The organism is Nostoc spongiaeforme FACHB-130 (assembly GCF_014698475.1).
Taxonomy (GTDB): domain Bacteria; phylum Cyanobacteriota; class Cyanobacteriia; order Cyanobacteriales; family Nostocaceae; genus Nostoc_B; species Nostoc_B spongiaeforme.
Map to the genome: position 1 here is coordinate 1 of NZ_JACJTB010000002.1, position 57,671 is coordinate 57,671.

The following is a 57,671-nucleotide window of genomic DNA, read 5'->3' on the forward strand; positions in this document are numbered from 1 at the left end:
TTCTCACGCGTTACTCACCCGTCCGCCACTAAATCCTAAGATTCCGTTCGACTTGCATGTGTTAAGCATACCGCCAGCGTTCATCCTGAGCCAGGATCAAACTCTCCGTTTTGTAGTTTTTTGAGTTTGTTATCTGAAAAAACTCGCTTTTCAGATTCCTTGCTATAATTGTTGAAGTTTTTGGGTTAATCCCAAAACCAATTTGTTTGACGAGGATTGGTTTAAATTTAAGCTTTCAAAGTATTGTTTTTTCTCGGTTCAGTCGTCTCGGCTCTTGCCTTGACACTTATCTAGATTAACAACTGGTTATAGGAACGTCAAGGGTTTGGCGAAAATTTTTTTGAATTTAATTGAAAAGAAAGTAAAAACCAACATACAGTAGGTAAATAAGCACAATATTGAGCAATAATCTGTTTTTGGCTGTATGAGCCTAATTTGAGCTTAAATCGAATTAAATCTAATAGAAGCAATTGGCAATGAACTTGTCCGAGCTTGTAAAAAAATCAAAAAATTCCTGAAAATTATTTACGGAGTGTTCTTTAGAAGTTGCTTCAAAGAGATGAGCGATCGCACCACCTAACACCATTTCGGCAAAAAATACATTAATCTGGTGCATCTTTGTGTTTTCTGCTCGGTGGATTATTCTGAATCTGTAGCAATCTTCGCAATTACAGACCATGAAAAAGCTGATTAATCAGCCAGAAGACTTCGTAAGAGAAAGTCTAGCTGGGATGGCGGTGGCTCATTCGGATTTAATCAAAGTCAACTATGATCCCACTTTTGCTTATCGAGCTAATGCAACCAAACCAGGGAAAGTGGCAATTATTTCTGGTGGAGGTAGTGGACATGAACCGATGCACGCAGGGTTTGTGGGTACAGGAATGCTAGATGCAGCTTGTCCGGGAGAGGTGTTTACTTCACCTACTCCTGACCAGATGCTGGCTGCTGCTCAAAAAGTAGACGGTGGAGCAGGCATTCTTTATATTGTCAAAAATTATAGTGGCGATGTGATGAACTTTGAGATGGCAACGGAGTTAGCCAGAAGTGAAGGTATCCGTGCGCTCAATATTTTGATTGATGATGATGTGGCAGTGAAGGATAGTTTATATACCCAAGGTCGTCGCGGTGTGGGAACAACAGTGTTAGCAGAGAAAATTTGTGGTGCGGCGGCTGAACAAGGTTATGACTTGCGACAAATAGCAGATTTGTGTCGTCGAGTAAATCTGAATGGGCGAAGTATGGGAATTGCTTTAACATCTTGTACTGTACCAGCTAGGGGTACTCCAACTTTTAGATTAAGCGATCGCGAAATGGAAATTGGCATTGGGATTCACGGTGAACCAGGAAGGGAAAGAATAGATTTAAAATCAGCAGATGAGATTGCAGAGATATTAACCCAAACAATTATTGATGATGTTGGCTACAGTCGGGTTGTGCGAGAGTGGGATGAGAATCAAGGCGAATGGGTTGATGTGGAACTAATTGATCCACCTTTGCAAAGAGGCGATCGCTTGTTAGCCTTTGTTAATAGTATGGGTGGTACGCCCATCTCTGAACTTTACCTGAGTTATCGTAAGTTGGCGGAAATTTGCGAAAAACAGGGAATGATCATTGTCCGCAACTTAATCGGCCCTTACGTCACATCTTTAGAAATGCAGGGTTGCTCAATTACATTGCTAAAGTTAGACGATGAACTTTTGCGGTTGTGGGATGCACCAGTACACACAGCAAGTCTGCGGTGGGGTATTTAATATGGTCACTCAAGCTCAAATTCTCAAGTGGTTACAAGTATTTGGAACTGAGATTGATCAGAATAAAGAATATTTAACTGAATTAGACGCAGCCATTGGTGATGCTGACCACGGTATTAATATGGATCGTGGTTTTAAAAAGGTGATCAGTCAGTTACCAACTGTCACTCAGCAAGATATTGGCAGTATCTTGAAAACTGTTAGTATGACTTTAATTTCTAGTGTTGGGGGTGCTAGTGGCCCTTTATACGGGACATTCTTTTTAAAAGCCAGCACTATAGCGGTTGGTAAACAAGAACTAACGACACAAGAGCTATTGACATTGTTGCAAGCTGGTTTAGATGGAGTTTTGCAACGTGGTAAAGCCCAACTAGAAGACAAAACAATGGTTGATGTGCTGTCGCCGGCTGTAGTGGCTTTTAGGCAAGCAGTTGAGGAAGGTAAAGATACTGTGGCTGCACTGCAAAAATCTGTAGCTGTTGCAGAACAGGCGCTAGAAAACACCAAACCAATGTTAGCGAAAAAAGGACGCGCTAGTTATTTAGGAGAGCGGAGTATTGGACACCAAGATCCTGGTGCAACTTCATCTTATTTAATGTTGAGGAGTTTAGTGGTAAGTCTTGAGGATGGTGAGTAAAGTCTGAAGCAGACAATTTCACACTTCAGACTTCACGCTTGATACTTTAGCCAAACACTCGGTGTTGTAAAGAGGGCATTTGGCGACGCACTTGTTCTAAACGTGAGGGATTGATTTCTGCGATCGCAATTCCGGGTTTTTCCCCAGCATCCGCTAAAATGACTCCCCAAGGATCAATAATTACAGCATGGCCGTGGGTTTGGCGACGAGCATAGTTTGTCCCAGTTTGGGCTGGTGCAATCACATAACAAGTATTTTCAATTGCTCTTGCTTGTAATAATACTTGCCAGTGGTCTTTGCCAGTAAAAGCAGTAAACGCCGCAGGAATAAACATTACATCGGCTCCCTTACTGGATAAATGGCGATAAAGTTCTGGAAAGCGCACATCGTAACACACAGAAAGACCAATACCGCCCAGTTCTGGGGAAAAATATACTGAGGGTAGTTGTGTACCAGCTACTACAGTGCTAGATTCACGATAAGTATTACCATCGGGAACATTCACATCAAATAAATGTACCTTTTGGTAACGGACAACTTCTAAACCACTTTGGTCAATTAGGGTGGAAGTATTATAAACTTTGCCTGTCTCTTCTACCAAAACAGGAAAGCTGCCGCCTAAAATTGTGACTTGGAAGCGTTGAGCCATTTTTTTGAGAAACTGTTCTGTTTCGCGGGTGATGTTTGCGGCTTGGGCGAGTTTATCTTTTTCTTCTCCCATAAAAGAAAAGTTTTCTGGTAGCCCAACTAATTCAGCACCTCGACGCACAGCAAGCTCAATCAATTCTTCTGCCTGTGCCAAATTTTTGTATAGATCAGGCACACTTGTCATTTGAATAGCGGCGGCTAAATAAGACTTCATAGATTTAACAACAAAAAGTAGATGTGTGCGGGACAGATACTCAAATATATCGTTACTTCAAGAACTTCGGAACTTGAGCAGCTATGAGGAAATATTGCTTTTCTTTAAGGAGCTTGCTATCCCTAATGTTTAGCTCTATTAATTGTCACCGGATTTTAACACTTTGAGAAATTAAGCAGTCAGAGGCACAATCAGAGGTTTGGACAACGGAAGAAAGAACCACAGAGGAGCCAGTGCGTTACTTTGGTTCCCAAAGTTGTAGTAACTGGCATAGCGCAGAGTTCAGGGAGACATGGGAGTTTAAGAGGTGTTTTGCTTCAGTCCTAAATTTATGTGGCGGACTACTACTTTTGTGTCGCTAGAATTTTGTGATTGTTAGGGTGAGTTCTATAAATCTCAAGTTTGTGTTAAGGAATGTTCAACACGGTTGGCTGTGACAGTGGATCTCCCGCAGTTTCATAAGCAATAATCAAAGACTCCAGTGCTTCAATGCCATTGGCAACAGCTGACTCGTAAGTATATCCATGAGTGCGCCAACGTTGTCCAGGGAAATCAGGAAACCCTACCAAGAAGCAATCATCTTCTTCTGACCACTGAATCACCATTTGGTACTTGAGTTTATCCATCTGGAAAATACAATAACTACCAAGTTGGGTCGCTAAATAAATGTATTCTCAACTCCTCATCGGTTGGCGGGACTGCGGAAAGACAAGCACGAATGACATCGCCATCTTCAAGTTCTACTGTACAGGCGTGACATGAACCCATGAGACAGCCTGTGGGAATGAACACTCCAGCGCGTTGCGCTACATCTAAGAGTGCTTCCCCCACTTCGGCATTGATGGCGACATCATCTGGTAAAAATCGAACGCTGACACTCATGCAATTTTTAGCTAACTACGACAAAAACGGTGTTAAGTCTAAATGGCGTTCTACTTCTGTAGCCAGCGAGTCTAAGATTTGTTCTCGCTGTTCGCGGTAGTTGGCGACACCTGTGGGTAAGGATTTTAAGCCGCGCTGTTGACGCAGGCGATTTAACCAAGCACGTCGCCAAGGGCCATTGTCAAACAATCCGTGTAAGTATGTACCCCAAACTGATTGACAGCTATCCACCAACCCTAGATTAACATCATCAAATAGGGGTTGATACGCTTGACTATCGGGTGGTTGTTCAATACGCGATCGCCCTTGATGAATTTCAAAGCCGTTGACTGGCAAGCCCATCTGCGGGAAATTAGAGCTAACTTGCCGTTGACGAGCAATTTTTTGTCCGGTAATTACGGTTCTAATCGGTAATAAATTCAAGCCTTGGAATCTACCTGCTTGACCTTCTATACCTTCGGGATCAGCAATAATTTGTCCTAGCATTTGGTAGCCGCCACAAATCCCTAAAACTGTGCCACCAGAAGCCGCATAATTTTGGATGGCTTCTGCCATACCACTTTTTTGCAATAAAATCAAGTCAGCAATGGTGGTTTTTGTGCCAGGGATGATTACCGCGTCTGGGTGTCCTAAATCTTGTTTTGGACTGAGATATCTAACGGAAACAGATGGTTCTGATTCTAAGGGGTCAAAATCGGTGAAGTTGGCAATTCTGGGTAAGCGAATCACCACGATATTCAAGTCAGCCTGAGCTTTGTGAGCTTTTCGCTCTAGTAAATCGAGGGAATCTTCGGCGGGGAATAGTTCTTGAAAATAAGGCAGCACACCAATTACAGGTTTTTTGGTGCGTTCTTCTAGCCATTGGATGCCTGAATCTAAGAGCGATCGCTGTCCACGGAACTTGTTAATTACAATACCTTTAATTAAGTCCCGTTCATCAGGGTCAAGTAACTCTAAAGTCCCTACAACATGGGCAAAAGCACCACCACGGTCAATATCAACTACCAGGATTGTCGGTGCATTTAAATACTTCGCTATCCGCATGTTGGTCAAATCGCGGTGCTTGAGGTTAATTTCTGCGGGGCTGCCTGCACCTTCGCAAACCAACATATCAAATTCTGTGGATAAATGTTGTAGAGATTCTTCTATGGCTCGCCAACCAAGGTCGAAAAATTGCTCGTAGTAATCTCCTGCTTTGACTCTCCCGACTGGTCTACCCTTAACAATTACCTGGGAAGTCATATCACCTTGGGGTTTGAGTAAAATAGGATTCATTTCTACCCAAGGAACCACCCCAGAAGCCCAAGCTTGTACCGCCTGTGCATAACCAATTTCACCCCCATTGGCAGTGACATAAGCATTTAAAGCCATATTTTGACCTTTAAAGGGAGCCACTCGCCAACCACGCCGCGATAGCAAACGGCAAATAGCCGTAGTTAAAAGTGATTTCCCTGCGTGGGATGTAGTTCCCACTACCATAATTGCTTTCATACTTAATGTGTACTTTTCAATAAGAGGGTGAAATACTTAGTTGTGAACGGGTAATGATATCACATCCGTTCATCAACAGTTATAGCAGCAGGCAGAAGAATTGGAGATTTTAGATTGAGATCAATCAAAAGTTGTGAGATTCCAGCTTGCACAAAGTCCTTATCTACCTAGCTACTGCTATAAATCCAGAAGCAAACAAAACTTGAGGGAGGACAAATATCCATACCCAAACTCTTGACCCCCGTGATTTATGCAACTTTCATCAAAATCTGAGCAAAGCTGTCAGATGTTAATGAAGAATTTATCTTGGGCTTGATGCTTCCGTAAGTATATTGTTCCCTTTTGTAACCTAATCTTAACTTTAAGATTTTTAATTCTAGAAAGGCAGCCTCAACCAACGAATGGAGGTATTGTAGAGGGAATCTCGCCAGGAAGGGGCAGGAAAATTTTGTCCTTGATATTTTTCGATTAATTGATGACCTAAAGGTGTGAGGCGAAAACTATCGGTAATTCCTTGGCCATCAACTTCGCGCCGCAGTACACCAACTTGGATTAACCAGTCTAAAGCGTTGTAACAAGCCAATTCTGATAAGGGATGCTGAGTATAGCCATTTTTGATGCCGTTTTCTTGGGCGATCGCATTTAATGGTACACTCTGGTGACGCATAGCTGTGAATAAATCAACTCTGAAAGGAGAACAAATGAGCGATCGCTCGGCTCTTTCTACTGTACTAACAGGATAAGAGAAGGAGTTTGGGGTTGGGGAATCAAGTTTATTCATGGAAATATTTATTTATCTCAACACAAATTAATTTACAACTCATAAACTTACTCAATTAATTCTGAATCCTGTATTCTGACTTCTGAATTCTTCTTTAATCATTGTAAATTATTGTAAAATTTCAGAGTCATCAACAAACACCAAACAGGAAAGGTTCATTATGCCTCTAGCAGTTGGTACGGATGCACCTGCATTTACCGTCAAAGATACTAATGGCAACACTGTCTCATTGTCTGATTTTGCTGGTAAGACAGTTGTTTTGTATTTTTATCCCAAAGATGACACTCCTGGCTGCACTAAACAAGCGTGTAGCTTCCGCGATGCTCAAGAGCAATATCAAGGTAAAGATATAGTTGTTTTGGGTGTGAGTGCCGATGATGAAGTGTCGCATCAAGCCTTTACCCAAAAATTTAATTTGAACTTTCCCTTACTGGCGGATACTGAAAAAACTCTGATTAAAGCTTACGATGTTGATGGTGGTGGTTATGCCAAGCGCGTCACCTACGTCATCAATCCCAATGGCACAATCGTTCATGTTGATGCCAACGTGAATACATCTAACCACGCCAGCGATATTTTAGCGGCACTGGGGCTGTAATTTTTGTGAATTGAATTTTAGCTTTGAGCTGGATTGCCTGTTTGGGGCTTCCAGATAAAAATATCCTGTTCTTGTGGGATGGATATCCAAAGAAGATATTCACCCCACAAGATGGATAATTAATGGTTTCTGGAAATCCCATCAGGATTCCCATACAAAGTGAGATTTTTGAATTAGATTCAGTTTTGGGGTGGAACAGTTTGCACTGGAGAAACCACACTAGGAGATGTGATGGCAGGTAAACCAGGAACCGCTTGTCCTGTAGTGCTATTTACAGGTTGATTGGCATTTTGTTTGAGTACAGCCCGCTTTCTGTTTAATTCAGCCACAGCTGAGTTTAATTCTTCGTCTTTTTGTTGGGCGTTCCAGTTGAAACTACCAAATTGAGCGCGGTGAATTAAATCAAGGGGATTTAAGTTACCGGTGTTGGGCGAAAATGGATTGGTATTATCTTGAGAATTATCGCCAGAATAGGCATCGATTGTATTTAACTGCGCCAAACTGGGTTGGGCTGAGAGGAAAGAGGCAAAGCCAATTCCTGCTAATGTAGCCACAAAGAAGCTTTTAACTGATAAAAATGATTTTTGCATGAGATTCTCCAATACGCTCCAACGACACCATGCTTTTATCTTAAGCAAGAGTTTTGCGTAGTTGGGGTTGAATGCTGAGTAAAGCCACAACAGCAAAGCCCAACAAAATTAACAAAGCACTGCCAAAGGTAATATCACCCCAAGGTGCTTGCATCACAACGCTACTCAATCCCCAGTCTTGATGCAAATAAAGATAACGGATAGGTTCAATGGCGTAGCTGAGAGGGTTGAGAGTGGCGATAACTTGTAACCACTGGGGCATGAAAGATAAGGGTGCTAAAGCGGTGCTGGCAAATAATAAAGGCAGGTTGGTAACAAATATTACAGCAATTAATTCAATATGTCCGGGTAGGGCAAAAGCCAAACCAAGGGAAATCGCAGTTACACCCAATGCTAAGAGGAAGACAATGAGAGCGATCGCACCCAAGCCTGCTGCATCTGGTATTCCCGCGCCTAAAAAGGCTGCTGCACCGACAATTACAGCTGCTTGCAGTAAGCTTTGGCTAATAATAAAGATGGCAGAAGCAAAGACAATTGAAAAGCGTGATGCTAGAGGCGCGACTAATAAACGATTCAAAAAGCCAAATTCGCGGTCAAACATCACAGGTAATCCGGCGTTCAAAGCTCCAGCAAAAGCTGTAAAAACGATTACACCTGCTGCCAAAAATTGACCGTAATTTGTTGTACTACCAAATAAACCCTTCGGTGCATTTTGGAATAAAGCGCCGAATAACACCAACCACATCACAGGCTGAACAATTCCCGCCAATAAAGTAGAGGGACGGCGTTGTAATTGAATAAACAAGCGACGAGTTAAAGCCAGCGTCTCTTGGACTAATTCACCAAAAAAATTAGGTGCAGCATCCGCAGGTGAAGCTAGTTGCTGCCAATTTACATCAGATTTAGGGGTTACACTCATAACAATTAGGGAGTAGGGAGTAGTGAGTGGGGAGTAGGTTAAGGGTGTAGGGGTGTAAGGGTGAAGGAAAGGAAGATTCTGGCGTTGATTTTACAGTCATTACTCATTCCTTTATGAAAAACCTACACTATACCTAGTAGGGAGTAGGGAATAAGGAGTATGTTTTTCCCACTCCCTACTCCCTATTCCCCATTCCCTCTATCTCATATTTTGCTTCTTTTCTGCTTTCGGATCGCGGTTAGCAATGGCTGCTATTTCTGCATCCATTAAGGTGCGTCCGGTGGCGGCGAGGTAGACATCATCTAGGCTGGGGCGTGATTGGGCGATGCCGAAAATTGGTAAACTGGCATGATTTAGCGTTTGTTGAATGGTAATTAAGGCATCACTTTGGGGTGTGACTACCAAGTTAAGGGAATTACCTTGGGCGCTGTTGATGATGATTTCTTGAACAAAAGGTAAAGCTTGTAAGAGGTGTTTGGCTTTCTCGGCTTCTTCAAGGGGGGAAAATTCCCGGATGCGTAAGGTAATGCGATCGCCGCCTACCCTATCCTTTAATTGTGAGGGTGTACCTGTGGCAATGACAATCCCACGGTCAATGATAGCGACGCGATCAGCTAATGCGTCAATTTCTTCTAAATAATGGCTGGTAATTAAAACGGTAGTTCCTGATGCTCGTAACTTCCGTAAAAACTCCCAGACAACAAATCGACTTTCGATGTCCAGTCCAACTGTAGGTTCGTCTAAAACCAAGACATCCGGCGCGTGGAGTAGCCCAGCCGCTAAATCAAGCCGTTTCCGTAAACCACCGGAATAAGTTCCTGTCTTTTTATTGGCGTATTCTTGCAAACTCAGTAAATCTAAAACTGTTTGAATTCGCTGTTTTGCTACCGCGCCAGGGAGGTGATAAAGCGCCGCTTGCAATTGCAGCAGTTCTTTTCCGGTTAGCACTTTATCGATAGCGACTTCCTGCGCTACATAACCGAGTTTTTGTCTGGCTACTTTTGGGTTATCCAGCACAGACACACCAGATACTTCGATTTTGCCAGCATCGGGAGTTGTGAGGGTACACAAAGCACGCAGAGTCGTAGTTTTACCTGCACCGTTGGGGCCAAGCAAACCAAAGATTTCTCCTGGTTCTACCTCAAAAGAAACGTCTTTGACGGCTTCAACGGTACCGTAACGCTTTTGCAGATTTTGAATTAAAACGGCGGGAGCCATGACAGCCAATCCCTAACTATACAATTCGCAACAAAGTCTATATATATTGTAGTTGAGTAAGGTGAGGTGAAGCGATCGCTGGGATACGTCTCCTAATATATTTAGGGTGAAGGGGTGTAGGTTTTCAGTTCCTTCTCAGCCTCCAGCCAATTTTCCCAGGCTTTGTCACCAGGACAACCCTTTTTCTGCCAAATTTCATAAGCTTTTACCCGAATTGCTGATTCATCGGGTAGGTTACTAATGAAATATTCACAGCAATTATTTACAAAACTATAAGGTGGTTCTACAAAAAAATCTTGACGACCGATAATTTCAGCCGTAAAACGATAGCAGTTTTTTTGTATCGGGCAGTTTTTCCCTGGACATAGAGTGATATCGTAAGGCATGGATTTTTTGGCTTAACAACAAATTTTATCGGCATAATTCAGGAGTCAGAAATCAGAATATAGAATGATTTATGATTGCTATATTTGATTTGGCAAAAATCTATTAGTATCAATTTTATGGCAGAACAACAATCAGGAAATTTACAGAATTATGTTAAACAGTTAGCGACGGAAGCTTTAGAAAATCAACAGCCATCTGCATGGTTTGAAATTTTGTATGCCCAAGCTGGAGGTGATGCAACACAAATTCCTTGGGCAAAATTAACTCCTCACCCTTATTTGCAAACATGGTTAACTGATCATCAACCTTATGTGAAAGGACAAAAAGCTTTAATTATTGGTTGTGGTTTGGGAGATGATGCTGAAGCTTTAGCAAAACTGGGATTTGATGTGGCGGCTTTTGATATTTCTCCTACAGCGATATCTTGGTGTCAGCGACGATTTCCTGATTCGAGTGTTAACTATGTAGTTGCAGATTTGTTTGCACTTCCTTTAGAATGGCATCTTGCTTTTGACTTTGTGTTTGAATGTCGTAACATTCAAGCCTTACCTTTAAATGTGCGTTCTACTGTTATTTCTGCGGTTGCATCTTTGGTAGCAATGGATGGCACACTTTTGTTAATTACTCGCATTCGGGATACAGAAGCAGAACCTTCTGGGCCACCTTGGCCATTATCAGACTCAGAACTACAACAGTTGGAAAGTTTAGGTTTACAGCAAGTAGAAAAAATCGTATTTTGCGATCATCCGCAGGAAATGGATATTAAGCAAGTACGGATTGAATATCAAAGGCAAAACTCTACTAAATAAGTCGGCGTAAATAATTATTTTTGAAATAAGACAGGAGAAAAAAAATTTGAGTCTTATTTACTTTTCTTCACATAGTTTTTTTTCTTACACTGACTTATTTATCTAAATTGCGATCGCTGTTGAAGATGAATTGAGCAGCATAAAAACCCGACTCAGTAAGTAGAACGACTAATAATTCACGCTATGTCATTGCGAGTGAAACGAAGTGGAGGGAAGCAATCGCAAGGGTTGTGCAGATTTTACATTCCGTTACATAGTTAGGTTTATTTTCACCGACTTACTTAGTTGGGGATTTGATTTCAGGTTATGCAACTAAAAATTGGAGGAATTACAATACTCATCACTTTCCCAGAGTTGACTATGGGTAGTAATGGATTCCATTCGCCAACACTTACATAACAAGGTTATGCTAAATTCTGACTTCTATTCTTAAAAATTATGAGCCAAGACCATTCCGTCTTAATTAACCTAGAACAAAAACTAAATCAAATCGTAGTTGGACAATCTAGCCTCATCCAGCAGTTGCTAATAGCATTGTTAGGAGGTGGACACGTAATTTTAGAAGGTGTCCCTGGAACAGGTAAAACACTTTTAGTCAAAGTATTAGCACAGTTAATTCAAGGTGATTTTCGCCGCATTCAACTTACACCAGATGTTTTACCCTCAGATATTACAGGAACAAATATTTTTGACTTAAATAGTCGCAGTTTCACCCTCAAAAAAGGGCCAGTCTTTACCGAAGTATTACTAGCAGATGAAATTAACCGCACTCCTCCTAAAACCCAAGCGGCGCTGTTAGAAGCAATGGAAGAAATGCAAGTTACTTTAGATGGTGAAAGTTTACCGCTACCGGATTTGTTTTGGGTAATTGCAACACAAAACCCTTTGGAATTTGAAGGGACTTATCCTTTACCAGAAGCGCAGTTAGATAGGTTCTTATTCAAACTATTAGTAGATTATCCCGACCAAGCAGCAGAAAAGCAAATGTTACTCAATCGTCAAGCTGGTTTTGCCGCGCGACGGATAGATATTTTTAGTTTACAACCAGTAGCAACAGTAGCAGATATTTTACAAGCACGGCAAGAAGTTAAACAAGTGCAAGTATCTGAAAAAATTATCGATTATCTCTTAGCTTTAGTGAGAGCATCACGCCAATTTCCTGATTTAGCTTTAGGTGCATCACCGCGTGCTGCTGGTGCTTGGTTGCAAACATCCCAAGCCGCCGCATGGTTAGCCGGACGCGATTTTGTCACACCAGATGATGTCAAAGCTGTAGCTTCACCTTTATTACGTCATCGCTTGCTTCTCAAACCAGAAGCTATGTTAGATGGTTTACAAATTGATGCAATTATCGCGTCAGTAATCAATCAAGTTCAAGTTCCAAGATGAAGTGTGAATGATAAAACTTGATAAGACAATCAATAGCTTACAATTGGATAAACAATCGAGGTGAAAATGACAATTAAAGAACAAATTAACCAAGAACTAGAAAAATTACCAGAACCTTTATTGCAAGAAATTTTAGATTTTATTCAGTTTTTGCAGTCCAAAAACCAGCTAGAAAATATATCAGTAAATAACCAAGTTTCTCAACCACTCAAAGCAGAACATAATGTTACTAATTCTACTGCCGAAGATTTATTAGAATTTGTCGGGAGTTGGGAAGGTTTAGATATCAGAGAATGTCTGCAATTAGTTCATGAAAATCGAATACAACTTGAATTTTAATCATGTATCTTCTTGATACCAATCATTATTCCTTCTTGATGGAGGGTGTATCTAGTGTTGCCAATCACCTGCGATCGCTAGGTCAAATACAACTTTATACTAGTGTTATTGTTGCAGGAGAGTTACGCTTTATGGCGCAAAATTCCCAACAGAAAGCTGCTAACTTAATCAAAGTTAATGCGTTATTGCAGCGAATTAACTTATATGGAATCGATAAAGAAACTACAGAAATTTACGGTGACTTTAAATCTGAATTAATCAAGCATTTTGGCCCCAAAAAAAACTAAACGTAGCACAACTCAATTAAATACTATCGGGATTAGTGAAAATGACCTCTGGACAGCTGCGACAGCCTTACGCCATTCATTGATAATCGTTTCATGCGATAGTGATTTTGAGCGAATGCAACAAGTAAGAGAAATTTCTTGGGAAAGTTGGGTTTAGATTTCTAAAAAATACTTACAAAAATTAGCAAAAAATTAAATAAAAAATGGTTCCTTCTCAAAGAGTTTATTTTCTATTAGGATTAGGAATTGCGATCGCACCGATCCTATCCTTATTTATTGCCATTCCCGTCAGCATCGCCATCACTTTATTATTCGATGCCATTATTCTGATATTGATGATTGTGGATGGTTTACAAGTCCGTCCATTACGAGTGCAAATCAAACGTGATTTACCACAACGCTTATCAATTGGACGAGATAATCCAGTAATGTTGACGGTAACAGCTGCAAACACGGACGCAATTATTCAAATTCGTGATTACTATCCCCCAGAATTTGGTGTATCTACCCCAACACTCACCGCCACTATTCCCGCTAACACTACCCAAGAATTAACTTACACTGTCCACCCCAGACAACGCGGTGAATTTCCTTGGGGAAATATTCAAGTGCGACAGTTGGGAACTTGGAAGTTAGCTTGGCATAATTGGCAAATACCGCAAAATGTTTCAGTCAAAGTTTATCCTGATTTAATTGGGTTGCGATCGCTCTCTATTCGCCTCACCTTACAATCATCAGGTTCCATCCGCCAATCTCGCCGGATGGGTATCGGTACAGAGTTTGCGGAACTGCGGAACTATCACACTGGTGATGATTTACGCTTTATTGATTGGAAAGCCACCGCCAGGAGAACTACTGGGAATACACCACCTTTAGTGAGGGTATTAGAACCAGAACAAGAACAAACCTTGATTATTTTATTAGATCGTGGTCGGCTGATGACAGCACAAGTCAAAGGCTTACAGCGATTTGATTGGGGTTTAAATGCGACTTTATCATTAGCATTAGCCGGATTACATCGGGGCGATCGCGTCGGGGTGGGTGTATTTGACCGCCAAATGCACACATGGGTTTCACCAGAACGCGGTCAATCTCATCTGGGTAAGTTAATTGATTATTTGACTCCAATTCAACCAGTTTTACTCGAATCTGATTATTTGGGTGCAGTCACTAATGTAGTACAAAGGCAAACTCGCCGCGCCTTAGTAGTTGTCATCACCGATTTAGTTGATGTCACCGCCTCTACTGAATTATTAGCCGCACTTTCCCGGTTAGCACCAAGATATCTACCATTCTGTGTTACTTTGCGAGATCCTCAAGTTGATCATCTAGCACACACATTTACTCAAGAAGTCACAGCAGCATATAGTCGTGCTGTTGCTTTAGATTTATTAGCACAACGCCAAGTTGCTTTTGCCCAGCTAAAGCAAAAAGGTGTCTTGGTACTTGATGCACCAGCAAATCAAATTACAGATCAGTTGGTTGAACGATATCTGCAACTCAAAGCGCGAAATCAGTTATGAATTGTTAATAGAGAGGCTGACTTATAGCGTTTCTCACTCTAGTGAGGTACAAGCAAGAATAATTAACCGCAGATGAACGCGGATGAACGCAGATGGAAACAGATAAGTTTGTACCTCAGTAGACTAGTAAATGCTATAATACAGAAGCTATGCCCAAGTTAGATAAGCTGTTCAGCTAATTTGCACAAAAGAGGCTCGATATTTTATCTATGAGCCTTATCAATTCTAAGGTTTAACTTACTTCATACCTACAATTATTTGATTCATAATTTCATCTTCCTTCCCCGTGACAAAATCAGCAAAACGTTGTGCTAAAGGTGGAACAAAAACAAGAGGATTGCTGAATCCTGAAAAAATATACACACCTGCAAATTCTGGGATAGCACCAATTACAGGTAAACGATTGTTACTAAATGCAACTAAACAATGATGCCAAGTTCCTGGTAAATTACCCAATGCTGGTAAGACTGAAGTAATACTATTTCGTAACCAATTTTCGCTGTCTTCGGCATTTACCATTGCATCAGGATTTGTGAGTATCCGACTAATTTGACCCACACGCAAGCTACCATCTAAAAATTGCACTGCACCTACATCTAATATTGGTGGGACTAATTCATTTCCCAATTCATTCCACAATTCATCAACTTGTGTCGATGCTGCTTCTAATTGAAATCTTTGCAGATTAGCTGGCATTACTAAAGTCTGTAAGCGTAAATCGACAGGTGACATTTCCATCATTTCGGCATGGGTAAAATACACTTTGATGGAAATACCTGCTGATTTGAGTAGTTTTCGGCTGAGTCCACCAGCGCAAATTACAACGTTAGCACTGTGATAAGTTCCGGTATTTGTTTGGACACCACCTTTCAATATTTGCAAAACTTGACTGATTTGCATTTCACCGCCAGCGCGTAAAAAAGCTTGGATGTAAGCTTGTGCGGTTTTGTCTGGATGAATATGTCCGTGTTTCACAGTTAAAGCGCCGGAAATAACCTCTTGATTTAGTAATGGTTCTAACTCACAAGCGTCTTGTACACTGAGTAAACTTGGCGGTACGGCACAATTAGCGTAAACACTGGCGGCGGTTTCTGGGTTAGTATCGGCTGAAATCGTCAGTAATAAATCTAATTCTCGCAATTCAATATCAGCATCTAACTCTTGAGACAAGATTTGATAACGAGCGATCGCTTCTTGGCATAATTGACGAGTGAGTGGTGTTGTTCCTGACCAATAAGCTAATCCACCATAACTATATCGAGTTGCATTGTCTGGTGTGGCGTGTTGTTCCAATAACAGCACACTCAAGCCGACTTTGACTAATTCATAAGCAAGTGTCGCACCTGTAATTCCGCCACCAACCACAATCCAATCGTAGGTTTTCATTTAGTATGTTGCTTGTAGACGACTCAAAAGATATTCTCCCGCAAGGATGGGAGGATAAATAGGCGCACGTTCCTTTTGGCAAGTTTCCAAACAAGCAATTTCTGTATCATCATTAGGATGACAGAAAAACGCGATTGAATAGCGCGATCGCTGTACCCTGTGATCCTTGGGAATCATCACCCGATGCTTGGTTGAACAAAACACGCCATTTGTCCAACGCTGCATCAAATCTCCTGTATTCACAATCACCGTATCAGGAATTGTCGGCGCAGTTATCCACTCTCCAGTTGTTGTTTGCACTTCCAAACCACCCACATCATCTTGGAATAGCAAAGTAATACTGCCATAATCAGAATGCTCCCCCGCACGCACTTGTCCAGGTTTCGGAAGTTCTTGGATTGGCGGATAATGCAGCAGTCGCAGAGTATGATTTTGCCGATTGTGTCTAACCGTAAAAAAATCTTCTGGTACTCCTAACCCCAAAGCAAATGTTGTTAATACTTTGTTAGTTAGTTCTGTACAAGCTTTATAAAATGCAATAATACAAGGGTCGTTTGCCAGAGTCACACCATTAATAGGAAACGCAACTTCTACCTTGCTAAAATTAAACGCTTCTTTTAAGTCTCCTGGTTGATTAGAATTGAGCCGTTCTCTTTCTTTGCCAACATAACCAGTATTACTAAATTCATTTTGCCAAGCTATTTGTTGTTTAACTTCTAGCGGTAAATTAAAAATATGTTGACTATAGTTAAATACTTCTGCAATCAATTCTTTTGAGATGCCATGATTTTGTAAATACATAAAACCAACTTCATTGCAAGCTTGATAAATTTGTTTAACTACAGCATTTTGAGCTTGTGAATCTCTATTTATCAAGGCTGATAAATCAATAATTGGTATTCTGAACATTGGAAAAATATATAGCAATCCTATTTGATTTATAATTCTATTTTTTAAGAAAATTTAATTCCCTAAAACCCTCTTCCCTCCTGCTTTTCACCTCCTGCTTTTTTCTAATTACAAATATTTACGTCGCTCTACTTAATAGTAAGGAAGTTATTTTGCTAAAAATTATTCAATGCGAGACCGACAAAGATAAAGCCCATATCAAAGATTTGCTTTTTGAATATTTTAGCTGGATCAACTTGATGTGGAGCCAGGAATTTAACATGAGTTTTGATGTTAATTCTTCTTTAGAAGAATGTCTTGAGCAACTCGATGAATTTATACCGCCAACCGGACGCTTACTTTTGGCAAGATATAAAGGCAAAATTGTTGGTTGTGTTGGCTTACGCAGAATTGATCAGGGAATTGGAGAGGTAAAAAGGCTGTATGTCCAGCCAAAATTTCGCGCCAAAGGTATAGGTCGAGCGTTATTAGAGAATATTATCTATGAAGCTGCCAATATAGGTTACTCAAAACTGCGCTTAGATACGGCTCCTTTTACGAAAGCAGCGCAAGCACTCTATCATTCACTCGGTTTTCAAGATATCGCACCATATTTTGAAAAAACAGAAATCCCTCCAGAATATCGAGATAACTGGATTTTTATGGAATTGAGACTTTAATGAAGCAAAGCTGTTTAATTACTCATTTTTAAGTAAATTAGCCTATTTTTACTTATTATTAAACAACTTTCCTTTTATTTCAACTTCTGCATAATAAATTCCTTCTATAGCAATCTGCGGTAAAGATTTATGAAGAAAATTTAACGTAATTGCATATAATGAAGTTATTCAACTATAAGTATTTTTGCTTACTGCCATGATAGCGGATGGATTTCCTTGGCTAACCGCGATTATTCTACTCCCACTCGTTGCTTCCATGCTCATTCCCGTGCTGCCTGATAAAGACGGTAAGCTTGTGCGCTGGTATGCCCTAGGTGTAGCGATCGCGGATTTTATCTTGATGTGCTACGCCTTTTGGAAGCATTACGATGCCAGCAGTGCAACGTTTCAACTCGCGGAGAAATATACCTGGGTGCCTCAGTTGGGGTTCAGTTGGGCAGTTTCAGTCGATGGAATATCCGCGCCACTTGTGCTATTGGCAGGATTAGTCACAACCCTTTCAATGTTTGCTGCATGGCAAGTTAACCTCAAGCCACGCCTGTTTTACTTCTTGATGTTGCTGCTGTATGGCGCACAAATCGGCGTATTTGTCGCTCAAGACTTACTGTTATTCTTCATTATGTGGGAACTAGAATTAGTTCCTGTTTACCTGCTAGTCTCCATCTGGGGTGGTCAAAAACGCCGTTACGCTGCCACCAAATTCTTACTTTACACCGCCGCCGCTTCTATTTTTATTCTCGTAGCAGGCCTAGCAATGGCACTCTACGGCGATAATACAACCTTCGATATCGTTGAACTTAGTGCAAAGAATTATCCTTTAGCTTTAGAACTGTGGTTATATGCTGGGTTATTAATTGCCTTTGGTGTCAAATTAGCCATATTTCCCTTACATACATGGTTACCCGATGCCCACGGTGAAGCATCTGCCCCTGTATCCATGTTATTAGCGGGTGTACTCTTAAAAATGGGCGGATATGGATTAATTCGCATCAATTTAGAAATGCTTTCTGATGCCCATGTTTACTTTGCACCAGTTCTCGCAACTCTTGGTGTCATCAATATTATCTATGGTGCATTAAATTCCTTCGCTCAGACGAACATGAAGCGCCGCCTGGCTTATTCGTCTATTTCTCACATGGGTTTTGTACTGCTGGGAATTGCCTCCTTTACCGATGTCGGTGTCAGTGGTGCAATGCTGCAAATGCTTTCCCACGGTTTAATTGCCGCAGTTCTATTCTTCTTAGCTGGTGTTACTTACGATCGCACCCATACAATGGCAATGGAAAGTATGGGCGGTATTGGTCAAATTATGCCCAAAGTATTTGCCCTGTTTACTGCTGGCGCAATGGCATCACTAGCACTTCCCGGTATGAGTGGCTTTGTGAGTGAACTGCAAGTATTTGTTGGCATTACCACCAGTGACATTTACAGTCCTACATTCTGCACCGTCATGGTGTTCTTAGCCGCCGTCGGAGTTATCCTCACCCCGATTTATCTACTGTCGATGTTGCGACAAGTATTTTACGGTACTGGTGCGGAACTCACCTGTGATATTGGTAATTCTGCTTTTGAAAATCAAGAAGATGAAGGTACAGTTTGCTTCGGCACAGACTGTCTCCTACCCAGCGAAGCAGTTTACCGAGATGCCCAACCCCGTGAAATCTTCATCGCCGCTTGTTTCTTGGTGCTGATTATTGGTTTTGGTATTTATCCCAAATTGGCTACACAAATGTATGATGTCAAAACCGTGGCTGTGAATAGCCAAGTACGCCAATCATATATTCAATTTGCCGAAGCCAAGCCCGAAATTTATGCCAAGGGATTATTTGCACCCCAAGTTGCCCAACCAGAAGTTTTAGGAATCATTAAATAAATTTTTCCGCCAAAAAATTAATTAGCCGTCATTAACTGTGTGGTGATGAATGCAGTTGATGACGGCTAGTTTATTGATGGCAATGATGCTGCTGCGATCGCAACTTATACTATTTTGGATTTTAGATTGAGAAATTACACACTTAGAAATTTCCAGAAATTATGGCAGTTCTCGAATCAGTGAGGTACAAAAAAAACATTAACCGCAGATGGAGGCAGATTAATGCGGATGAATTTGTATTCTACCCAAGTAAAAATTGCTATAAAGTATTCAATACTGAAGCCAGCATTTCCGGGCAAGACAAATGTGGGCAATGTCCAGATGGTAATTCGATCGCATCAACCCCTAGACGCTGGCGTGCAGCGTAGCGTGACCATGCAGGAGAGATAATTCGGTCATTAGTACAAACAATATATTTATGTTCAACTGTAGGCAAGGCTTTTAGCGGATGTGTTTCAAATATATATGCTAAAGATTGTTGCGATCGCCCCTTCGATATTGCCCAATCTACCACATCTGGTTGACAATCATGATAGAAAAAATGCCTTAATACTGCTTCGTCTGAATAGTCCTTCCCTAAAGAATCCGGTTCATACATACTCGGTTCTGAGTGGAACTGTTCAAGTTGAGTTGGATCTTTTGGTTGATAATTGAAAGATTGCAGCGTATCAGAATCAAGCTGATGAGCAAATTGGTCAAGTGTACTAATTCCAAGATAGGGAAGTAGGGCCGCCACAAATACTAGTTGACGCACTTTTACCACTTCTGCAACCAAAGGAATTATCGTACCAGCCATTGAGTGACCTACTAGGACAATATCATCATCTGTTTTAGGCAGTACTTTAATCACTACATCTGCAAATTGAGACAAAGTTGTAGAAGCATTTTCAATTGGCAAATCCATTGCTAGAGTTGTGTGACCCTGAGATTCTAAGTAAGGCGTTAGTAGATTCCAACACCAAGTGCCTTGAAAAGCACCGTGAACTAGGCAAAAAAGACTCATATCGCAATCCTATTTGATTTCTAAACTACTGATTGATAGAAATAGTAGGTCATAGGCAGTAGATTTGTAATTCATTTAGGACTGCTATCTTAAATATTAAATTGAATAGGTCGTTAATGAATTGACTGAGAAAAGTTTAGCTTCATTTAAATCCCTACTTTTAGATATATGACTATTCACACTTTTGTTAGTTAAGCTAAAGCTAGAAACTATAACAAGTGCAAAAGATGAATAGAACATTAATCACTAGCATAATTTTTGCAATGTTAATCTTGTTGATTTTTTCTCCTTTTGCTGCCCTTGCTAGTTTAATGATTGTGTTGTTAGTGACGGCAACTTTTTGGTTTATCAAAAACCTATTTCAAGCAATTATTAGTGGCAATGTTCAGCCAACAGAAGAAGGAGATTGACAATCTATTACACGTAATTTGCTCATCTTATTCGTTCATTTCTTTGTATGTAGCCAATGCTGAAGGTGACAGGCGGCTGAGGTAACGGAATATCCAGTATTTCACAACTGTATCTAAAATCACGGGAAATGTGGCAATAAATAGAAATATTAAACTTCTATTAGGTGCTAGTCCTAAATGCTCTGCTAGCCCTTCAAGAATTACTTCCCAACCGTGTGGTGAATGGAAACCCACAAATACATCAGTAAACAAAATAATCACAAAAGCTTTAGCACTATCACTCAAACCAAATATCAATTCATCTATAAAAGACTTAATCGCTGCAATTTCTTTTTTGCCATTAGCAACTACGACAGCAAAAGCGACTAAGGAAATTAAATCAGCAAAAACATTACTGATAGCTTCTTGACTTTTCTTGCGGAATTTTTGAGCTATGTCAATGGCTTTTTCTTTGACATTAGACTCGATTTCTTCTGGAGATAAACTAGGTGTTTTCTTGAGTAAAGTTTGAAATTTCAATTGTTCTTCAAAGGTTTTTAACTCTTTAAAAGCTTCTTCCTCCATTTCAGAATTAATAAAAATAGCAGTGATTTGTTGACTTCTAACACGTTCTACGATAGGACTCACTAAAAATTCTTTAGAAAACCGCTGTGTTAATAACGGAATCACAATTAACAGTAATAAGAAGCGCACGGAAGTTCTGGTGCGATTTTGGGAAATGTGGTAATTCCGAATAAAATCTGCTTCGGCGTTGGGAGAAAAGTCTGTGGTAATTCGGTTAATGGTTCTACCGATAGAACTGGGGAGAAAACCTATACTGCGATTGTTGGTGGCAGGATTGACAACATTAGATGAATTTTGATAAATTTCACTGTCAATTTTTAGCGGCTGAGATGCCGATTGTTGATTTACTTTGCTAATTATTAAGGTTTGTTGCTGATATTTTTCAATAACTTCATCAATAAACTGGAGTTTATCTAATAAAACAGGGTTAGAAATTTCTAATAGTGAGCGGCTGGACTGGAATTCTGCTAGTCTCAGTTTAATAATAGTTAAATTTTGGGTCAGTATACTCTGCCAATAAGACATGACATTTGGTGTCTCATTTACAGATGCGGCAGAAATGATTTGATTGTTAAAATACTCTATTTCAATATTTCTGATTGTCTTAGCAGCATCATAAGCTTGGGCAAGCGATCGCTCCGGTGTATTGACAAACCATTGTTTCATTACTTCCCAATATTCATATACCTTTTGCCGCAGCAAATCACTATTCTTTGTAAACAAAAAATTCTTCATTGCCGTATTCAGTGTAAACTTAAATTTAAGATAGAGTAATCATGAGTTTAAAATCTCACAATTACCCTATCAAGCATTAATAATTAATTACTCTGAATATACACCAATCAACGGATTTGGTACAGGGAAGGGGCGATTTTCTAAAATCTTAAATTGGCCTGCATCGGCATCATAAGCAAAAACTTCACCAGTCTCAATTTCATAAATCCAAGCATGAAGAGTTAGTTGACCGCTATGCAGTCGAGAACGAATAATTGGATGGGTTTCAAGATTTTCGATTTGTGTCAGTACATTTTGTTCAATGGCAATTCTTAAAAGCTTATCACTTGGGCAGTCTTTATAGTTATCCATCACTAGACGGCGAGTTGGTTCAGCGTACTGCCTTAACCAGTCATAAACTAACGGCATTTGCTGTGCCAAACTACCTATCTGCAATAATCCTCGCATCGCTCCACAATGAGAATGACCGCAAACGACTACATCGTTGATATCTAAAGCCTGAATTGCATACTCAATTCCTGCGCCTTCAGCACCGTGATGTGAGCCATAAGGTGGAATAATATTACCAACATTACGAATAACAAATAAATCTCCTGGCTGACTCTGGGTAATTAAAAAAGGATCAATCCGAGAGTCAGAACAAGTAATAAATAATACTTCTGGTGTTTGTCCTTGTGATAAATTTTCAAATAATTCGCGGTGTGTAATAAAATAATTGTCGTGAAATTCATTTAGCCCCGCAATTATGCGTTTAATTGGCACGGTTAAAAACTCCTTTTTAATAAGCTAATGTGATTTCGAGAGACGTTGATACTATCAATACGTCTCATCAGAGCTTATCTAATGTGCAATCCACTTGGCATCAGAGACAATACACACACCTCCAAATTTTTTTAAAATCGGCTCAATTTCTGTTACTAATTCTTCTTCTTGTTCTTGTGTGCAAACGCTCATAATATAGCCATTAGTGAGTGCATGACTTTCTAAATCATTAAAAACTCTACCTCTATCTCCTTTGCCTGTGACATCTTCAATTACAGTGTAACCAGAAACTCCAATTTTCTCTAAAATATCTAGAACTTTTGGTAGTTCTAAAGAGTTGGTGACTATCTCGACTTTCTTGATGGCTTCCACTTATTTAAACTCCGATAGCTTTGATAATGTTGAAATACAAAGGAATGCCAATAATAATGTTGAAAGGAAAGGTCAGTGCTAATGCCATAGATACATACAAACTAGGATTAGCTTCTGGAACTGTCATTCGCATAGCTGCGGGAACTGCTATGTAAGAAGCACTGGCACAAAGGACTGCAAATAGTAAAGCATTACCCGCAGACATACCAATTAATTTGGCAATAATTATGCCGACAATAGCATTAGCTACAGGCATTAATATCGAAAAAGCAATTAAAAAAGAACCAGTTTTACGCATATCTTTAATTCTTCTGGCAGCGACCATTCCCATATCTAGTAAAAAGAAGGCTAAGACTCCGTAAAAAATTTCTTGGGTGAATGGATGTAGTTTTTCCCAACCTTTTTCACCTGTGAGTGTGCCAATAATCACGCTACCAATCAAGAGAAAAACTGAGCCATTTAAGAAAGCTTCCCGTAAAACTTCACTCCAAGAAAATTCGGCTTTTTGGTTTTCTTTCGGTGGTGCAAACAATCTCACTAGCAAAATCCCCACAATAATTGCTGGTGATTCCATTAATGCTAAAGCGGCTACCATGTGTCCGCCAGAGGAAATATTCAAAATTTTGAGAAATGATTGAGCAGTAATAAATGTCACTGCACTAATCGAACCATAAGTTGCTGCGATCGCGGCTGCATTGTACGCATCTAATTTGACTTTTAAAATGAAAAATGAGTACATCGGTACAGCCGAAGCCATCAAAATTGCTGAAAAAAGTGTGAGGGCAATTTCAGGATTGATACCACTTTCGGTAATTTCATATCCGCCTTTAAAACCAATAGCTAGTAACAAATAAAGGGAAAACAATTTAGGTAAAGGTTGTGGAATTTCCAGATCAGATTGCAAAAAAATTGCCAGCATTCCTAAAAAGAAAAATAACACTGGCGGGTTTAAAATATTGGACAGAATTAAACTGGAATTCATGTCTAGCACCCCTGATATTGATTCTGAAGAATAAACAAAAAACTAGCCGATTGATTCATGGATATAATCTCTGTAACGAAAAATCAACTATTCTCGGTTAATATATTTTAATATTGTGGACAATGTGTGTTTTTTGTATGTCATTACTATGAATTAGCTTAAGAATATACTTTCTGATTGGTACGGAAATTAAAACTTTAGTAGTTAATTAAAGTCAATTCCTATCCACAACAAGACTTTGCTCATACTCAGGGAAACTTGGTTTAAGTTAAATTTATTTTCTGGCGGGAACTATCACCGTGATTTTACGGTCAATGATGTTTTACACTTTCAGTAAGATACCTGATATTTTTGAGGAAGTTAGGTGTTAACCATGAAATTGAGGTTGTTTGGCCAAGGCTTGATGGGAATCGGAGTCTCTTCTGTAGCGGCGCTGAGTATGGTTGCAACTATTGACCAGCCTAGTTATGCAGGCGGGACGATTTTTAAGTGTGAAAAGCGTCAAGGTGTACCTGTGACAGTTGCTCAAACTCAAGATGGTAGGAAAGTTCCGATGATTCAATGGTCATCTCAAGATTACTTTCCTAGAGAATGGAACTCAGAACGTCGTTGTTATGAAGTGTCGCGCAGATTTCAAAGAAGTTATGACAATGGCAGACTCAAGTACATTAAAACAGGCACTTTGCGCGGACAACCTGTAGTGTGTGCGGCGGTAAATCAAAGTGCGCCTTGTACTGATAGTTCTTTGTTGTTTACTCTCAAACGTGGTAGTAATGCGAAAGCAACTTTGAGAAGACTGATGAATCGTCGGGGGTTAGTCGCGGGGAATGTTCTGAATGAAAGTGGGGGAGACTCATTGAACATTGATTTTGATACATATTTAAATAACGCGACAAATGACCAAAATAGCGATATTAATCAAGATATTAATGAATAATGCGATCGCTATTTTTTATCTGTTGTAAACCCAAATGAATGGTTCTCCGTTGACACTGGTTGTCTGTCTTGGCAGTATTTCCCTGATTTTGTCAGCATCAGCACCAGTTGTCAGTATTCCTGCACCAAATTACATTGCTCGGTCGATTACTGTCAAAGTTCTATCTCAAGATTTTTTGGGTTCCGGTATTTTGTTGCGGCGTAGTGGTGCAACATATACAGTACTGACCAATGCTCATGTATTACAAGCTGGTGATCCTCCCTATCGTGTACAAGCGCCAGATGGTAGGATTTATAGAGCTAATTTACCTCAACGCTTAAACTTCGGAAAAAATGATTTGGCTGTGTTGCAATTCAAAAGTGCAGGCAGTATCTATGCAATAGCATCTCCTGGTGCATTTCCCGCATCAGGAGATGAAGTCTTTGCTGCGGGTTATCCGGCTGTGGAAGAACGAGATAAGAAACAAAATTTGGCCTTTACCGCAGGTAAGGTGAGTTTAGTTCTAGCCAAACCTTTAGAGGGCGGTTATCAACTGGGCTACACCAACAACATAAAAAACGGTATGAGTGGCGGCCCTTTATTAAATCGTCGGGGTCAAGTGGTGGGAATTAATGGGATGCAAGCTTATCCATTGTGGGATCAACCATCAGTATTTGCTGATGGTTCTAAAGTTGATGAAAGATTGCATCAAATGATTATTCGCCTCAGTTGGGCTGTACCGATGACAAAGGTGAGACAGATAATGCCAAATACTGCACCAAATCAACCGTAAATAAGGTAAAAGGTAAAAGGTAAAAATTAAAATAATAGATGCTATGGTTTTCTTACTTTTTCCTTTTCCTTTTAATTCCTAGTCTTGAGAATGTTGGGTTCCGTTCCTCTACTTAACCTACTAGCTGCGGAAGAATATCGTTTACTTTATGTGGCGATGATACGCGCCAAGCGTTTGTTATGGATGTCTGCGGCTCAAAAAGCACCATTCACCTGGATTAAACCAGATAATTTACAAGAACAAGCGCCTTGTCCTGTTTTTCCAGCTTTTAAAGCGCCAGTTTCCTGAATCGGTTGAAGTGTGATTGCTTTAAAATTTAATTCAAAATATTTGTATGGATAAAATAGAACTGAATAAAAAACTAAATAATGGGGAACAATGGGGTTTTAGAAAAGATACAAATGACCATGAATATTTGGGCTGGATTTTAATTAATAAGCTCCCAAAACTCTCATTCACGCCTAAAAGGGAAGATTATTTAGAGGAATACTTATATTTCATCAAACTTAGAGAAGCAGAAAAAAGAGAAAAAACACCATATCATGTAATTATTAAAGAGTTACGGCGGGATGTTCACGAAAGTGGAAAATATGAAACAGGAGATGATATTAGACAAAAAGATAACTATTACTTTTCTTGTATAGATGATGTAGAAAAGTTTATGCACGAATTAGGATACAGCTTTGACAATATTAAACACCGAGGTGAAATAGATGCACCTTAATATTTTAGCTACAAATGTATGTAGGTTGGTTGAAAGAACCGAAACTAAAATTATCCAGATTTTGTTGGGTTTCGCTATCGCCATATCTGCTTTTTACTTTGGAACTTACGCAAAACACCTCTCAAACTCTTATTTCTCTGTGAACTATGCGCCTCTGTGGTTTGATTTTATGTAGCCTGTGCGTAAGTCTTGTACTTTTTCCTTTTAATTCCTCGGTTTTGGTGATTCAGGAATAATTTCCGTCACTACTCGATTACCTGTTTTACCACCACTCACAACAATGTTGTCTGTTTCCAAATTACCAACGGCTGTATCTCCATTAAATGTTAAAGCTGGGCTGGCTTGGCGGTAAACTACATTTCCCTGTGCTTCTAATAACTTTTTATCTAAATACCAAGTTAAATTCTGAGACTTTAAAGATTGGCGACGCTGACCAACGGCGTTGACATTCCCTACTACATAAACTGTTTTTTGGGGAATTTTCATCTCAGCTTGATTACCAGTCACCGTCATTTTTTCAGCCCGGTGAAATACGCGCACTGGAGAATTTGTCTTGATATTTTCTGTATTCATATCCCAGACCATCGAGTTACCAATGATTTGTACTGGTGGTTCTAATAAATCTGCCTGGGCATTTTTGTTGATGGTAGCGATTTTAGTTTTTAAGTTAAATTCGGCAGAATTACCGCGACCACGGTCGGTAATTTGATTATTTTTATAACGTTCAAATTGTAAAGGGCGATCGCCAATTAATTTTTCTTGTTTAACTTGCCAAACTAAATGTTCTGTCCGCATTTTAATTTGGGGATCAGTAGAATTAGCAACAACTTTACCGATAAATTCGGCTATTTGTTCACGGGTTTTGACGCGTGCTTCTTGGGCTATTGCTTGTAACTGTTTATGCCTACCATTGATTTGATTCCGCACAATCAGTAAACCTTCTTTGGGTAGCCATTCCATTTCGTTACCTTGTAAAACCACACCATTAGTAGGGTCTGTGGCTACAATTTTCCCTTTGAGAAATAGTCGTTTACCATCTTGTTCAATATCTGCTAAGTCGGCTTTAATTTGATAAACTATTTTGCCATCTTGATATAATTCTCCATAAGGATTTTCGGCTTGAGCTATTTCTTTTTCTTTGGTGTATCTTGCCTTTTTGGCTTTGACTGTCCAAAGCGGTCGCCCGACTTCATCGGCTTGTTCTAGGGTGACATCAAAAAAAGTTAATTTACTCTCAGAATCTTCTGGCGAGGAACTTTGATTATTTTGATTGGAGTTGGTCGCAGGTTTACCACAAGCCCCTAAACTGATCATTAACAGTAAAGTCAAGAGTAGGTAAGACCATTGGGTTTTAACTGAGTAGAATTTCAAAAAACTCAAGTTATGAAAGTGGGGGGATTTATTTGTTATTCCCCCCAAAAATCTAAAATTTATTTTTGCTATGTGTCTACCTTGCTGCTTCATGTATCCTGAATTTCTAGATGTCCGTCATGGTCTGTTGGGTCATCCAAAAAACCCATTCCCGATAAGGGGCGATAGGGGTAACTTTGGCGTGGTGTTTTTTGGATATCTTCTTTGATAGCTTCTAAATCAATGTAGCGATCGCTCACATTAATTAAACTATCACTGGTCATGGAGCGTAAACTCACAACCTCTACCCTTACACCACGATAGCTTACAGAATTAACAGCATAGGCTAAATCGCCATCACCACTCACCAACACCGCAGTATCATAGGAATCGACCAACGCCATCATATCAACGGCGATTTCGACATCTAAGTTGGCTTTCTTGGAACCATCTGGGAGTTGTACTAAGTCTTTAGCAATGACACGATAACCATTCCGACGCATCCACAACAAAAAACCTTGCTGCTTTTCGTTGGTTCTATCGACACCAGTGTAGAAAAAAGCCCGCAACAGCCGAGATCCACCTGTTAAACGACACAACAACTTGGTGTAATCAATTTCAATTCCTAATTGCAAAGCAGCATAAAATAGATTTGAACCGTCAATAAATATAGCGACTCGGCCTCGATTCTCTAAAACTTGTTCTGGCGTAAATATCGAGTCGTTTTCTAAATTATTCAACATGTTGTCATACCTCATTTTTATCTTGATATTTTTGATACAAATTTCCAACTTTTACTTTTAGTTAGAGAGTTTTATGATAATTTTCCGGGGCTAATGATTAAGTTCAGCCCCGATAAATTTTTTGAGAGATTTGAGAGATTAGAAAATGTTCTGAAAGAAATTAAAAAAACTAATCGTTTTTCGGAGGTTCTATGCGTTTAAAAATTGGTTGAGGATTCCCCAACTGTTGTTTATTAGATAGTAACCCCCATTGGGAATGAATGGAAAATGGGGCAGCAGTTGTTGTTTGATTTTGTTCGTTAAAGTTGATTCCAAAACCCAGTTGCTGATAAATTTCGCTACTGATATTGGGAATAACTGGTGAAAGAAGATATGCTGACAGTCTAACTGATTCCAAAACTGCGTAAAGCACTTTTTCTACTTCCTGCTGCTGTCCTTGTTTATATAGTGACCAAGGTGCTTGTTCATCAATAAACTTATTACTGGCTTGTACCAATGACATAACAGCTTCGCAGGCTTGGTTAAAAGCTAGTGCTTGATATGCTTGTTGTACCTGTTCCCCTAGACCTAAACCAATCGTTTTCAAAGGATTTGCCGCAGAAATGGTTTCATCTGAAACTGACACTTGATTGCCAGCACAGTATTTCTTCACCATGTTCAAGGAGCGATTTAACAAATTACCTAAATCATTTGCCAAATCTGCATTTAAAACGTTGATGAATCTACTTTCATTAAAGTCGCCATCTTTGCCAAATTCGATTTCCTTAAGAAAGTAATAACGAACGGCATCACTACCATATCTCTCAACTAGAGCGATCGGATCAAGGGTATTACCCAGCGCCTTCCCCATTTTCTGCCCATCTTTGGTCAAAAATCCATGCCCAAATACTCTGTCTGGTAAAGGTAAGTCTGCCGACATGAGCATTGCTGGCCAGTAAACTGCATGAAACCGCAGAATATCTTTGCCAATTAAATGCAAGTTAATCGGCCACCATGTTGCTAAAGCGTTGGCTAAGGTTGGTTCAGCATCAGGTTCTAATAATGCTGTGACATAACCCAGCAGCGCATCAAACCAGACATATAAAGTTTGGTTAGGATCAGTCGGAACAGGAAAACCCCAGTCAAGATTAATCCGGGAAATGGAAAAATCTTGTAAACCTCGGCTGACAAAGCTTAAAACTTCATTACGACGGCTTTCGGGTTGAATAAAATCTGGGTGCGATTGATAAAACTCTTCTAATTGAGTTTGGTATTTAGATAAGCGAAAGAAATAATTTTGTTCGTCTCGCCACTCAACTTCTTTATTGGTATGAATTGGGCAACGCTTACCGTCTAATAATTCTCTTTCTTCTTTAAATTCTTCGCAGGCTACGCAATACCAGCCTTTTTGCTGCCCTTGGTAGATATCGCCTTTTTGCCAAACGCGCCCAAAAAATTCTTTAACAATCGCTGCATGTCGCGGCGCAGTTGTCCGGCTAAAGCGATCATATTGAATGTTTAATTTCTCCCATAAAGTGACAAAACTGGGAACAATCCCATCACAAAATTCTTGGGGCGCTTTGCCTAAAGACTCTGCTGAACGTTGAATTTTCTGCCCATGCTCATCTGTACCTGTAATTAACAGGACACGATGTCCCTTGAGTCTCTGATATCTAGCCACTACGTCTGCGGCGATGGTTGTATAAGCACTTCCAATATGAGGGACATCGTTTACATAGTAGAGGGGTGTTGTCAGTGCAAATGTTTGGTCTGTTTTATCCACTAGGTTCATGCAGAATAAAAAGCAAATTATTAAAACGTTTTATACTTAGTTATGAAGGCAAAACCACGCAATTATATTACATTACTATCTCTTTTTCAAAGTTCACCTTAATATTAGCAAATTTCTAGAGTTCAGAAATGTTTTGTAATAAGTACAAATTTGGCTAATTTCAGCTCTAAAAACAGAAATGAGAATTTCATAAGGTTTATCTGATGTTGTTTCTTACATAGATTGTGACCAAAAATACAATGCTCTAAACATAGAAAAATCATCAGCTTTTATAGATAAGACATTTCTATCCTAAGACGGTCGTAGCATTAGTAAAGAAATGTAAAAATTAAGTCAAGATAAACTACGATATTTTCCCAAAAATATATTTAGATATGAGTCTAAATAGCCCATTAGATATTTCTCGCTTACTTTTAGCAACTTTTTCCACACGAATGTTTCGCTATTACGAGGATCGCATTCCTCGTGATGCAAGTTTGTTAATAGTGAGCAATCATCGCAGCTTTATGGATGCCATGATTTTAATGACGGCGTTATCAAGTCCGATTCGTTTTGCTTGTCATCACTACATGGGACAAGTCCCAATTTTGCGCGAAATTGTCACCGGACAATTAGGTTGTTTTCCGTTAGAAGCAGTGGAGAATCGGCAGCAAAGCTTTTTTGCTCAATCACAGATGCTATTAAAGTCTAAGCAGATGGTAGGCGTTTTTCCTGAAGGGGCAGAACCGATGGTGCAATCGACTCCAGCATCGGCAGTGGGTGAGTTTCAGCGTGGATTTGCCCATTTAGCATTGCGGTCTGGCGTACCAGATTTAGCCATTTTACCAATTGCGATCGCCTCTTTAGAAGAAGTTAACACCACAGCTTTTCCCCTAAAACTGTTGAGTTTGTTTGATCCTTCCGAACCTTTATTTAACCAATACGGGTGGCATCCATTAGTGATATATCAACGGGTAGCTGTACTCATTGGCCGTCCTTATTGGATTACAAACGAGCATCACAGTCAATATCATGGCAAACAAGCCAAAAAAGTTATAGCTGAACTCACACAACACTGCCACAGTGAAATCGCAAATTTACTACAACAAGGATGTTATTGATAGGTAGTTGCACAAAATTAAATTCATTCGTGGAGATAGGGAACAGGGAACAGGGAACAGCAAAATAACGGGGTAATTAACTCTGTATGAGTACTTACCAAAAGCCACAGAGAAATTCATATAGGTAATTTTGGAGATGACTTTGCTGGCGTTTTGATTGTAATTTTTTGCTGATTTCAGATATATATTGCTAAATATGATCTAACAGAATCTTTGTATAAGACTAAATTATATTTACAATAATTTGATTGCAGGTTTAAGTGAGTTTTTATTAGCTGGGTTATGATTCTAACAGACTTTTACCTGTAATACTGTCGAAAACTTAAACTCACTATTTTGAACTGGTAATTTTTGTCTGTTTATGGGAATCATTTTTAAAAAAAGTCTCGAAAGATAATAATTGTATGCAGGTAAAACGATAAAAATCCTCAAGAAAATTAAAGTTGTACAATGCCAGAAGTTGAGTTAAAGCCGTGTTTTCTGACTCCGAAACGAGTCCAACCAGAGTATCCGTTGTTTGTTTATTTACCGGGAATGGATGGTACTGGTGAGTTATTGCGATCGCAAACATCGGGACTAGAAGCAGGCTTTGATGTTCGCTGTTTGGCGATCCCCAGAAAAGACTTAACGACTTGGGAAGAGTTGACTAATAACGTCTTGGACTTAATTCACGCAGAATTAGAGAAAAGTTCCCAAAGGTCAATTTATTTGTGTGGAGAATCCTTTGGCGGCTGTTTGGCAATGAAGGTAGCTACTAAAGCCCCGCATTTATTTAAACGGATTATTTTGATTAACCCAGCTTCAGCTTTTCGCCTGCGTCCGTTTTTAGATTGGGCATCCCAGCTATCATGCTTAGTGCCAGAATCCTTGTATGATATTGGGGCATTGGGTTTATTGCCGTTTCTGGCATCTTTAGAGCGTATGACCAGAAGCGATCGCCACGAGTTACTAAAAACCATGCGTTCCGTCCCATCAGTCACAGTGAATTGGCGATTGGCTTTATTGCGAGAATTTGCAGTAGATAATGACCAATTACGCCGCATGACACAACCAGTATTGTTAATTGCCGGTGCAGGCGATCGACTTTTACCTTCTGTGACAGAAGTGAGGCGGATAGCTGCTATTTTACCTAAATCTCAGGTTTTCATCCTTCCTAATAGCGGTCACGCATGTTTGCTAGAGAAAGATATCAGTCTCTATGAGATTCTGCAAAACAACAACTTCTTAGAAAATTTAAATCATCAGGTATACAAGCTACCAGTGAAGGAATTAGGGTGATCTGACAGCAGAAGGCACTCCGGCAAAGCCGGAGAAGTCAAAAGTAAAAAACCAAAAGTCAAAAGTATTCTTCATTTTTGCCTTTTTACTTTTGCCTTTTGACTTACCACTATGCGGTTGAGGCAGGGAGTAGACGAAAACTTTTTCACTCAGTACTCAAACTTGTACTTGTTGGAAGATGTCAAGTTAGTCTTGATTTCGCTACAAAAAGATTAGAGCGACTGGCATAACAATGACAAACCAACCCCAAAAACAATCCGAAGTAGAAATTACCAATCAAACATCCGCTGAGGACAAATCATCGTTAATAGACTCTTTAGCGACGACTGGTAAAACATTTTTTGATACAGCCTTGGGAGTGGGTGTAGCCGCAGCTAAACAAACACATAAGTTATTTGGACAAGCAACTCAAACTACTGGTCAAATAGTTGATCGCCTCAGTCAAAATTGGCTGATTAGAAGGCTATCCGGGTTTTTAAATCTGAATTGGCTGATTGGTGCTAGTGAAAATGTTGACCTAGAAAAAGCCGCAGCCAGCGTTAAAAAACTCAAACAACAGCATCCCCAGGAATCGCCTAGCCAGATTTCTCATCGCATCATGCTAGACACTGCCACCAAAGCTGGGGGAATTGGATTCGCTAGTAGCATTTTACCAGGGGTAGCAGCAGCATTATTAGCGGTTGATTTAGCTGCCACCTTGAAATTGCAATCGGAAATGCTGTATAAAATTGCGGCTGCTTACGACTTAGATTTAAAAGATCCAGCCAGGAAAGGCGAAGTTTTGACAATTTTTGGCTTGGGGTTGGGTGGGAATCGGTTGTTAAAAGCTGCTGGATTGGCGTTACTGCGAAATGTGCCGTTTGCGGGTGCAGCGATCGCCACCAGTTCTAATGCGGCCTTAAGCTATTCTCTAGGGTACGCAGCTTGTCGATTTTACGAAGCCAAACTAGATGAATCTGTTTCCTTAACATCACCAGAAACTTTGGCAACACTGAAAGCAGAAAGTGAAAATTACTTAGAAACTGCGATCGCTCAACAAGCCATCATGGATAAAATTCTCGTTCATGTAATTCTTGCCAGCCATCCCGAAAAAACCTGGGAGGAAATTTTACCAGAATTGCAAGCATTGAACCTCAGCCCTAATTCCCTGGATGCGATCGCCAACAATATCAAGTCACCCCAACCTTTAGATGCACTCCTCAACCAGCTCAACCGTGATTTTGCGATCCCACTATTGGCACAATGCCAAAGAATTGCTCAACTTGACAAGCAAACAACAGGAGTAGAACAAGAAATAATTAATGCGATCGTCAATAAATTTGACATTGACACCACTGAATTTTGATTCCAAAACTAGCCTCTAGCCTCCAGTCTCTAGCCTCTATTCCTGTTCAAGCTGCTCAGGATTAATACCCAGTTCTCGGAGGCGTTGCTTTAATTGCTCTACTTGCTGTTCAGCCTGCTGTCGAGCTAAAGCTTCTGCATCTATTCTTTGTTGTGCTTCACGTAGTGCTTGCGCCTGTTCTGTGGGGTTCAGTAGCTTCTCTCCTGTATCTTCTCGGTAAAAACCGATCAGTTCTCCTTCTACCTGCAAGCGCAAACCTAATGGTTCACTGCGATTGTCGGTAATCAACTCATAAGAATCTTGGCGCAACCGATAACCCCGCAACTGTCCTTGTACCCATTCGCCTCTGGGGTCAAATAACCAGTATTCTTTAACACCAAGTTGCTCGTATAAAGTCTTCTTAAATTCCTGATCGTGATTTTTCGTCCCCGCCGAAGTCATCTCAAAAATCACCGATGGAACTTCCCCTTCTTCCCACACTTTATAGTTATCTCGACCACCAGGCGCGACATTAAAAATTACCATCACATCAGGGGCAACGCGCAACTTAGGAAAACCTTGAGCGTAGTAGAGAAATTGATTGGCAAGGACTGTTGCTTGTTGTCCTACTAAATACTGACGCAGAATTTCTAGTGTCGCCAGTAATACACATAAATGAGCATAGCTTTCTGCCACTGGTTCACCATCGGAACTAGGATAGAACACTTCTGAGCGTTGATTTGGAGTCAAGGCTGAGGTCATAGTCATGCCATACAGAAGGTTGGGATGTTTTAATTATAAAAGTCAGTGGTGATTTGCCCTTTGTTATAAGTCAAAAGCCAAAACTTTAAAAGGTTTTTTTTACTTCTAACTTCTCTTCACACTTCAAATTTTTGAGCAATACTGGTACAAGAAGGAATCTTTAAACAAAATCCCAAAATGGCAACAATTAAACTTAGTAATCAGCCTCTGCTGGAGTGGGCGGGCGATAGTTTGGCAATTGGATTATTTGAAGATGCGGTAGAGTTAACAGGTGAACTGGCGACTTTGAATGACAAGTTTGCTGGCATCTTAAAAGAAGTCATTGCCGAAGAAGAATTTACAGCCAAAGCTAACAGCACTGTCTTTACTCGTGTCGCTGGCGGTGGTTCAGTTAAAAAAGTAATTTTGGTTGGCTTAGGAAAACCAGACGCACTGAAAATAGATAGCCTGCGGCGGGCGGCGGCGGCGGCGGCGAAGGTAGCCAAAAAGCAAAAAAGCAAAACCCTCGGATTTAGCTTTCCCTTGTGGAATAACGACCCAGCAGCCACAGCCCAAGCGATCGCAGAAGGTGTAGAGTTAGCTTTATATCAAGATGTGCGCTTTAAATCAGAACCAGATGATAAAGGCGCAAAAGTTGAAACTGTCGAGTTACTGGGCTTTGAAGGTCAAGAGGATGCGCTCAAGCGTGCCAATCAAATTGTTTCAGGTGTCATTTTAGCCAGAGAGTTGGTAGCCGCCCCAGCCAACACAGTTACACCCATTACAATGGCAGAAACAGCCCAAGAAATTGCTAAAGACTACGGCTTGCAATTACAAATCCTGGAAAAAGAAGATTGTGAAAAACTGGGTATGGGTGCCTTTTTAGGAGTCGCCCAAGCCTCTGATTTACCACCCAAATTCATTCACCTCACCTACAAACCAGAAGGTACACCCACCAAGAAACTAGCGATTATCGGTAAAGGTTTAACCTTCGATTCTGGAGGATTGAATATTAAAGGTGCAGGTAGCGGAATTGAAACCATGAAAATTGATATGGGTGGTGCAGCTGCTACCTTGGGTGCGGCAAAAGCAATAGCCCAACTCAAGCCTGATGCTGAAGTTCACTTTATCTCCGCCGTTACCGAAAATATGATTAGCGGTCGCGCTATGCACCCAGGCGACATCCTCAAAGCTTCTAACGGCAAAACAATCGAAGTGAATAACACCGATGCTGAAGGGCGTTTAACCTTGGCTGATGCTTTGGTGTATACAGATAAATTGGGCTTAGATGCGATCGTTGATTTAGCCACCCTTACAGGTGCAAACGTCATTGCTTTGGGTGAAGATATCGCCGGGTTATACACCCCCCATGATGCCTTAGCTTCGCAGTTAGAAACAGCTGCTGGCACATCCGGCGAAAAAATTTGGCGGATGCCAATGGAAGAAAAATATTTTGAAGGCTTGAAATCGGGGATTGCCGATATGAAAAACACCGGGCCGCGTCCTGGTGGTTCAATTACCGCCGCCCTATTCCTCAAGCAATTCGTCAAAGATACCCCTTGGGCGCACTTAGACATTGCAGGGCCAGTCTGGGCAGACAAAGAAAACGGCTACAACGGCCCCGGCGCAACTGGCTACGGTGTGCGGATGTTGGTGAATTGGGTACTTGAGCAATAATAAAGTCAAAAATCAAAAATAAAAAGGCAAAAGGCTCTTTCTTTTAACTTTTGCCTTTTTACTTTTAACTTCTCGCGTGTTATCTTGGGCTTGCCGCCAAAATTATGTTGCAATAATGACAAATAATGCGGAGTACTGAGCAGTTTTTACTGGACTCAGCACTCAGCACTCAGCACTTAGCACTTAACATAGTAATTTGGCATTGAAAAAGTTACGGTTTTTTAACAAAGCCAATCTGGTAAAATTTGTAAGGTTTCTATAAGCTCTGAGCAATGGGATCGACTAGCGCACGGATAGCAATTGACGCAATGGGGGGGGATCACGCACCCAAAGAAATCGTTGCTGGTGCATTACGCGCCAGTGAAGAATTGGGTGTGAAAGTATTGCTAGTTGGTGATCCCCAACAAATTAAAGCTGTCATGCCGCCAAAAACTACTTTGGAGCGGGTGGAGATAGTTCCTGCTGAAGAAGCGATCGCTATGGATGAGGAGCCTTTAAATGCGGTTAGACGCAAACGTAAGGCTTCGATTAATGTAGCGATGGATTTGGTCAAAAATCAACAGGCAGACGCTGTATTTTCTGCTGGACACTCTGGGGCAGCTATGGCATCAGCATTGCTGCGTTTAGGAAGATTGCCAGGAATTGATCGCCCAGCCATTGGTACAGTTTTCCCCACGATTATGGCTGGCAAGCCAGTATTGATACTGGATGTCGGTGCAAATGTAGACTGCCGCCCTAAGTTTTTAGAGCAGTTTGCTGTGATGGGTTCAATTTACAGCCAATATGTTTTGGGTATGGATACACCAAAGGTAGGCTTACTCAATATTGGTGAAGAAGATACCAAGGGCAATGAGCAAGCACTCCGCGCCCATCAACTACTGCGGGAAAATTCTAGTATCAATTTTATTGGTAATGCCGAAGGACGTGATGTACTTTCGGGACAATTTGATGTAATTGTCTGTGATGGGTTTGTGGGTAATGTGTTACTCAAATTTGCCGAATCTCTGGGAGGAGTAATTCTGCAAATCTTACGTGAAGAACTGCCCCAAGGCTTGCACGGTCAAATTGGGACTGCTCTTTTAAAACCAAATCTCAAGCGAATTAAGCAACGGATGGATCATGCGGAGCATGGAGGTGCTTTACTGTTAGGTGTGGCTGGAGTTTGTTTTATCGGCCACGGTAGTTCACAAGCACCTTCAATTTTTAGTGCAATACGTATGGCAAAAGAAGCAGTTGATAACCAAGTGCTGCAAAGACTTCAATCCCAATACGAAATCCTACAGCGTGATAGCGGTTAGTAATGGGTCATTTGTCATGCGTCATTTGTCCTTGATTGGTTGAAAGGCAAAAGGACAAACGATCAAAACGCTGAGAGCTTGGGAGAGCAGGAGTGCAAAAGTTAGGCATAGCATTTACAGGAAGTGGCTCGGCAGTTCCCGAAACTTCCCTCGACAACCAGGCACTAACAGCACTGGTTGAAACATCAGATGAATGGATAACCACAAGAACGGGTATTCGTCAACGACGAGTATCACTTTCGTCAGGTTCATTGACGGAATTGGCGGCAGCAGCAGGGGAAAGAGCGATCGCCGCCGCCGGCATTCAAGCTACGGACTTAGATTTGATTTTGCTGGCCACATCCACCCCAGATGATTTGTTCGGCACAGCTTGTAAAGTCCAAGCCCAGTTAGGCGCAACCAAAGCAGTCGCCTTTGACTTAACCGCCGCTTGTTCTGGCTTTGTATTTGGGCTGGTAACGGCTGCTCAATACATTAGAACAGGGGTATATCAGAATGTACTGTTGATTGGGGCAGACATCCTCTCCCGTTGGGTAGATTGGCAAGACCGTAAAACTTGTGTGTTATTTGGTGATGGTGCGGGTGCAGTAGTATTACAAGCAGCCGAAAGCGATCGCTTGTTAGGATTTGCCCTCAAAAGCGACGGCAGCCTCAATCATCAGCTAAACCTTGGCTATGCCGCAACTCCCCAAGAACTCCTCCCAGGCATCAACGTTTCTCAAGGCACTTATCAACCCATCAGTATGAATGGCAAAGAAGTATACCGCTTTGCTGTCCAAAAAGTGCCGGAAATTATTGATAAAGCTTTATTTGAAGCCAACTTGACCGTTGATCAAATAGATTGGTTAGTCTTGCATCAAGCTAATCAACGCATTCTAGATGCTGTTGCCCAACGTCTAGAAATTCCCGAACAAAAAGTTATTAGTAACCTCGCCAATTACGGCAATACTTCCGCCGCTTCTATCCCCCTCGCCTTAGATGAAGCAGTGCAACAAGGCAAAATTAAACCCAATGACATCATTGCTGCATCCGGCTTTGGCGCAGGTCTGACCTGGGGTGCAGCCATCTTCCAATGGGGAAGATAAGCATTAATTAAGTAAAAAGTAAAAAGTAAAAACGTAAAAATTTTTACTTTTGCTTTTTTCCTTTTGACTTCTTATTGACTATTGACCAATGACTAAAACAGTATGGGTGTTTCCCGGACAAGGTTCCCAAGCACTGGGAATGGGAACAGACTTATTAGATATACCAGGTGCTAAAGCAAAATTTACTCAAGCTGAAGAAATTCTAGGCTGGTCTGTTAGCGATATCTGCCAAAACCAAGAAGAAAGGCTAGGACAGACTCTTTATACTCAGCCCTGTCTTTACGTAGTGGAAAGTATTCTCGCTGACTTGTTGCGAGAGCGGGGACATCAACCAGATTTGGTTGCTGGCCATAGTTTAGGTGAATACATTGCCCTTTACGTTGCAGGGGTTTTTGAGTGGTCAGCAGGTTTGCGTTTAGTCAAACGTCGTGCTGAACTGATGGATAGTGCTGCTGGCGGAATGATGGCGGCTTTAATGAACTTTGACCGCGAACAATTAGCTACAGTCATCGCCGCCACACCAGATGTAGTTTTGGCAAATGATAACAGTCCAGGACAAGTGGTCATCTCTGGAACTCCTGACGCGGTACAAGCGGTAATGTCGCAAGTTAAAGCCAAACGTGCGACACCATTAAAAGTTTCTGGGGCGTTTCACTCACATTTAATGTCGGCGGCGGCGGTTGAGTTCCAAGAAATTCTGGAAACGGTAGAATTTCAGCCTGCAACTGTGCCTGTAATGTCAAATGTTGAACCTGTACCCGCCACTGACGCAGAAATTTTAAAACAGCGTCTTACTCAGCAAATGACAGGTTCAGTACGTTGGCGCGAAATTTCGCTGCAATTACCAGCTAACAACATTGAACAAGTCATAGAAATTGGCCCTGGTAATGTTTTAACTGGGTTAATTAAACGCACCGTTACTGATTTAATCTTAAAGAACGTCCGTAATGCTGCTGAACTACCAGAATAGGGAGTAGGGAGTAGGGAGTAGGGAATGGGGGAAGAAACAGTAGGGTATACAACAAATTGGAGCAGATTGAAGAATTTTACAACAACATTTCCCCTTTTCTCCCTACCCCCTGCCCCGTTCCCTCTTCCCACTTCCCACTCCCCACTCCCCACTCACCACTCCCTAATGTCCTATGTCTCGCAGTCGTGAACCGTTAATCAGTCTGGCGCTTTACCACGCTTTCAAATGGTCAGTTGTCAGCCCCATGCTTCATGCTTACTTTCGTGGGAAGATTTATGGGGTTGAAAATGTGCCGCAATCAGATCCTTTGGTAGTTGTGAGTAATCATGCTAGTTATTTTGACCCGCCAATTGTTTCCAATTGTGTGCGCCGTCCGGTAGCATATATGGCGAAACAAGAGTTATTTGAAATTCCGGTTTTGGCACAAGCTATTAAGTTGTATGGTGCTTATCCTGTGAGTCGAGGCAGTGCCGATCGCAATGCCATTCGGGCTGCTTTAGAATGTTTAGAAAATGGTTGGGCTGTGGGAGTGTTTTTACAAGGGACTCGCACACCTGATGGCAAAATTACTGACCCGAAAAAAGGCGCAGCACTCTTAGCCGCAAAGGCACAAGCACCAATTTTACCTGTGAGTTTGTGGGGAAGTGAAGGAATTTTAGAAAAAGGCTCATCCATACCGCGTGCTGTTCCCCTGACGATTAGAATTGGTGAGGTAATTGCACCGCCAAGTTCTACTAACAAAGATGAATTAGACCGTGTAACCCAAAAGTGTGCAAAGGTCATCAACGAAATGCACGATTTAGGGCGTTGATGAGAAATATGCTTTTCGGTAGTAGCGATCGCCACTGTATTTTTATATGTTGCTAATGTCTACTAGCGATCGCTAAATTAACTAATTTTTAAAATATTATATGACCGGCTTTGATGCCAAGAACTTTTGGAATCGCTTGAATAATTCGGCGTTAGTCCGCTTTTTGTTGTTAGTGGCTTCTGGCTGGGCTTTCGTACAACTTTTAGCATACTTTGAAGCCGTAATTGTTATTTTTACATTTGCGGCAATTTTAGCTTTTTTACTCAGCTATCCTGTAAATTGGTTGCGGCGGTTTTTACCTCATAGCGTAGCTGTAATTTTTGTCTTCTTAATCAGCATTGTGATTTTAGGCGGATTATTAATCACCGTTGGGATAGCAGTATTATCCCAAGGACAGCAATTAATTGATAGTATTTCGGGATTTTTAACTTCTCTTGCGCCTTTTTTAGAAAGAATCGAAGAATTTCTCCGTAACCGCAATCTGCAAATAGACTTGAGTGTAATTGAAGAACAATTGCGGAATCAGGCTATATCAGGTTTAGTCACGAGCTTAACTTTTTTACAACAGTTGTTGACTAATTTCGTCACCTTTATTTTGATTGCTGTTGTGGCATTTTTTATGTTACTAGATGGCGAAAAATTATGGAATTTCATCTTAAAGATAGTTCCTAAACAACGCCGTATCAGATTTACGAATATCATTAGACGGAGCTTTTTAGGCTTTTTTCGTGGTCAGTTATTATTGAGTTTATTTTTAACTACCACTACTTTTATTGTCTTTGTAATCTTGCAAGTTCCTTTTGCTTTATTATTATCTGTAATCGTAGGCTTTTTAGATATCATTCCAGGTATAGGAGCAACTTTAGGTGTTAGTACAATTACTTTAATTGTATTATCTCAAAATGTTTGGCTGGCATTAAAAGTATTGATTGCCTGTATTATTCTTCAGCAAATTCAAGACAATTTAATTGCACCTCGGATTATGCAAGGTGCGCTAAATCTCAATCCAGTTGTTGTATTTTTTGCCTTATTAGTAGGTGCCAGAGTTGCAGGCTTATTAGGAGTTTTTATTTCTATTCCCATTACGGGAGTAATTGTATCCTTATTTGAAATTGATGAGATGAAAGCTGAGGTTTAGTCAAGAGTCATTTGTCCTTTGATGTTTAACAGCTTACCCTTTACCCTCTTCCAAACCCTTAATTTTTCGTTTTTTTTTGCGTAAGTCCTGGTGATATCCGAACCTCTACAGGGTGAATGTCCGTAATAGCTATCGAGGGAAATTTTCAATTAATTTAAATTACAGGTAGTTTATACCACAATACGGTTCAGTTAAGAGAATAGTAGGTTGGGTGTAGCGATAGCGTAACCCAACAAAGTATGCGTGAATGTTGGGTTCCGTTCCTCCACCCAACCTACACCAGTCTAAATTGTTGCCTTAACTGAACTGTATTGGTTTATACCATGCTTTAGCACCAGTATTGAGTATCTAAAGCAGTAACAATAAAGTTAGTACACAGGAACTTCATCCTAGCTGTAAAAATAACTTTAGAGAGATTTGTCACGACTAAGCAAAAATTCGGCTTCTTAAATTTAGGTTGTGATTATGCGATTGTCCAAAATAACCCGTTCTATACGTAGACTTAGTACCCATATTTTCGCCATATTTTTGGGAGTCTTGCTCACGGTTAGCACTTTGCAGGTGTTACCTTCCCAGGCGGAACCTGCACCCAGTTCAGTTAAGGTTGGTGATACACCAGAACTAATTGCCCAAAAACAATCACCGGCAACTGCTGCTATCGGTAATAGTAGTTTTGTGACGGCGGCGGTGAATCGAGTCGGTCAAGCAGTGGTGAGAATTGACACAGAACGCACAATTACGCGCCGCCGTGTTGACCCATTTTTTGAAGACCCATTTTTCCGGCAGTTTTTTGGTGATGGTTATTCTCAACAATTACCACCAGAACAACTGCGTGGTTTAGGTTCGGGATTCATTATTGATAAAAGTGGTTTGATTTTAACTAATGCCCACGTTGTAGATAAAGCCGATAGAGTCACAGTCCGCCTCAAGGATGGTCGTACATTTGACGGCAAAGTTCAAGGTATTGACGAAGTAACAGATTTAGCGGTGGTCAAAATTAACGCTGGGAAAGATTTACCCGTTGCACCTTTAGGTTCTTCTAATGCTGTACAAGTGGGAGACTGGGCGATCGCAGTTGGTAATCCTTTAGGTTTTGATAATACAGTTACTTTAGGTATTGTCAGCACACTCAAGCGTTCTAGCGCCCAAGTAGGGATTTCTGATAAACGCCTAGACTTCATTCAAACTGACGCAGCCATTAACCCTGGTAACTCTGGTGGGCCATTGTTGAACGAACGTGGTGAAGTAATTGGGATTAACACCGCGATTCGTGCTGATGCAATGGGTATTGGTTTTGCGATTCCCATCGATAAAGCTAAAGCGATCGCCACCCAACTGGAAAGAGATGGTAAAGTTGCTCACCCCTACTTAGGTGTGCAGATGGTCACTTTAACCCCAGAATTAGCGAAACAAAATAACAGTGACCCCAACTCTACATTTGAAATTCCAGAAGTAAACGGGGTTTTAGTGATGCGAGTTGTCCCCAATTCCCCAGCTGCTAAAGCTGGTATTCGCCGTGGTGATGTCATCCTGCAAATAGATGGTCAAGCTATTACCAATGCTGAACAGTTGCAAAACTTTGTGGAAAATAGCAACCTTGGTCAAGCCTTACAGGTAAAAGTCCAAAGAGGTAGTCAGATACAACAGCTATCAGTACGCACTGCTGAGTTACAAAACGCTACTTCGTAAGTTCTAATTTCGGATATCTGAAAATGGGGATAGGCTCAGGCTTATTCCCATATTTTTTTGAGTGATGGCAGTTTTGATATCCGAACGAAAGAGACAGGGGAGATAAGGGAGACAAGGAAGAAATAGTATTCCTACTCCCTACTTCCAGCACAGTCACTGCAACTAGTTATGAAACGTCTTAGTTTATGACTTTAGTCACCTTATAATCAGGACTTTTTTCACATCCGAATTTCTGCGGAGTTTTCTAAACTGAATATGGCAGTTAATCAGCAATATTATTGAAAATTTGAATAAAATTTATACCAAATTCTGGTGTAAATACTTTAATCATAAGTGAAATTCCGTAAAAGGAAACACTGTTGTTTTAAGTATTTTCTCTGGTCTGTTCATGGTTGTAATTTACAAATTCTTCAATAAGGCTGTAGATAACTCAACAAAAAGAAACTTCAGGAGATGTGAAAATGATGAAACGTATTCTTGCTGGAGCTTTACTAGCTTTACCACTCTCAATATTTGCTGTGCAAACCCAAGCATCAGCAGCACCAGTGATTATCAAACGTGATAACTACCGAACTGTTGTTGTGCGTAAACCTGTTGTACGTAAACCTGTTGTTGTCCGCAAAGTTGTTCGCCAGAGATGGGTTCCAGCGCACTGGGAAAGAACACCACGTGGTCGGCGCTGGGTTCCTGGTCGCTACGAAAGATATTAATTAATAGTTTGTGATTACAGCTGTAATGAAGTTGGATAATAGCAAATATAAACTGGGTGCAAATACCGTAATTAGATAGAACAATAAGCAATTGCTGAAATAGTTGGTTATTTAAGATTTAGACTAACAAATCCTGGTGATATGTTGGTCTAATTTACTGCGTAGAAGTAGATGGTTATAAATAAAGCAGTTAATCCAAAAAATAAATTATCTAATTTGTTGACCTAACCAGAGTACTATCTCCTTTGTCTTCCTTGTTTTTCAATAATGGGATGTTTTTAATTAAAAGTCACTTGCTAGTAGTGGGTCAGATGTGGTAATTAGTTTTGTGAGACTGAACAAACTTCGCTATCTGACAAGCAAACACCAGACTAATTTTATGGCTTGATGGATATTACCAGTGTCAGGACTTAAAAATAGGGCGTTGCTGATTAGTGGGATGATTTTTGTCTCACGCAAAGGCGCGAAGACGCAAAGAATCAATATTTTGCTTTGTACAAAAGTCTCAATTCATCCCGCATTTATGCAACGCCAAAAATAGATATAGCGATCGCTTAACTGAGACTTGATACAAAACATTCACAATCCACTAATGCTATACAGAAGATTTGGACGCACAGAATTACAAATGCCGGTGTTTTCTTGCGGCGGCATGAGATATCAGTTCAAATGGCAAGATGTTTCTTGGTCAGATATTCCTTCAGATAACCAGAAAAATCTCGAAGCCACAATTCACAGAGCCATCGAACTCGGTATTAATCACATTGAAACTGCTCGTGGTTATGGTAGCTCAGAAATGCAATTGGGTAAAATTCTGCCCAAGTTTCCGCGCGAACAATTAATTGTCCAAACAAAAGTTTCACCAGTAGCTGATGCCAAAGAATTCCGCAAAACATTTGAAAAATCGCTCAAGTATCTTCAGTTAGATTATGTAGACTTATTTAGTTTGCATGGTATTAATGATGCGGAATTACTAGAATATAGCGTCCGTCCTGGTGGTTGTTTGGATGTTGCCAAACAATTACAAGCTGAGGGCAAAGTCAGATTTATTGGTTTTTCTACCCACGGTGCTACAGATTTAATTGTGCAGGCAATTAATACCAATCAATTTGATTATGTAAATCTGCATTGGTACTACATTAATCAATGGAATTGGCCTGCTATTTTAGCTGCTACTCGCCTGGATATGGGTGTGTTTATTATTAGTCCTTCTGATAAAGGCGGGAAGTTATATAAACCACCACAAAAATTAGTGAATCTTTGTGAACCGTTGAGTCCGATGGTGTTTAATGACTTGTTTTGTCTGAGTCATTCTCAGGTGCATACCTTGAGTTTAGGTGCAGCCAAACCCCAAGATTTTGATGAACACTTAAAGACCTTAGCGTTATTAGATGAATCTTCCGAAATTTTACCGCCAATTTTAGCAAGACTGGAAGAGGAAGCGATCGCCACTCTCGGCGAAGATTGGGTAAAAACTTGGTATCTCAACTTACCAACTTGGGAACACACTCCCGGCGATATCAATATCCCGGTAATTTTGTGGTTGTGGAATTTAGCCCATGCTTACGACTTAGTAGACTATGCCAAAACTCGTTACAACCTCATGGGTAATGCTAGTCATTGGTTTCCTGGAAACAAAGCAGATAAACTCCACGAAGTAGATTTAAGCCAATGTCTTGTTCTGAGTCCCCAAGCCCAGAAAATTCCCCAAATTTTGGCAAAAGCCCATGAAATGTTGGGTGGAGAGGAAGTAAAGCGATTGTCTCAATCTTAGGAAGTATGGTAGGAGGTAGTATTTGAGTTATGCTCACCAGCCGGAGACAGGAGGCAAGAGTCCTACTATGTCTGGCATTCGTGCTTTGTAAATTTTCTCACCTCTAATTCGACGGCTGTAAAACCAAAAAATCTTGACGATGTTGGGTTCGGTTTCGTTCCACCCAACGTACTAGCGCGGCAAGTCTAAAATGTTGGGTTCAAAAAACTCAAAAAAACAAACCATTCAATTTTAATGATGATTATTTAACCCAACAAATTAAACTAGACGCGCTACTACAGTTAATATTTCTCTGGTGGCAAATCTACGCTGTAAACAACTTCGCCTGCTAAATTACGCAGGGATACTGTCATCACTTTGGTAGAGGCATTAATTTTGACTGCGCCAAAAAATTGCAACCCTTCGCTTGGCGGTCGATTTGCTCTTGTACCCGCAGGTAAGCTTTGAAATACCAACTGTGGGCCGAAGGTATTTTCTAATTGATTTGGCCCAAATGTACCTGCATTCAGTGGCCCGGCGACGAACTCCCAGAAAGGTTTAAAGTCTTGAAACTGGGCTTTATTAGGGTCGTAGTAATGGGCGGCGGCGTAATGAACATCCGCAGTTAACCACACCACATTCTGAATATTTCTGTTTTTGATAAACCGCAGTAAGTCGGCTAATTCTAATTCTCTGCCTAAAGCGGGGCCATCGCCATTTGCCCAAGCTTCAAAATCAGTCGCACCATCTCTCACTATCAGCCCTAAAGGCATATCACTGGCAATTACTTTCCAAGTAGCTTTGGATGAAAGTAATTGTCTTTTTAGCCACTGCACTTGTCTTCTACTTAAGAAATCTGTTGCTGGACTTTGTTCTGGCTGATTATTGGGAGAATTTGGCCCTCGATAGGTGCGTTCATCCAGCATGAAAATATCGAGCAATGACCCATACTCAAAGGAACGGTAAATTCTGGTTCTTTCTGGATTATCGTAATACTCAATCGGCATATATTCCAAAAATGCTTGTCTTGCCCGTTCAGCCAACAAGTTAACATCTTTGACTGTGTAGCGAGCATCACTGCCTACATTACTGAGGATTTCGCCAGGATACCAGTTATTCGTTACTTCGTGGTCGTCCCACTGCGCTAAGGTTGGCACTTCGGCATTGAATCGCTTGATATTTTCATCCATCAAGTTGTATTGATAGTTACCACGAAACTCTGTTAAAGTTTCAGCAACTTTCGATTTTTCTGGTGTGGTGATGTTGCGCCAAATTGTGCCATCATCCAGGGTTACTTGAGATTGAATTGGGCCATCAGCATAGATGTTATCGCCAGAATGAATGAAAAAGTCTGGCTGGAGTTGGCGCATGGTTTCATAAATTCTCATCCCACCAAAGTCAGGATTTATCCCCCATCCTTGACCTGCGGTGTCGCCTCCCCAAACAAAGCAGATATCTCGCCCAGATTTAGGAGGTGTACGGAAAGAACCGTTAACTGGGGCGCTGAAAACATTGCGATAGTTTAAATCTTGAAAAATTACCCGATAAAATATCTGTTGATTTTGGGGTAGTTTTCTGAGATTAAGTCGGGCGGTAAAGTCGCTACTTTCTAAAGCCACAGGCCCAGGGATGCGCCGCACATTGCGAAATGATTCGCTAGTGGAATATTCTACAATCATTCTGGCGGGGCGATCGCTCCGACTCCAAATCACCACATTATTTTCGCTAATATCGCCACTCGCTACACCAAAAGGTATGCCAGGACGCATTTTTTCCGCAGTAATAATAGCAGGTGCTTGACCGAAAACAGGTGATTTAGAGACAATATTTGTCCCAATAATTCCGCCTGCTGTCACTGCTGAACGTACTAAAAATTGGCGACGATTTATCTTTAATGGTTGATTAGATTCCATAAAATTCCGTTGTTTTACAGAGGTTTGTAGAAAAATAAATTAAACTATTCATGGAATGTTACAAGTAAATATTGAGTTATCTAAAAGTTAAGAAACTATTATGCTATCAAGTCAAAAATCCCCGAATTATAAAATAAATCGGGGATATAAAATATCTTGATGGTTGCTGATTGACCTTTTTTGATGTAATTTCCCTAATTTACTTCCATTGGTGAAGTTTTTACACCATCTTCATTAGTAACAATTTGTTGACTCAATTCTCCGGCTCGCCAACTATCGGCAATATCTTTAATAAAACTAGCAAGCGGAATCGCAATTAACAAACCTAAAACGCCGCCTAATTTTGCACCTATAAGTAAGGAAATCACTACCCACACAGGATTTAGACCAGTTAAATTACCTAAAATTCTAGGTGCGACAATATTAGAATTAATTTGGTCAAGGGCGACGGCGACACCTAACACTTCCACACCTAACCAAAAGTTTTCTAAAGCTACTAATAAGCTAACTAATCCAATTCCTATCCCTGTACCAAAGGGAAATAGTGAGAAAAAGCCGATAGCAATCCCAAACAACAAAGCCAGGGGAATGCGGAGGAGGACAAATGCTAATGTCACCAATACAGCCAACACTGCCCCTAATGTTGCCTGACCGATAAAATAATTTTGAAAATCTTCTCGCAGCAATTGTCTAACTTTAGTGCCGATATGTTCAGGAAACCATTGATAAATTCCATCCCAGAGTTTTTGACCATTTAAGATTAAATAAATAGTCAAAACTGCGGCAATTAAGATATTAAGTACAACTCCGATAGTATCAAAGGCAAAACCCAGAATTTTCCCGGTGAATGATTGAAATTGATTGGATAATCTTTCTAACAGTTGTAAGGCTAAACCCCGCAAATTAATGGGAATTTGTTGGGTAGCTGCCCAACTTTGAAAAGCGTCTAATTGTTCTAAACTAGAATCTATCCATGAGGGCAGAATATTCGCTAGTTCGTTAAGCTGTTGCAGAATTACTGGTACTAAGGTGATACCAACACCTCCCAGAATCACTACGGCTGACAGCAAAACTCCGACAATTGCCAAGTAACGGGGTACACCGCGTTTTTGAAAGAACTGGATGGGGTAGTTTAAGACAAATGCTAACAAGATAGCGATCGCAACTACACTCACCAAGGGTTGAAAATACTTGACAACCTGGATTAATAACCAACCGTTGAGAATGACTAGCGGAAACGCCAAGCCATAACTTAACCATCGTGGTAGTTTATTTGCTGATTGCATGAGAGTGACTTCACCACAATTCTTTTGTTTATTGTGGCATCAGATGGCTGTGTGTGAAGGAATTTGGGCGTGTTTTCCAACTACAGCCACAACAAAATACAGACAATATTATTCTGACTGTCTTGGTGGATCTTGGTGCATCAGGGGGCGTAACCCGTTTAACCCAGCCGCAATTGCTGAACCATTGTGAATAATTGTCGCGGCTAAAGGATGTAACCCGAAGGTTGTGGCTAATCCCAAGGCAGCTAAATTGGGAACGACAGCTAAACCGATATTTTGTTTAATGACTGCTTTGGTTTGCCGAGCGATCGCTATTGCTGCTAAAAAACTGCTGAGGTTATCATCCATCAGGACAACATCGGCGGTTTCTCTGGCTACCTCAGAACCACCACTAAAGGAAATTGCCACATCAGCATAAGCTAAAGCCACAGAATCATTTAAACCATCCCCAGTAAAGGCGACTGTTTTCCCTGATTGGCGTAATTTTTGGATAATTTCGGCTTTTTGGGCGGGAAATGCTTCAGCATGAACTTGCGATAGAGGCAGATGCAGTTCTTCAGCCACAGCTACAGCCCTTTGCTGATTATCTCCAGTCAGCAGATAAATTTCCATACCATATTGGGTTTGCAGTTGCTCAATCACATCTGCACTTTCAGCACGCAGTGGGTCTGTATAATAAATTACGCCTTGAAATTCTTGATTAACTGCCACATACAACAAAGAATCATGGGCAGAAATGCGGCAATTTAAATGGTGTGGACAATCTGTATTGTTGCAGCGATGTGGCTCATAAAGACAATCGAGGATAACACCGCACTGACGCAAAAAGCGATCGCTCCCCACCATAACTTGCTCACCATCAATTTCGGCGCGGACACCCAAACCAATTTCATAAACAAATTCTTGGCGGGGCAGAATTTCTATTCCCTGTTGTTGTGCATATTTAACTACGGCGGCGGCGACTGGGTGCGTGAGGCGTTGTTCGGTAGCAGCAGCTAAGGCTAACATTCTCATAGTAGGCATTTTCCCCGCCACGGTTTCAACTTCGACAACTTCAATATCACCTTTAGTCAAAGTGCCTGTTTTATCAAATACTAAGGTGTCTATCTCTGCCAATTTTTCTAAAGCACTACCACTGCGAATCAACACACCATGTCTAGTGGCGTGATGCAAGGCTGCTAAGAAAGTGGTGGGTAGAGAAACACGAATCCCGGTAACAAAATCAAGGGTGAGGATAGATGCAGCCATGGCGGGGTTACGGGTGGTAGCAAATACCAAGCCAGCAAAAATCAAAGCTGGCAATACGGCTTTATCTGCAATGTTGGCGGCATAATTGCCCATCCTTGTATCGTGAACTGGGGCTTTCTGCACTAACTCAATACTTGCACCGGCGCGAGTTGCTGCACCTATGCGTTCCGCTTGGATGTAAATTTCCCCTTCCCGCACTAAGGTAGAAGCGTAAACGGCTTGTCCTGGCTGGCGCACAACCGGCATTGATTCACCAGTTAATTTTTGTTGGTCGATTAACGCTGTGCCGTGCAGAATTTGTCCATCTACGGGGATTTGTTCACCAGGATAAACGATTACTGTGTCTTTTGGCTGGACTTTTGTAGCGAGGATGCGTTGTTTATGTCCGTCTGGTTGTTCTACCCAAGCGAAATGTCCTAAAGAATCGAGTAAATCGGCGGCGTGATTTTCGGTAATGCGTGCAGTGCGATCGCGGATCATATCGCCAATTTCATGCAGAGTCATCACCAAAGCTGGTGTTAACAAATTTCCTTGGGCAGAAGTGAGGGCGATCGCTATAAAATCTAGGCAATCTATATTTAACTTGCGTTTTTGCGTAATACTGACGTAAGCACGTTTTGCAATTGGTAAAGCTGCTAGTGCCACAGTCGCCCCAATTATCAATCTCGGAATAGGAAACCCTAAACCCAATAAAGCTAAAACAGTCGCAAAAGCTGGCAACTTCACACCATCATTATCTACTTCTGCTACTTTTTGACTTTGAATTTGGGAATTTTGACTTTGCCTCGCCTCAATTAACAAACCAACTAAATCCGCTTGTATGAATTCGTGATTCCGGTTGACTAATTGATAGCTAATCGCAACAGAACTACAAGCGCAACTAATTCTAACTTGTAAAACCCGACTATCAGCTTCTAGTAAATCTTGTAGGCGTTGAGCATAATTAGGTTCGTGGTTTAACAGAGGAATCCGAAATCGAATTCTGCCAGGAATTTTATGTACTATCTGATACTCAATTTCTGTAGCGATTTTTGCTTCCTGAGCCACTCGCTTAGTAATAACTGGTTTGGTGGCGATAGTCATGATTGCCCCTTAGTGATGTTGTGGCGATGTGTTTAGTGGGAATATTCAAGCTTATAGCTTCATGTTGTTTTGTCTGCTGTATACACCTTGTTTAGCAACGGTGGCGACTATTCAGAGCGAGTCTAAAAGTATGAGGTTTACTTTGGTTGCGATCGCTTACGGGTTAGGATTAGCCTGGGTCGTGAGTACGTTCTTTTATCAAGGTGCAAGATTATTGGGTTTGAGTTAGTAGGGTTTTTTAATGAAATGTAACGCACCATTCAATCAGGTGCGTTACGGCTAAATTTATCATCTCTGATACACTCAAGTCTTGGAATTGCCGTAACACACCCTACTAAACTTCAATTTAATCTTCTAACTTTTACATTGTTGAATAAATCGCTGGGGAATTTCTGTACTAGCGCCCCAGTGTAAATGTATGTATGAAGCGTGAAGATTAATCGGTAAATTCCAGCCTTCAAAGCCAGTATTTTCATCGCAATCATAGCGGTAAGTATCAAACAATGGTTGATGGGAATTAGCTTTTAAAGTTGAGCGATGAAATTCATGTCCGTAAACATTTGTTCCGGCATTTACTAATAAACCATCTTGTAACGCTACGGCTCGACGATACCCCAATGTTAAACGTTTATCCATACAAGCAGATGTGGGAATTATCCCCACCATTGGGTAAGATTTACCCTCAAAATCAATAATTTCTTGACACAAATACATCAAGCCACCACATTCAGCAATTGTTGGCATTCCTTGGAGAATTGCTGTTTTTACTGCCTGCAAAACATGGGTATTTTTAGTTAATTGTTGAGCAAATACTTCTGGGAAACCGCCACCAAAATACATTCCTTGAATATTAGGCGGTAATTCTGCATCTTCTAAAGGACTCCAAAAAACTAACTCTGCACCTAATTTTTGCAATAAATCGAGATTATCTTGATAATAAAAATTAAAAGCGCGATCGCACGCAACCGCAACTCTGACTTTACTGAGTGCTGAGTGCTGAGTGCTGAGTGCTGAGTATTGAGTGCTGAGTTTTGAGTGCTGAGTTTTGAGTGCTGAGTTTTGAGTTTTGAGTAAATGTAGTAAACTTTGCCAGTCAAAGCAAGCATCACCTAAATCTGCGAGACGTTCTATAACTGCATCTAATTCGCTGAGTTCTGCTGTGGGGACTAAACCAAGATGGCGGTCAGGAATTGTAATATTATCTTGACGACGCAGTACACCGAGAATCGGCAATTGTAGAGATTTTAGAGCATCTTTGAGTAAGGAAAGATGGCGATCGCTCCCCACGCGATTCAGCACTAAACCAGCTATTTTAATTTTAGGGTCAAAGGTACAATAACCGTGAGCGATCGCAGCTACAGAACCCGATAACCGACTGCAATCAATTACCAACACCACAGGTAAATCGAGTAACTGTGCAATATGCGCTGTACTAGCAAAAGTGAATGGATGTAAAGTATTTTCTTCTCGACTCCCGATTCCATCAAACAACCCCATCACTCCTTCCACCAAAGCATATTCACTTGCTTGGCTGTGATGGCGAAAACATTGCTGAACGTAAGCTTCACTAGTCAGCACTGGGTCTAAGTTACGACAAGCAAGACTAGTCACATACCGATGAAACATTGGGTCAATGTAGTCTGGCCCGACCTTGAAAGATTGTACTTGACCACCACGACGGCATAAAGATGCTAAAAGGGTGAGTGTGACTGTTGTCTTACCCACCCCACTACGTTCACCTGCAATTACTAAAGCCATTGAAAAAAACTACTGTGTACTATAGTTTAACTTGCGATCGTACTGTTTTTATCAATATTTAAAAGCGTTTATTATAAAATTCAGCATAAGCTAAAATTAGCCAAATCAGGCAGAAACAGCCAAGCATACTTGAAATTTTCCTTTGGGCTGACCTCTTTCTGGTGTCAACAGAGGTTAGTTGCAGAAATATTTATGCTCAAAGATGTATTGACAAAATTTACTTACTCGTGTGTTACAGATGAGGCGCAAAAAACCTTTTTTGGTATAGTCGCTCCTTATTTCTTATATTATTAGGAACTACGCAAAAAACTTCTCAAGCTCTCATTTCTCTGTGAACTTTGCGTTTTTGTTGAGCAATTTTCCGTAGCTTGTACGTAAGTCTTAATTATTTTTAGAAAAATTTTATTGAATATTGCCCAAGCTTCACATTAGCAATATCTATTTAGCAATGTAGGTCGGTTATCAATGAGAGATGTTGTGTTGTGATGTAACAGATATGCGATTAAATATAGAGTTACCAAACAGACTCTTCTTATATTGATAGTAATTCTCTTGTTAGGTAACAGGAAAGTTTTGGAACACTACTAGTAATGATAGTAGTGGTCACACCACTGTAATCGCTGATCCATTACTGTTGATATCCAAAACATTATTCTCTCTACGTTTCCGTTAAATTATTTGTCCATTAGACAGAAAATATTTCATAATCTACCGTAATTAAAATATGAATTTAGAAGAAAATTCAAACTTAAGTCTAGCAGACTGTCAAACTTTAGTTTGCCCAAATCTGAAAATTCACTGGCAAATACTTCCTGTAGTTGATTCTGATAAAGTGTTTTTACAAGCAATTAAAACAGACAAAAAACTTCTATTTTCAGCAACCGAAGGATACGCCCTAAAGCATTTTGATGGAACCTGGACAGTCAAACAAGTTCAGAAAAAGTGTCAGCAAAAGTTTGGAGAATCAATTGACTCTAATTTTATTATGCAGCTATTGAACAAATTAGCTGATTTGCAAGTATTGGCAATCCCTAAAAAGCATAATATCAACAATTTAACTACCAATTCACAAACTACTAAAGCTATAAAATTATATCGACTTAAATCTGCTGTGCAGTGGATATGGCACACAGATGGATATTGGTTAATAAGGTTGCAAAACACAGATAATCTTGCTTATTTCCAAGTCAGTAACTATGATAAAAACCTGATTATACAATTAAGTAAGCTGCCAGTAGAGACTATTATCGCTAAATATAAAATCAACCCTCAGTATCTACAAGAACTCTTGCAACGTTTAGCATTAAAGGGAATGTTAGAAGGTATTGAGCCACCAAAATATCAAAAAAAATTCAGTTTACTACAAATACTCTATTTTAAGTTTCGTCTCTTTAATCCAGATAATTGGCTTAATGTAAATATTAATAAATTTAGGTTTATTTTCACAGCTGAATTTTGTTTTTTATTATGTCTATTTTTGGGTTTCACTACTGTCATTGCCTTTGCCAGACAAGAAACAATTTATAATTTTGGACAGGAATTATGGAAGAGTCAAGGTTTTAGTTTAATAATTCCTTTTGCTCTACTGATGATGTTCGTAGTATCTATTCACGAACTAGGTCATGCTTTCACATTGAAACATTATAAAGGTGTTGTTTTAGATATAGGTCTAATGTTTATTTGTTTATTACCAGGAGCATACACCAATACCACTGATGCTTATGGCTTAGTTAAACGTAAACAACGTGCTTTGGTAATGGCAGCAGGCGTAATTTGTCAAGTAGTTATATGGGGAATTGCATTGTGTTTATGGAGTATATCACCACCAGTAAATTGGTTTTATATAGCTACCTATTTATTAATGTTGGCAGCCCAATTTACCTTAGTTATTAATCTCAATCCACTGAATAAATTCGATGGTTATTACTTACTAGAGGCAATGACAGGAATTAATCATTTACGTCAAAGATCATTTGCATATTACGCTCAACTATGGCGAAGAGAGCCTAGTCAAGAACGAACTGAAGACATAGAAATTCTAGTAGTTTATGCTCCTGCTTGTTTACTGTATATCACCTGGCTTGTTATTAACCTATTTTTCTGGATTTGGCATTTGTATACGCCATTTTTCCAGTAATTTAGTTCAATTTTCTTGAAAAAAATATCATAGGAAAGTAGAAGATAATGAAATATTCTCAGACCAAAATCACTAAAGCTGTTTTATTTTCTGGTGGATTGGGAGTGATGTCTTTTATTTTGTTAATAAATGTAGAGCATTCAATCGCAGCTAATTATTATAAACCTTCCCCTCTTTGCAAAACATCTGTTCCTGAACCTTATCCTTTGATAAGTGTACTAGCTTTGGGAATTTTAGGAGGAGGATACTTAATCAAACAGAGAATGAGAAAAAAAGTTAATGATTTTGATAATAGTTACTCCTCAATCAATACCTATACACAAAATCATCAACAACCTCAACCAATTCCATTTATCAACTCAGATGAAGAGAGTGAAGAAAATTATTATCCTCTTTCTGCTTCTTTAAAATTACAGCTAATTGATCCTACGGAAATCCTCTAAAATAATTAACCGTAAATTTAGCTGGTTAATGTTGAGTAAATAGCCGTGTTTTCCTCTGGAGAATAGCTAGAAATAAGACATCTATCTCAAATAATTGTTTACTGTTTTCAAGGGTGCATTTATGAGTCTATTTGGATTTGCTGGAAAAAAAGGTCAAAAGGCTAAAAAATCCAAAAAATCAAAGCCAAGAGAAATATGGCAAGGTAAAAGTTTTGCTTTAGATGATATTATTACACCTAGTGTTCTTGTTGGTGGTGGCGAAAATTCACCTGACCCATCTTTAGTTGATTTATATGCTGTTCCAGGTTCGGAATTTGATTTGATTCAAAGTGACTTATTACAGGCACTAGATCCAAATAGCTTAGACTTACTAAATCAACCACATACTTCCTTATTAAATCATCAAATAATGAATGATTGGTTGGTTGACCCTAGTTCTCAGTCTTTGCCATTCTTTGACAGTCCAGGAGTGTCTGCAAATTCATTAACTGAAAGTATACAAACATTTGATACTGCAAATGCTTGTCCAACAGGAGATAAAATTTTACCAGGAGATTCTAATTTTCCAGGAGGTAAAGCTCCAGTTGTATCACAAACTCATGTGGATACAGGTGGTAATAATCTTGTAAATCCTACATCAATAATCCGTTCTGCTATCCAAGATGTAATTGATCAAGTTAGCGATATCGATCCTATAGATATTTATAGAGTTAATATCAACGACTTGAAAAATGCTGACATTTCTGTATTGTCTGGTGAGATATCGGTCAATTATCTCATGCCGTCTGGACAGTTTTTAGGAAGTCAGATTTTTTCCAAAGGCAACTATACTCTACAACCGCCTGCTGGAATTACTGATGATGTAATCGTCAAAATTGATTACCAAGGCGACACACCAGGAACCTATATACTGAATGGATTTGAGAGTAAAGCTGCTGAACCTTTCAACATTAACCTGGAATTTGAAGGTAATTTAACAGCTTCACAACAAGCTATCATTCAAGCTGCTGCTAAGAGCATTGAATCGATGATTACTCAAGGCTTACCCACTGCGATTGTTGACGGTAAACTCATTGATGATGTCAACTTTAAAATTTCCACTATTAATTTAGATGGAGAAGGTGGTACAGCCGCGCGGACAAAGATTGATTTTATGCGCTTTGGGACAATGCTGCCTGCTCAGTCTATCACTCAGTTTGATGCTGCTGACATTGCCGAATTAGAACGTTCTGGGGAGTTGTTTAGTGTAGTGCAGCATGAACTGTTGCATGGTTTAGGTTTTGGCAATCTTTGGGAAGCTAAAGGTTTAGTTGATTACGCTGGTACGCCGTTGGCCCAATATAACGGGAAAGAGGCGGTGAAAGCCTTTAACGAATTGGGCGGTTTGACAGATCATATTGCTCTGGAAAATCAGGGAGATGGTTCAGCCGGTTTGCATTGGAATGAAAGTCTCTTCCAAGATGAGGTAATGACAGCTGACTATAACAATGCTCAAGGCGGGAATGCGCCGATTAGCCTTGTTACCATTGCATCTTTGGCTGATTTGGGGTATCAGGTGAATTTGAATCGGGCTACTCCTAATTTTGGGCTATTTGGCGGTCAGAAATTTAAGCCAGAAGATTTAACTCCTGAGCAAATTGAGGCATTCAGAGAACTTGCCGAAACTTCTTTTGGTAATCCCGATGAGGAGTTTATTTATGCCACTATGCCGGAGGTTGACCCGGATACAGTAGCCCCAGAAATTTGGGCGCACGCAGAGAGGTTCTGGAGGAATGGACAGTATTACGATTGGCAGCGTTATCAAATTAAATCGG

General features: G+C 40.4%; 55 protein-coding genes, 1 rRNA gene and 2 pseudogenes (1 of these 58 running past the window's edge). 32 read left to right on the forward strand and 26 right to left on the reverse strand.

Annotation, left to right across the window (positions count from 1 at the left end; translation table 11 throughout):
- A 16S ribosomal RNA gene (locus H6G74_RS02210) occupies positions 1 to 112 on the reverse strand; the annotation flags it as partial.
- A 345-nt stretch (positions 113 to 457) separates the two neighbouring features.
- Positions 458 to 616 (reverse strand): hypothetical protein, encoded by a 159-nt coding sequence (locus tag H6G74_RS02215; protein WP_190966116.1) that lies wholly within the window; start codon positions 614 to 616, stop codon positions 458 to 460.
- Between the two features lie 61 nt (positions 617 to 677).
- On the opposite strand from H6G74_RS02215, the gene dhaK reads away from it, so the two are divergent.
- Complete coding sequence (gene dhaK / locus H6G74_RS02220) at positions 678 to 1,751, forward strand: dihydroxyacetone kinase subunit DhaK (protein WP_190966117.1); 1,074 nt, start codon at positions 678 to 680, stop codon at positions 1,749 to 1,751.
- 1 nt (position 1,752) lies between these two features.
- The gene (dhaL, locus tag H6G74_RS02225) at positions 1,753 to 2,388 is read left to right on the forward strand and encodes a dihydroxyacetone kinase subunit DhaL (RefSeq protein ID WP_190966118.1); all 636 of its coding nucleotides are present in this window, start codon (positions 1,753 to 1,755) and stop codon (positions 2,386 to 2,388) included.
- Positions 2,389 to 2,434: 46 nt separating this feature from the next.
- Here dhaL and H6G74_RS02230 read toward each other — a convergent pair whose 3' ends face one another.
- From H6G74_RS02230 to H6G74_RS02250, 5 genes are all read right to left on the reverse strand, one after another.
- A complete protein-coding gene (locus H6G74_RS02230; RefSeq protein ID WP_190593731.1) occupies positions 2,435 to 3,250 on the reverse strand; it encodes a carbon-nitrogen hydrolase family protein in 816 nt (271 codons plus the stop codon).
- Between the two features lie 407 nt (positions 3,251 to 3,657).
- Positions 3,658 to 3,876: a type II toxin-antitoxin system HicB family antitoxin gene (locus H6G74_RS02235; RefSeq protein ID WP_190669274.1), complete on the reverse strand. Its 219-nt coding sequence runs from the start codon at positions 3,874 to 3,876 to the stop codon at positions 3,658 to 3,660.
- 16 nt (positions 3,877 to 3,892) lie between these two features.
- On the reverse strand, positions 3,893 to 4,132 hold the full coding sequence (locus H6G74_RS02240; protein ID WP_190669272.1) for a 2Fe-2S iron-sulfur cluster-binding protein: 240 nt from the start codon (positions 4,130 to 4,132) through the stop codon (positions 3,893 to 3,895).
- A gap of 15 nt (positions 4,133 to 4,147) precedes the next feature.
- Positions 4,148 to 5,623, reverse strand: coding sequence for a cobyric acid synthase CobQ (cobQ, locus tag H6G74_RS02245; RefSeq protein ID WP_190966119.1), 1,476 nt, complete (start codon positions 5,621 to 5,623; stop codon positions 4,148 to 4,150).
- A gap of 376 nt (positions 5,624 to 5,999) precedes the next feature.
- Positions 6,000 to 6,404, reverse strand: coding sequence for an Npun_F0494 family protein (locus H6G74_RS02250; RefSeq protein ID WP_190966120.1), 405 nt, complete (start codon positions 6,402 to 6,404; stop codon positions 6,000 to 6,002).
- A gap of 160 nt (positions 6,405 to 6,564) precedes the next feature.
- On the opposite strand from H6G74_RS02250, the gene H6G74_RS02255 reads away from it, so the two are divergent.
- Positions 6,565 to 7,002: a peroxiredoxin gene (locus H6G74_RS02255; protein ID WP_190966121.1), complete on the forward strand. Its 438-nt coding sequence runs from the start codon at positions 6,565 to 6,567 to the stop codon at positions 7,000 to 7,002.
- Between the two features lie 179 nt (positions 7,003 to 7,181).
- Here H6G74_RS02255 and H6G74_RS02260 read toward each other — a convergent pair whose 3' ends face one another.
- From H6G74_RS02260 to H6G74_RS02275, 4 genes are all read right to left on the reverse strand, one after another.
- Positions 7,182 to 7,592: a hypothetical protein gene (locus H6G74_RS02260; protein WP_190966122.1), complete on the reverse strand. Its 411-nt coding sequence runs from the start codon at positions 7,590 to 7,592 to the stop codon at positions 7,182 to 7,184.
- Positions 7,593 to 7,632: 40 nt separating this feature from the next.
- On the reverse strand, positions 7,633 to 8,511 hold the full coding sequence (locus H6G74_RS02265; RefSeq protein ID WP_190966123.1) for an ABC transporter permease: 879 nt from the start codon (positions 8,509 to 8,511) through the stop codon (positions 7,633 to 7,635).
- A 198-nt stretch (positions 8,512 to 8,709) separates the two neighbouring features.
- Positions 8,710 to 9,729, reverse strand: coding sequence for an ABC transporter ATP-binding protein (locus tag H6G74_RS02270; protein ID WP_190966124.1), 1,020 nt, complete (start codon positions 9,727 to 9,729; stop codon positions 8,710 to 8,712).
- Positions 9,730 to 9,830: 101 nt separating this feature from the next.
- Positions 9,831 to 10,115 (reverse strand): DUF2934 domain-containing protein, encoded by a 285-nt coding sequence (locus tag H6G74_RS02275; RefSeq protein WP_190966125.1) that lies wholly within the window; start codon positions 10,113 to 10,115, stop codon positions 9,831 to 9,833.
- Positions 10,116 to 10,232: 117 nt separating this feature from the next.
- Between H6G74_RS02275 and H6G74_RS02280 the strand changes: the two genes are divergently transcribed.
- The 6 genes from H6G74_RS02280 (at position 10,233) to H6G74_RS02300 (ending at position 14,463) form a co-directional block, all read left to right on the forward strand.
- Positions 10,233 to 10,925 (forward strand): class I SAM-dependent methyltransferase, encoded by a 693-nt coding sequence (locus H6G74_RS02280; RefSeq protein WP_190966126.1) that lies wholly within the window; start codon positions 10,233 to 10,235, stop codon positions 10,923 to 10,925.
- 438 nt (positions 10,926 to 11,363) lie between these two features.
- On the forward strand, positions 11,364 to 12,314 hold the full coding sequence (locus H6G74_RS02285) for an AAA family ATPase (protein WP_190966127.1): 951 nt from the start codon (positions 11,364 to 11,366) through the stop codon (positions 12,312 to 12,314).
- 66 nt (positions 12,315 to 12,380) lie between these two features.
- Positions 12,381 to 12,653, forward strand: coding sequence for a DUF2281 domain-containing protein (locus H6G74_RS02290; RefSeq protein ID WP_190966128.1), 273 nt, complete (start codon positions 12,381 to 12,383; stop codon positions 12,651 to 12,653).
- A gap of 2 nt (positions 12,654 to 12,655) precedes the next feature.
- Positions 12,656 to 12,940 carry a type II toxin-antitoxin system VapC family toxin gene (locus H6G74_RS31000; protein ID WP_242051136.1) on the forward strand — a complete coding sequence of 95 codons (285 nt, stop codon included), beginning with the start codon at positions 12,656 to 12,658 and terminating at the stop codon, positions 12,938 to 12,940.
- Positions 12,921 to 13,097: a PIN domain-containing protein gene (locus H6G74_RS31005; protein ID WP_242051137.1), complete on the forward strand. Its 177-nt coding sequence runs from the start codon at positions 12,921 to 12,923 to the stop codon at positions 13,095 to 13,097. Before H6G74_RS31000 ends, H6G74_RS31005 begins: the two co-directional genes overlap by 20 nt.
- Positions 13,098 to 13,143: 46 nt before the next feature.
- Positions 13,144 to 14,463 (forward strand): DUF58 domain-containing protein, encoded by a 1,320-nt coding sequence (locus H6G74_RS02300; protein WP_190966129.1) that lies wholly within the window; start codon positions 13,144 to 13,146, stop codon positions 14,461 to 14,463.
- Between the two features lie 237 nt (positions 14,464 to 14,700).
- Here the strand turns inward: H6G74_RS02300 and H6G74_RS02305 are convergent, their stop codons facing one another.
- Together H6G74_RS02305 and H6G74_RS02310 are read right to left on the reverse strand one after the other, a co-directional pair.
- Positions 14,701 to 15,849: an NAD(P)/FAD-dependent oxidoreductase gene (locus H6G74_RS02305; RefSeq protein WP_190966130.1), complete on the reverse strand. Its 1,149-nt coding sequence runs from the start codon at positions 15,847 to 15,849 to the stop codon at positions 14,701 to 14,703.
- Positions 15,850 to 16,758 (reverse strand): isopenicillin N synthase family dioxygenase, encoded by a 909-nt coding sequence (locus tag H6G74_RS02310; RefSeq protein ID WP_190966131.1) that lies wholly within the window; start codon positions 16,756 to 16,758, stop codon positions 15,850 to 15,852.
- Between the two features lie 260 nt (positions 16,759 to 17,018).
- Between H6G74_RS02310 and H6G74_RS02315 the strand changes: the two genes are divergently transcribed.
- Positions 17,019 to 17,417: a GNAT family N-acetyltransferase gene (locus H6G74_RS02315; RefSeq protein WP_242051138.1), complete on the forward strand. Its 399-nt coding sequence runs from the start codon at positions 17,019 to 17,021 to the stop codon at positions 17,415 to 17,417.
- Positions 17,418 to 17,613: 196 nt separating this feature from the next.
- Positions 17,614 to 19,290, forward strand: coding sequence for an NAD(P)H-quinone oxidoreductase subunit 4 (locus H6G74_RS02320; RefSeq protein WP_190966133.1), 1,677 nt, complete (start codon positions 17,614 to 17,616; stop codon positions 19,288 to 19,290).
- Positions 19,291 to 19,549: 259 nt separating this feature from the next.
- Here H6G74_RS02320 and H6G74_RS02325 read toward each other — a convergent pair whose 3' ends face one another.
- On the reverse strand, positions 19,550 to 20,293 hold the full coding sequence (locus H6G74_RS02325; RefSeq protein ID WP_190966134.1) for an alpha/beta fold hydrolase: 744 nt from the start codon (positions 20,291 to 20,293) through the stop codon (positions 19,550 to 19,552).
- Positions 20,294 to 20,520: 227 nt separating this feature from the next.
- Here H6G74_RS02325 and H6G74_RS02330 point away from each other — a divergent pair, with 227 nt between their 5' ends.
- The gene (locus H6G74_RS02330) at positions 20,521 to 20,703 is read left to right on the forward strand and encodes a hypothetical protein (RefSeq protein ID WP_190966135.1); all 183 of its coding nucleotides are present in this window, start codon (positions 20,521 to 20,523) and stop codon (positions 20,701 to 20,703) included.
- Between the two features lie 27 nt (positions 20,704 to 20,730).
- Here H6G74_RS02330 and H6G74_RS02335 read toward each other — a convergent pair whose 3' ends face one another.
- The 4 genes from H6G74_RS02335 to H6G74_RS02350 all read right to left on the reverse strand — a co-directional run bounded on the left by H6G74_RS02335 (position 20,731) and on the right by H6G74_RS02350 (position 24,118).
- A complete protein-coding gene (locus H6G74_RS02335; protein ID WP_190966136.1) occupies positions 20,731 to 22,002 on the reverse strand; it encodes a proton extrusion protein PcxA in 1,272 nt (423 codons plus the stop codon).
- Positions 22,003 to 22,089: 87 nt separating this feature from the next.
- Positions 22,090 to 22,764, reverse strand: coding sequence for a carbonic anhydrase (locus H6G74_RS02340; RefSeq protein ID WP_190966137.1), 675 nt, complete (start codon positions 22,762 to 22,764; stop codon positions 22,090 to 22,092).
- A gap of 78 nt (positions 22,765 to 22,842) precedes the next feature.
- Complete coding sequence (locus H6G74_RS02345) at positions 22,843 to 23,136, reverse strand: P-II family nitrogen regulator (RefSeq protein WP_190966138.1); 294 nt, start codon at positions 23,134 to 23,136, stop codon at positions 22,843 to 22,845.
- 4 nt (positions 23,137 to 23,140) lie between these two features.
- Entirely contained in the window at positions 23,141 to 24,118 is a 978-nt protein-coding gene (locus H6G74_RS02350; RefSeq protein ID WP_190966139.1) for a sodium-dependent bicarbonate transport family permease, read from the reverse strand.
- Positions 24,119 to 24,491: 373 nt separating this feature from the next.
- On the opposite strand from H6G74_RS02350, the gene H6G74_RS02355 reads away from it, so the two are divergent.
- From H6G74_RS02355 to H6G74_RS02370, 4 genes and pseudogenes are all read left to right on the forward strand, one after another.
- On the forward strand, positions 24,492 to 25,055 hold the full coding sequence (locus tag H6G74_RS02355; RefSeq protein ID WP_190591330.1) for a COP23 domain-containing protein: 564 nt from the start codon (positions 24,492 to 24,494) through the stop codon (positions 25,053 to 25,055).
- Positions 25,056 to 25,089: 34 nt separating this feature from the next.
- The gene (locus H6G74_RS02360; protein ID WP_190966140.1) at positions 25,090 to 25,827 is read left to right on the forward strand and encodes a S1 family peptidase; all 738 of its coding nucleotides are present in this window, start codon (positions 25,090 to 25,092) and stop codon (positions 25,825 to 25,827) included.
- Positions 25,828 to 25,941: 114 nt separating this feature from the next.
- A pseudogene (locus H6G74_RS02365) lies at positions 25,942 to 26,131 on the forward strand (hypothetical protein); the annotation flags it as partial.
- 30 nt (positions 26,132 to 26,161) lie between these two features.
- A complete protein-coding gene (locus tag H6G74_RS02370) occupies positions 26,162 to 26,551 on the forward strand; it encodes a hypothetical protein (protein WP_190966141.1) in 390 nt (129 codons plus the stop codon).
- A 204-nt stretch (positions 26,552 to 26,755) separates the two neighbouring features.
- Here H6G74_RS02370 and lptC read toward each other — a convergent pair whose 3' ends face one another.
- The 3 genes from lptC to metG all read right to left on the reverse strand — a co-directional run bounded on the left by lptC (position 26,756) and on the right by metG (position 30,415).
- On the reverse strand, positions 26,756 to 28,015 hold the full coding sequence (lptC, locus tag H6G74_RS02375) for an LPS export ABC transporter periplasmic protein LptC (protein WP_190966142.1): 1,260 nt from the start codon (positions 28,013 to 28,015) through the stop codon (positions 26,756 to 26,758).
- Positions 28,012 to 28,644 carry a LabA-like NYN domain-containing protein gene (locus H6G74_RS02380; protein ID WP_015112605.1) on the reverse strand — a complete coding sequence of 211 codons (633 nt, stop codon included), beginning with the start codon at positions 28,642 to 28,644 and terminating at the stop codon, positions 28,012 to 28,014. The genes lptC and H6G74_RS02380 overlap by 4 nt, the downstream gene beginning before the upstream one ends.
- A gap of 169 nt (positions 28,645 to 28,813) precedes the next feature.
- Positions 28,814 to 30,415 (reverse strand): methionine--tRNA ligase, encoded by a 1,602-nt coding sequence (gene metG, locus H6G74_RS02385; protein ID WP_190966143.1) that lies wholly within the window; start codon positions 30,413 to 30,415, stop codon positions 28,814 to 28,816.
- A gap of 374 nt (positions 30,416 to 30,789) precedes the next feature.
- On the opposite strand from metG, the gene H6G74_RS02390 reads away from it, so the two are divergent.
- The 3 genes from H6G74_RS02390 to H6G74_RS02400 all read left to right on the forward strand — a co-directional run bounded on the left by H6G74_RS02390 (position 30,790) and on the right by H6G74_RS02400 (position 34,138).
- Positions 30,790 to 31,515 (forward strand): lysophospholipid acyltransferase family protein, encoded by a 726-nt coding sequence (locus H6G74_RS02390; protein WP_190966144.1) that lies wholly within the window; start codon positions 30,790 to 30,792, stop codon positions 31,513 to 31,515.
- 450 nt (positions 31,516 to 31,965) lie between these two features.
- The gene (locus H6G74_RS02395; RefSeq protein WP_190966145.1) at positions 31,966 to 32,793 is read left to right on the forward strand and encodes an alpha/beta fold hydrolase; all 828 of its coding nucleotides are present in this window, start codon (positions 31,966 to 31,968) and stop codon (positions 32,791 to 32,793) included.
- A 232-nt stretch (positions 32,794 to 33,025) separates the two neighbouring features.
- Entirely contained in the window at positions 33,026 to 34,138 is a 1,113-nt protein-coding gene (locus H6G74_RS02400; RefSeq protein WP_190966146.1) for a hypothetical protein, read from the forward strand.
- Between the two features lie 36 nt (positions 34,139 to 34,174).
- Here the strand turns inward: H6G74_RS02400 and H6G74_RS02405 are convergent, their stop codons facing one another.
- On the reverse strand, positions 34,175 to 34,879 hold the full coding sequence (locus tag H6G74_RS02405) for a Uma2 family endonuclease (RefSeq protein ID WP_190966147.1): 705 nt from the start codon (positions 34,877 to 34,879) through the stop codon (positions 34,175 to 34,177).
- 177 nt (positions 34,880 to 35,056) lie between these two features.
- Between H6G74_RS02405 and H6G74_RS02410 the strand changes: the two genes are divergently transcribed.
- The 9 genes from H6G74_RS02410 to H6G74_RS02450 all read left to right on the forward strand — a co-directional run bounded on the left by H6G74_RS02410 (position 35,057) and on the right by H6G74_RS02450 (position 46,010).
- On the forward strand, positions 35,057 to 36,535 hold the full coding sequence (locus H6G74_RS02410; RefSeq protein WP_190966148.1) for a leucyl aminopeptidase: 1,479 nt from the start codon (positions 35,057 to 35,059) through the stop codon (positions 36,533 to 36,535).
- Between the two features lie 272 nt (positions 36,536 to 36,807).
- The gene (plsX, locus tag H6G74_RS02415) at positions 36,808 to 37,833 is read left to right on the forward strand and encodes a phosphate acyltransferase PlsX (RefSeq protein ID WP_190966149.1); all 1,026 of its coding nucleotides are present in this window, start codon (positions 36,808 to 36,810) and stop codon (positions 37,831 to 37,833) included.
- Positions 37,834 to 37,925: 92 nt separating this feature from the next.
- The gene (locus H6G74_RS02420; RefSeq protein WP_190872983.1) at positions 37,926 to 38,918 is read left to right on the forward strand and encodes a beta-ketoacyl-ACP synthase 3; all 993 of its coding nucleotides are present in this window, start codon (positions 37,926 to 37,928) and stop codon (positions 38,916 to 38,918) included.
- An 88-nt stretch (positions 38,919 to 39,006) separates the two neighbouring features.
- Complete coding sequence (gene fabD / locus H6G74_RS02425) at positions 39,007 to 39,888, forward strand: ACP S-malonyltransferase (protein ID WP_190966150.1); 882 nt, start codon at positions 39,007 to 39,009, stop codon at positions 39,886 to 39,888.
- 172 nt (positions 39,889 to 40,060) lie between these two features.
- Positions 40,061 to 40,699, forward strand: a complete 639-nt coding sequence (locus tag H6G74_RS02430) for a lysophospholipid acyltransferase family protein (protein WP_190966151.1) — start codon at positions 40,061 to 40,063, stop codon at positions 40,697 to 40,699.
- A gap of 100 nt (positions 40,700 to 40,799) precedes the next feature.
- A complete protein-coding gene (locus tag H6G74_RS02435; protein WP_190966152.1) occupies positions 40,800 to 41,837 on the forward strand; it encodes an AI-2E family transporter in 1,038 nt (345 codons plus the stop codon).
- Between the two features lie 465 nt (positions 41,838 to 42,302).
- A complete protein-coding gene (locus H6G74_RS02440) occupies positions 42,303 to 43,526 on the forward strand; it encodes an HhoA/HhoB/HtrA family serine endopeptidase (RefSeq protein WP_190966153.1) in 1,224 nt (407 codons plus the stop codon).
- A gap of 461 nt (positions 43,527 to 43,987) precedes the next feature.
- Positions 43,988 to 44,236, forward strand: coding sequence for a hypothetical protein (locus H6G74_RS02445; protein WP_190966154.1), 249 nt, complete (start codon positions 43,988 to 43,990; stop codon positions 44,234 to 44,236).
- A 592-nt stretch (positions 44,237 to 44,828) separates the two neighbouring features.
- Positions 44,829 to 46,010: an aldo/keto reductase gene (locus tag H6G74_RS02450; protein WP_190966155.1), complete on the forward strand. Its 1,182-nt coding sequence runs from the start codon at positions 44,829 to 44,831 to the stop codon at positions 46,008 to 46,010.
- 281 nt (positions 46,011 to 46,291) lie between these two features.
- On the opposite strand, the gene H6G74_RS02455 is transcribed toward H6G74_RS02450, so the two are convergent.
- From H6G74_RS02455 to H6G74_RS02465, 3 genes are all read right to left on the reverse strand, one after another.
- Complete coding sequence (locus H6G74_RS02455; protein ID WP_190966156.1) at positions 46,292 to 47,902, reverse strand: alkaline phosphatase D family protein; 1,611 nt, start codon at positions 47,900 to 47,902, stop codon at positions 46,292 to 46,294.
- Positions 47,903 to 48,096: 194 nt separating this feature from the next.
- Entirely contained in the window at positions 48,097 to 49,188 is a 1,092-nt protein-coding gene (locus H6G74_RS02460) for an AI-2E family transporter (protein WP_190966157.1), read from the reverse strand.
- Positions 49,189 to 49,296: 108 nt separating this feature from the next.
- A complete protein-coding gene (locus tag H6G74_RS02465) occupies positions 49,297 to 51,519 on the reverse strand; it encodes a heavy metal translocating P-type ATPase (protein WP_190966158.1) in 2,223 nt (740 codons plus the stop codon).
- A 43-nt stretch (positions 51,520 to 51,562) separates the two neighbouring features.
- On the opposite strand from H6G74_RS02465, the pseudogene H6G74_RS31700 reads away from it, so the two are divergent.
- Positions 51,563 to 51,748 (forward strand): annotated as a pseudogene (locus H6G74_RS31700) (hypothetical protein); the annotation flags it as partial.
- 125 nt (positions 51,749 to 51,873) lie between these two features.
- Here the strand turns inward: H6G74_RS31700 and H6G74_RS02475 are convergent.
- Positions 51,874 to 53,277: a cobyrinate a,c-diamide synthase gene (locus H6G74_RS02475; RefSeq protein WP_190966159.1), complete on the reverse strand. Its 1,404-nt coding sequence runs from the start codon at positions 53,275 to 53,277 to the stop codon at positions 51,874 to 51,876.
- Positions 53,278 to 54,001: 724 nt separating this feature from the next.
- On the opposite strand from H6G74_RS02475, the gene H6G74_RS02480 reads away from it, so the two are divergent.
- The 3 genes from H6G74_RS02480 to H6G74_RS02490 all read left to right on the forward strand — a co-directional run.
- Positions 54,002 to 55,414, forward strand: a complete 1,413-nt coding sequence (locus tag H6G74_RS02480) for a site-2 protease family protein (protein ID WP_190966160.1) — start codon at positions 54,002 to 54,004, stop codon at positions 55,412 to 55,414.
- A 47-nt stretch (positions 55,415 to 55,461) separates the two neighbouring features.
- A complete protein-coding gene (locus tag H6G74_RS02485; protein WP_190966161.1) occupies positions 55,462 to 55,857 on the forward strand; it encodes a hypothetical protein in 396 nt (131 codons plus the stop codon).
- Between the two features lie 121 nt (positions 55,858 to 55,978).
- Positions 55,979 to 57,671, forward strand: the start of a protein-coding gene (locus tag H6G74_RS02490; protein WP_190966162.1) for a LysM peptidoglycan-binding domain-containing protein. 3,314 nt of this gene lie beyond the right edge of the window; only the first 1,693 of its 5,007 coding nucleotides appear in the window; it begins with the start codon at positions 55,979 to 55,981; its stop codon lies beyond the right edge, outside the window.

Coding starts and splice junctions, on each gene's coding strand:
- H6G74_RS02215 (WP_190966116.1), bottom strand. CDS start 616: ATGCACCAGATTAATGTATTTTTTGCCGAAATGGTGTTAGGTGGTGCG.
- dhaK (WP_190966117.1), top strand. CDS start 678: ATGAAAAAGCTGATTAATCAGCCAGAAGACTTCGTAAGAGAAAGTCTA.
- dhaL (WP_190966118.1), top strand. CDS start 1,753: ATGGTCACTCAAGCTCAAATTCTCAAGTGGTTACAAGTATTTGGAACT.
- H6G74_RS02230 (WP_190593731.1), bottom strand. CDS start 3,250: ATGAAGTCTTATTTAGCCGCCGCTATTCAAATGACAAGTGTGCCTGAT.
- H6G74_RS02235 (WP_190669274.1), bottom strand. CDS start 3,876: ATGGATAAACTCAAGTACCAAATGGTGATTCAGTGGTCAGAAGAAGAT.
- H6G74_RS02240 (WP_190669272.1), bottom strand. CDS start 4,132: ATGAGTGTCAGCGTTCGATTTTTACCAGATGATGTCGCCATCAATGCC.
- cobQ (WP_190966119.1), bottom strand. CDS start 5,623: ATGAAAGCAATTATGGTAGTGGGAACTACATCCCACGCAGGGAAATCA.
- H6G74_RS02250 (WP_190966120.1), bottom strand. CDS start 6,404: ATGAATAAACTTGATTCCCCAACCCCAAACTCCTTCTCTTATCCTGTT.
- H6G74_RS02255 (WP_190966121.1), top strand. CDS start 6,565: ATGCCTCTAGCAGTTGGTACGGATGCACCTGCATTTACCGTCAAAGAT.
- H6G74_RS02260 (WP_190966122.1), bottom strand. CDS start 7,592: ATGCAAAAATCATTTTTATCAGTTAAAAGCTTCTTTGTGGCTACATTA.
- H6G74_RS02265 (WP_190966123.1), bottom strand. CDS start 8,511: ATGAGTGTAACCCCTAAATCTGATGTAAATTGGCAGCAACTAGCTTCA.
- H6G74_RS02270 (WP_190966124.1), bottom strand. CDS start 9,729: ATGGCTCCCGCCGTTTTAATTCAAAATCTGCAAAAGCGTTACGGTACC.
- H6G74_RS02275 (WP_190966125.1), bottom strand. CDS start 10,115: ATGCCTTACGATATCACTCTATGTCCAGGGAAAAACTGCCCGATACAA.
- H6G74_RS02280 (WP_190966126.1), top strand. CDS start 10,233: ATGGCAGAACAACAATCAGGAAATTTACAGAATTATGTTAAACAGTTA.
- H6G74_RS02285 (WP_190966127.1), top strand. CDS start 11,364: ATGAGCCAAGACCATTCCGTCTTAATTAACCTAGAACAAAAACTAAAT.
- H6G74_RS02290 (WP_190966128.1), top strand. CDS start 12,381: ATGACAATTAAAGAACAAATTAACCAAGAACTAGAAAAATTACCAGAA.
- H6G74_RS31000 (WP_242051136.1), top strand. CDS start 12,656: ATGTATCTTCTTGATACCAATCATTATTCCTTCTTGATGGAGGGTGTA.
- H6G74_RS02300 (WP_190966129.1), top strand. CDS start 13,144: ATGGTTCCTTCTCAAAGAGTTTATTTTCTATTAGGATTAGGAATTGCG.
- H6G74_RS02305 (WP_190966130.1), bottom strand. CDS start 15,849: ATGAAAACCTACGATTGGATTGTGGTTGGTGGCGGAATTACAGGTGCG.
- H6G74_RS02310 (WP_190966131.1), bottom strand. CDS start 16,758: ATGTTCAGAATACCAATTATTGATTTATCAGCCTTGATAAATAGAGAT.
- H6G74_RS02315 (WP_242051138.1), top strand. CDS start 17,019: ATGAGTTTTGATGTTAATTCTTCTTTAGAAGAATGTCTTGAGCAACTC.
- H6G74_RS02320 (WP_190966133.1), top strand. CDS start 17,614: ATGATAGCGGATGGATTTCCTTGGCTAACCGCGATTATTCTACTCCCA.
- H6G74_RS02325 (WP_190966134.1), bottom strand. CDS start 20,293: ATGAGTCTTTTTTGCCTAGTTCACGGTGCTTTTCAAGGCACTTGGTGT.
- H6G74_RS02330 (WP_190966135.1), top strand. CDS start 20,521: ATGAATAGAACATTAATCACTAGCATAATTTTTGCAATGTTAATCTTG.
- H6G74_RS02335 (WP_190966136.1), bottom strand. CDS start 22,002: ATGAAGAATTTTTTGTTTACAAAGAATAGTGATTTGCTGCGGCAAAAG.
- H6G74_RS02350 (WP_190966139.1), bottom strand. CDS start 24,118: ATGAATTCCAGTTTAATTCTGTCCAATATTTTAAACCCGCCAGTGTTA.
- H6G74_RS02355 (WP_190591330.1), top strand. CDS start 24,492: ATGAAATTGAGGTTGTTTGGCCAAGGCTTGATGGGAATCGGAGTCTCT.
- H6G74_RS02360 (WP_190966140.1), top strand. CDS start 25,090: ATGAATGGTTCTCCGTTGACACTGGTTGTCTGTCTTGGCAGTATTTCC.
- H6G74_RS02370 (WP_190966141.1), top strand. CDS start 26,162: ATGGATAAAATAGAACTGAATAAAAAACTAAATAATGGGGAACAATGG.
- lptC (WP_190966142.1), bottom strand. CDS start 28,015: ATGAAGCAGCAAGGTAGACACATAGCAAAAATAAATTTTAGATTTTTG.
- H6G74_RS02380 (WP_015112605.1), bottom strand. CDS start 28,644: ATGTTGAATAATTTAGAAAACGACTCGATATTTACGCCAGAACAAGTT.
- metG (WP_190966143.1), bottom strand. CDS start 30,415: ATGAACCTAGTGGATAAAACAGACCAAACATTTGCACTGACAACACCC.
- H6G74_RS02390 (WP_190966144.1), top strand. CDS start 30,790: ATGAGTCTAAATAGCCCATTAGATATTTCTCGCTTACTTTTAGCAACT.
- H6G74_RS02395 (WP_190966145.1), top strand. CDS start 31,966: ATGCCAGAAGTTGAGTTAAAGCCGTGTTTTCTGACTCCGAAACGAGTC.
- H6G74_RS02400 (WP_190966146.1), top strand. CDS start 33,026: ATGACAAACCAACCCCAAAAACAATCCGAAGTAGAAATTACCAATCAA.
- H6G74_RS02405 (WP_190966147.1), bottom strand. CDS start 34,879: ATGACCTCAGCCTTGACTCCAAATCAACGCTCAGAAGTGTTCTATCCT.
- H6G74_RS02410 (WP_190966148.1), top strand. CDS start 35,057: ATGGCAACAATTAAACTTAGTAATCAGCCTCTGCTGGAGTGGGCGGGC.
- plsX (WP_190966149.1), top strand. CDS start 36,808: ATGGGATCGACTAGCGCACGGATAGCAATTGACGCAATGGGGGGGGAT.
- fabD (WP_190966150.1), top strand. CDS start 39,007: ATGACTAAAACAGTATGGGTGTTTCCCGGACAAGGTTCCCAAGCACTG.
- H6G74_RS02430 (WP_190966151.1), top strand. CDS start 40,061: ATGTCTCGCAGTCGTGAACCGTTAATCAGTCTGGCGCTTTACCACGCT.
- H6G74_RS02435 (WP_190966152.1), top strand. CDS start 40,800: ATGACCGGCTTTGATGCCAAGAACTTTTGGAATCGCTTGAATAATTCG.
- H6G74_RS02440 (WP_190966153.1), top strand. CDS start 42,303: ATGCGATTGTCCAAAATAACCCGTTCTATACGTAGACTTAGTACCCAT.
- H6G74_RS02445 (WP_190966154.1), top strand. CDS start 43,988: ATGATGAAACGTATTCTTGCTGGAGCTTTACTAGCTTTACCACTCTCA.
- H6G74_RS02450 (WP_190966155.1), top strand. CDS start 44,829: ATGCTATACAGAAGATTTGGACGCACAGAATTACAAATGCCGGTGTTT.
- H6G74_RS02455 (WP_190966156.1), bottom strand. CDS start 47,902: ATGGAATCTAATCAACCATTAAAGATAAATCGTCGCCAATTTTTAGTA.
- H6G74_RS02460 (WP_190966157.1), bottom strand. CDS start 49,188: ATGCAATCAGCAAATAAACTACCACGATGGTTAAGTTATGGCTTGGCG.
- H6G74_RS02465 (WP_190966158.1), bottom strand. CDS start 51,519: ATGACTATCGCCACCAAACCAGTTATTACTAAGCGAGTGGCTCAGGAA.
- H6G74_RS02475 (WP_190966159.1), bottom strand. CDS start 53,277: ATGGCTTTAGTAATTGCAGGTGAACGTAGTGGGGTGGGTAAGACAACA.
- H6G74_RS02480 (WP_190966160.1), top strand. CDS start 54,002: ATGAATTTAGAAGAAAATTCAAACTTAAGTCTAGCAGACTGTCAAACT.
- H6G74_RS02485 (WP_190966161.1), top strand. CDS start 55,462: ATGAAATATTCTCAGACCAAAATCACTAAAGCTGTTTTATTTTCTGGT.